General features: G+C 36.1%; 56 protein-coding genes (1 of these 56 running past the window's edge). 46 read left to right on the top strand and 10 right to left on the bottom strand.

The features are described 5' to 3' along the window. The first annotated feature begins 396 nt into the window (after positions 1–396). Both PBF_RS27075 and PBF_RS19650 read left to right on the top strand, forming a co-directional pair. Positions 397–528 (top strand): hypothetical protein, encoded by a 132-nt coding sequence (locus PBF_RS27075; RefSeq protein ID WP_268745129.1) that lies wholly within the window; start codon positions 397–399, stop codon positions 526–528. Positions 529–1101: 573 nt separating this feature from the next. Then, complete coding sequence (locus tag PBF_RS19650; RefSeq protein WP_035332157.1) at positions 1102–2229, top strand: beta-propeller fold lactonase family protein; 1128 nt, start codon at positions 1102–1104, stop codon at positions 2227–2229. A 152-nt stretch (positions 2230–2381) separates the two neighbouring features. On the opposite strand, the gene PBF_RS19655 is transcribed toward PBF_RS19650, so the two are convergent. The 3 genes from PBF_RS19655 to PBF_RS19665 all read right to left on the bottom strand — a co-directional run bounded on the left by PBF_RS19655 (position 2382) and on the right by PBF_RS19665 (position 4834). Next, complete coding sequence (locus PBF_RS19655; RefSeq protein ID WP_035332158.1) at positions 2382–2870, bottom strand: SRPBCC family protein; 489 nt, start codon at positions 2868–2870, stop codon at positions 2382–2384. Positions 2871–3163: 293 nt separating this feature from the next. Then, the gene (locus PBF_RS19660) at positions 3164–4549 is read right to left on the bottom strand and encodes an MATE family efflux transporter (RefSeq protein ID WP_051488954.1); all 1386 of its coding nucleotides are present in this window, start codon (positions 4547–4549) and stop codon (positions 3164–3166) included. A gap of 12 nt (positions 4550–4561) precedes the next feature. Beyond that, positions 4562–4834, bottom strand: coding sequence for a metal-sensing transcriptional repressor (locus tag PBF_RS19665; protein ID WP_035332159.1), 273 nt, complete (start codon positions 4832–4834; stop codon positions 4562–4564). A 338-nt stretch (positions 4835–5172) separates the two neighbouring features. On the opposite strand from PBF_RS19665, the gene lgt reads away from it, so the two are divergent. The 11 genes from lgt (at position 5173) to PBF_RS19720 (ending at position 17558) form a co-directional block, all read left to right on the top strand. Beyond that, positions 5173–5982, top strand: coding sequence for a prolipoprotein diacylglyceryl transferase (gene lgt / locus PBF_RS19670; protein WP_035332161.1), 810 nt, complete (start codon positions 5173–5175; stop codon positions 5980–5982). Positions 5983–6325: 343 nt separating this feature from the next. Further along, on the top strand, positions 6326–7783 hold the full coding sequence (locus PBF_RS19675) for a UDP-N-acetylmuramoyl-L-alanyl-D-glutamate--2,6-diaminopimelate ligase (RefSeq protein ID WP_035332162.1): 1458 nt from the start codon (positions 6326–6328) through the stop codon (positions 7781–7783). A gap of 245 nt (positions 7784–8028) precedes the next feature. Beyond that, on the top strand, positions 8029–8625 hold the full coding sequence (locus PBF_RS19680; RefSeq protein WP_051488955.1) for a ferric reductase-like transmembrane domain-containing protein: 597 nt from the start codon (positions 8029–8031) through the stop codon (positions 8623–8625). A gap of 100 nt (positions 8626–8725) precedes the next feature. Next, positions 8726–9520 (top strand): C39 family peptidase, encoded by a 795-nt coding sequence (locus tag PBF_RS19685; RefSeq protein ID WP_033196533.1) that lies wholly within the window; start codon positions 8726–8728, stop codon positions 9518–9520. 45 nt (positions 9521–9565) lie between these two features. After that, positions 9566–11521 carry an LTA synthase family protein gene (locus PBF_RS19690; protein ID WP_035332163.1) on the top strand — a complete coding sequence of 652 codons (1956 nt, stop codon included), beginning with the start codon at positions 9566–9568 and terminating at the stop codon, positions 11519–11521. A 132-nt stretch (positions 11522–11653) separates the two neighbouring features. Then, entirely contained in the window at positions 11654–12628 is a 975-nt protein-coding gene (locus PBF_RS19695) for a metal ABC transporter substrate-binding protein (RefSeq protein WP_035332164.1), read from the top strand. 658 nt (positions 12629–13286) lie between these two features. Continuing rightward, positions 13287–13772 (top strand): YdhK family protein, encoded by a 486-nt coding sequence (locus PBF_RS19700; RefSeq protein WP_035332226.1) that lies wholly within the window; start codon positions 13287–13289, stop codon positions 13770–13772. A 299-nt stretch (positions 13773–14071) separates the two neighbouring features. Beyond that, positions 14072–14692 carry a class I SAM-dependent methyltransferase gene (locus PBF_RS19705; RefSeq protein ID WP_019380869.1) on the top strand — a complete coding sequence of 207 codons (621 nt, stop codon included), beginning with the start codon at positions 14072–14074 and terminating at the stop codon, positions 14690–14692. A gap of 115 nt (positions 14693–14807) precedes the next feature. After that, complete coding sequence (locus tag PBF_RS19710; protein ID WP_019380870.1) at positions 14808–15137, top strand: four-helix bundle copper-binding protein; 330 nt, start codon at positions 14808–14810, stop codon at positions 15135–15137. A gap of 192 nt (positions 15138–15329) precedes the next feature. After that, complete coding sequence (gene spoIIP / locus PBF_RS19715; RefSeq protein WP_019380871.1) at positions 15330–16490, top strand: stage II sporulation protein P; 1161 nt, start codon at positions 15330–15332, stop codon at positions 16488–16490. Between the two features lie 333 nt (positions 16491–16823). Next, entirely contained in the window at positions 16824–17558 is a 735-nt protein-coding gene (locus PBF_RS19720; protein WP_019380872.1) for a sulfite exporter TauE/SafE family protein, read from the top strand. A gap of 247 nt (positions 17559–17805) precedes the next feature. On the opposite strand, the gene PBF_RS19725 is transcribed toward PBF_RS19720, so the two are convergent. Continuing rightward, a complete protein-coding gene (locus PBF_RS19725) occupies positions 17806–18723 on the bottom strand; it encodes a plastocyanin/azurin family copper-binding protein (RefSeq protein ID WP_035332167.1) in 918 nt (305 codons plus the stop codon). A gap of 197 nt (positions 18724–18920) precedes the next feature. Between PBF_RS19725 and PBF_RS19730 the strand changes: the two genes are divergently transcribed. The 10 genes from PBF_RS19730 to PBF_RS19775 all read left to right on the top strand — a co-directional run bounded on the left by PBF_RS19730 (position 18921) and on the right by PBF_RS19775 (position 29289). After that, positions 18921–19670: a PIG-L deacetylase family protein gene (locus tag PBF_RS19730; RefSeq protein WP_035332169.1), complete on the top strand. Its 750-nt coding sequence runs from the start codon at positions 18921–18923 to the stop codon at positions 19668–19670. A gap of 35 nt (positions 19671–19705) precedes the next feature. Beyond that, the gene (locus PBF_RS19735; protein ID WP_035332170.1) at positions 19706–21502 is read left to right on the top strand and encodes an ABC transporter substrate-binding protein; all 1797 of its coding nucleotides are present in this window, start codon (positions 19706–19708) and stop codon (positions 21500–21502) included. Between the two features lie 82 nt (positions 21503–21584). Further along, entirely contained in the window at positions 21585–22562 is a 978-nt protein-coding gene (locus PBF_RS19740; RefSeq protein WP_019380876.1) for an ABC transporter permease, read from the top strand. After that, entirely contained in the window at positions 22555–23412 is an 858-nt protein-coding gene (locus tag PBF_RS19745) for an ABC transporter permease (RefSeq protein ID WP_019380877.1), read from the top strand. Before PBF_RS19740 ends, PBF_RS19745 begins: the two co-directional genes overlap by 8 nt. 3 nt (positions 23413–23415) lie before the next feature. Further along, a complete protein-coding gene (locus tag PBF_RS19750) occupies positions 23416–24387 on the top strand; it encodes an ABC transporter ATP-binding protein (RefSeq protein WP_019380878.1) in 972 nt (323 codons plus the stop codon). After that, positions 24380–25384, top strand: coding sequence for an ABC transporter ATP-binding protein (locus PBF_RS19755; RefSeq protein ID WP_019380879.1), 1005 nt, complete (start codon positions 24380–24382; stop codon positions 25382–25384). Before PBF_RS19750 ends, PBF_RS19755 begins: the two co-directional genes overlap by 8 nt. A 14-nt stretch (positions 25385–25398) precedes the next feature. Continuing rightward, complete coding sequence (locus PBF_RS19760; protein ID WP_019380880.1) at positions 25399–26028, top strand: nitrite and sulphite reductase 4Fe-4S domain protein; 630 nt, start codon at positions 25399–25401, stop codon at positions 26026–26028. Positions 26029–26158: 130 nt separating this feature from the next. Continuing rightward, complete coding sequence (locus tag PBF_RS19765) at positions 26159–26503, top strand: metal-sensitive transcriptional regulator (protein WP_372675482.1); 345 nt, start codon at positions 26159–26161, stop codon at positions 26501–26503. Positions 26504–26518: 15 nt separating this feature from the next. Beyond that, positions 26519–26725 carry a copper chaperone CopZ gene (copZ, locus tag PBF_RS19770; protein WP_026041633.1) on the top strand — a complete coding sequence of 69 codons (207 nt, stop codon included), beginning with the start codon at positions 26519–26521 and terminating at the stop codon, positions 26723–26725. 134 nt (positions 26726–26859) lie between these two features. Beyond that, complete coding sequence (locus PBF_RS19775) at positions 26860–29289, top strand: heavy metal translocating P-type ATPase (protein ID WP_035332173.1); 2430 nt, start codon at positions 26860–26862, stop codon at positions 29287–29289. 106 nt (positions 29290–29395) lie between these two features. On the opposite strand, the gene PBF_RS19780 is transcribed toward PBF_RS19775, so the two are convergent. After that, positions 29396–29782, bottom strand: coding sequence for a hypothetical protein (locus tag PBF_RS19780; protein WP_019380884.1), 387 nt, complete (start codon positions 29780–29782; stop codon positions 29396–29398). Positions 29783–30473: 691 nt separating this feature from the next. On the opposite strand from PBF_RS19780, the gene PBF_RS19785 reads away from it, so the two are divergent. After that, entirely contained in the window at positions 30474–30716 is a 243-nt protein-coding gene (locus PBF_RS19785; protein ID WP_081757326.1) for a hypothetical protein, read from the top strand. Positions 30717–31099: 383 nt separating this feature from the next. Here the strand turns inward: PBF_RS19785 and PBF_RS27080 are convergent, their stop codons facing one another. Together PBF_RS27080 and PBF_RS19790 are read right to left on the bottom strand one after the other, a co-directional pair. Next, positions 31100–31231 (bottom strand): hypothetical protein, encoded by a 132-nt coding sequence (locus tag PBF_RS27080; RefSeq protein WP_268745130.1) that lies wholly within the window; start codon positions 31229–31231, stop codon positions 31100–31102. Between the two features lie 15 nt (positions 31232–31246). After that, positions 31247–31483: a hypothetical protein gene (locus PBF_RS19790; protein ID WP_035332175.1), complete on the bottom strand. Its 237-nt coding sequence runs from the start codon at positions 31481–31483 to the stop codon at positions 31247–31249. Between the two features lie 134 nt (positions 31484–31617). On the opposite strand from PBF_RS19790, the gene PBF_RS19795 reads away from it, so the two are divergent. The 3 genes from PBF_RS19795 to PBF_RS19805 all read left to right on the top strand — a co-directional run bounded on the left by PBF_RS19795 (position 31618) and on the right by PBF_RS19805 (position 34551). Beyond that, positions 31618–32331, top strand: coding sequence for a response regulator (locus PBF_RS19795; protein WP_035332177.1), 714 nt, complete (start codon positions 31618–31620; stop codon positions 32329–32331). Then, entirely contained in the window at positions 32309–33670 is a 1362-nt protein-coding gene (locus PBF_RS19800; protein ID WP_035332178.1) for a sensor histidine kinase, read from the top strand. The genes PBF_RS19795 and PBF_RS19800 overlap by 23 nt, the downstream gene beginning before the upstream one ends. 233 nt (positions 33671–33903) lie before the next feature. After that, a complete protein-coding gene (locus PBF_RS19805; RefSeq protein ID WP_019380892.1) occupies positions 33904–34551 on the top strand; it encodes a YdhK family protein in 648 nt (215 codons plus the stop codon). Between the two features lie 91 nt (positions 34552–34642). On the opposite strand, the gene PBF_RS19810 is transcribed toward PBF_RS19805, so the two are convergent. Both PBF_RS19810 and PBF_RS19815 read right to left on the bottom strand, forming a co-directional pair. Further along, positions 34643–35320, bottom strand: coding sequence for a response regulator transcription factor (locus PBF_RS19810; protein WP_035332180.1), 678 nt, complete (start codon positions 35318–35320; stop codon positions 34643–34645). After that, positions 35298–36692, bottom strand: coding sequence for a sensor histidine kinase (locus PBF_RS19815; protein ID WP_019380918.1), 1395 nt, complete (start codon positions 36690–36692; stop codon positions 35298–35300). The genes PBF_RS19810 and PBF_RS19815 overlap by 23 nt, the downstream gene beginning before the upstream one ends. A 412-nt stretch (positions 36693–37104) precedes the next feature. Between PBF_RS19815 and PBF_RS19820 the strand changes: the two genes are divergently transcribed. The 7 genes from PBF_RS19820 (at position 37105) to hutH (ending at position 45052) form a co-directional block, all read left to right on the top strand. Further along, positions 37105–38760 (top strand): peptide ABC transporter substrate-binding protein, encoded by a 1656-nt coding sequence (locus PBF_RS19820; RefSeq protein ID WP_035332182.1) that lies wholly within the window; start codon positions 37105–37107, stop codon positions 38758–38760. A 96-nt stretch (positions 38761–38856) separates the two neighbouring features. After that, positions 38857–39786, top strand: coding sequence for an ABC transporter permease (locus PBF_RS19825; protein ID WP_035332183.1), 930 nt, complete (start codon positions 38857–38859; stop codon positions 39784–39786). Positions 39787–39789: 3 nt separating this feature from the next. Next, the gene (locus tag PBF_RS19830; protein ID WP_035332185.1) at positions 39790–40707 is read left to right on the top strand and encodes an ABC transporter permease; all 918 of its coding nucleotides are present in this window, start codon (positions 39790–39792) and stop codon (positions 40705–40707) included. Between the two features lie 44 nt (positions 40708–40751). After that, positions 40752–41774, top strand: a complete 1023-nt coding sequence (locus PBF_RS19835) for an ABC transporter ATP-binding protein (RefSeq protein ID WP_035332187.1) — start codon at positions 40752–40754, stop codon at positions 41772–41774. 117 nt (positions 41775–41891) lie between these two features. Next, positions 41892–42842: an ABC transporter ATP-binding protein gene (locus PBF_RS19840; protein ID WP_035332189.1), complete on the top strand. Its 951-nt coding sequence runs from the start codon at positions 41892–41894 to the stop codon at positions 42840–42842. Positions 42843–42944: 102 nt separating this feature from the next. Continuing rightward, positions 42945–43397 carry a hut operon transcriptional regulator HutP gene (gene hutP / locus PBF_RS19845; protein WP_035332196.1) on the top strand — a complete coding sequence of 151 codons (453 nt, stop codon included), beginning with the start codon at positions 42945–42947 and terminating at the stop codon, positions 43395–43397. A 179-nt stretch (positions 43398–43576) separates the two neighbouring features. Continuing rightward, positions 43577–45052 (top strand): histidine ammonia-lyase, encoded by a 1476-nt coding sequence (gene hutH, locus PBF_RS19850; protein WP_430515288.1) that lies wholly within the window; start codon positions 43577–43579, stop codon positions 45050–45052. Between the two features lie 307 nt (positions 45053–45359). Here the strand turns inward: hutH and PBF_RS19855 are convergent, their stop codons facing one another. Continuing rightward, the gene (locus tag PBF_RS19855) at positions 45360–46232 is read right to left on the bottom strand and encodes a LysR family transcriptional regulator (RefSeq protein ID WP_035332199.1); all 873 of its coding nucleotides are present in this window, start codon (positions 46230–46232) and stop codon (positions 45360–45362) included. Between the two features lie 131 nt (positions 46233–46363). Here PBF_RS19855 and PBF_RS19860 point away from each other — a divergent pair, with 131 nt between their 5' ends. The 12 genes from PBF_RS19860 to PBF_RS19910 form a co-directional block, all read left to right on the top strand. Then, the gene (locus PBF_RS19860) at positions 46364–47521 is read left to right on the top strand and encodes a threonine synthase (RefSeq protein WP_035332201.1); all 1158 of its coding nucleotides are present in this window, start codon (positions 46364–46366) and stop codon (positions 47519–47521) included. A 56-nt stretch (positions 47522–47577) separates the two neighbouring features. After that, positions 47578–48861 carry a dicarboxylate/amino acid:cation symporter gene (locus tag PBF_RS19865; RefSeq protein ID WP_019380928.1) on the top strand — a complete coding sequence of 428 codons (1284 nt, stop codon included), beginning with the start codon at positions 47578–47580 and terminating at the stop codon, positions 48859–48861. A gap of 477 nt (positions 48862–49338) precedes the next feature. Then, positions 49339–50745, top strand: coding sequence for a fused MFS/spermidine synthase (locus tag PBF_RS19870; protein WP_035332203.1), 1407 nt, complete (start codon positions 49339–49341; stop codon positions 50743–50745). 197 nt (positions 50746–50942) lie between these two features. Continuing rightward, positions 50943–51656 (top strand): response regulator transcription factor, encoded by a 714-nt coding sequence (locus PBF_RS19875; protein WP_035332229.1) that lies wholly within the window; start codon positions 50943–50945, stop codon positions 51654–51656. After that, entirely contained in the window at positions 51653–52717 is a 1065-nt protein-coding gene (locus tag PBF_RS19880) for a HAMP domain-containing sensor histidine kinase (RefSeq protein ID WP_035332205.1), read from the top strand. The genes PBF_RS19875 and PBF_RS19880 overlap by 4 nt, the downstream gene beginning before the upstream one ends. A gap of 213 nt (positions 52718–52930) precedes the next feature. Continuing rightward, a complete protein-coding gene (locus PBF_RS19885) occupies positions 52931–53152 on the top strand; it encodes a hypothetical protein (RefSeq protein WP_035332208.1) in 222 nt (73 codons plus the stop codon). Then, positions 53149–53661, top strand: coding sequence for a hypothetical protein (locus PBF_RS19890; protein WP_051488956.1), 513 nt, complete (start codon positions 53149–53151; stop codon positions 53659–53661). The genes PBF_RS19885 and PBF_RS19890 overlap by 4 nt, the downstream gene beginning before the upstream one ends. A 192-nt stretch (positions 53662–53853) precedes the next feature. After that, positions 53854–54261 carry a type VII toxin-antitoxin system MntA family adenylyltransferase antitoxin gene (mntA, locus tag PBF_RS19895; protein WP_035332210.1) on the top strand — a complete coding sequence of 136 codons (408 nt, stop codon included), beginning with the start codon at positions 53854–53856 and terminating at the stop codon, positions 54259–54261. Then, on the top strand, positions 54251–54655 hold the full coding sequence (gene hepT, locus PBF_RS19900) for a type VII toxin-antitoxin system HepT family RNase toxin (RefSeq protein ID WP_035332212.1): 405 nt from the start codon (positions 54251–54253) through the stop codon (positions 54653–54655). Before mntA ends, hepT begins: the two co-directional genes overlap by 11 nt. A gap of 380 nt (positions 54656–55035) precedes the next feature. Further along, positions 55036–55275, top strand: a complete 240-nt coding sequence (locus PBF_RS27085; protein WP_081757328.1) for a glutaredoxin family protein — start codon at positions 55036–55038, stop codon at positions 55273–55275. 601 nt (positions 55276–55876) lie between these two features. Continuing rightward, on the top strand, positions 55877–56212 hold the full coding sequence (locus PBF_RS19905) for a (2Fe-2S) ferredoxin domain-containing protein (RefSeq protein ID WP_019380938.1): 336 nt from the start codon (positions 55877–55879) through the stop codon (positions 56210–56212). A gap of 358 nt (positions 56213–56570) precedes the next feature. After that, on the top strand, positions 56571–57671 hold the 5' portion of the coding sequence (locus PBF_RS19910) for a hypothetical protein (protein WP_051488957.1). It continues 852 nt past the right edge of the window; only the first 1101 of its 1953 coding nucleotides appear in the window; its start codon is at positions 56571–56573; the stop codon falls past the right edge of the window.

The raw sequence follows: 57671 nt of genomic DNA on the forward strand, positions 1-57671 counted from the left end.
AAGAAATAAGATAGAAAAAAGTAATATAGCAAGCAGTTTAAGTTTCATGACTGAATACCTCCTGTTATTATTCAAACAAATCATAATATAAATAAGTGCAGAAACCATGGATAATAAATTCTTTGTATGAAATTTTTATTTAATGCAATCGACAGTTGGCAATTAGTTAACAAATAATTCATATTTCTTTGCAGGCTCTTTCTGAGGATCATAGAAATTTCTGCAAAAAATAGTGTTAACATAAATCCTAAATAGGGGAGGTGGCGAGAATGGATAAATGGAGTAGACGAACATTTATTTCAAAAAAGGTAAAAGGAACAGCTGGTATATGTGCCATTTCAGTTCTTCCTCTTAGGTTGACAGTGTATCGACAGGGAAAAGGTGGATATGAGTGCGATGGCCAGCTTAGGGGAAATGGGGGAATTTCCAAAGAAAGTTCCTTATAAAACAACAGTTCTATATGCATGGGTTGAACAAAAAATGGAAGGCCTTGTACACATCAATGAAACAAAAATGATGATTCTTTAATCATAATGTCGACTTTATGTACACAGGATGTATTGCAGGAAATGCAGAAGAAGCCATTATGAAAGAAGGAATTACACTTTGCTGCCCCTGTCACGGAGGAAAGTATGATGAATTTGGTATTAATGTCAGGACCACTGGATGTTTTCAAAACGTAGATCCAAGACAGTAATGTGTAAATAGCCATTCCTAGCCCAATCAAAAGGGAAAAATCAAAAGGATGAACGGAGTGATGTCATATGTCGTGCTGTTCAAATAAGAAGGGGAAAATTAGAAAAAATAGAATACCAACTGGATTATTTTTAATAATCTGGTCTTTGATTGTAGGATTGATAGGCATAATTAGTTTATTTTTCAGATAAAAAAACTTGTAGTACTTAATAAACAGGCAACAATTGGGCCTGTTCATATTTTTGCGTTGTAAATTCTTATCGTACTTTCCAAATATGAAGATTTTATGGAGTTCAAAAGATTGTTAGATTTTTTAAAAATAAACGTGGCATAGTGAAATAAATCACTTTTGTACTCTTTTTTAGTTATTATGCTTTCCTTAAATTCGAAAAGGAGGAACATATCATGAATAATGTAAAAAAGAGTGTATTTATTTTTCTTTTGCTTTTAGGAGTGATACTGGCAGGATGCAGTTCAGCAAGTAATGCTGGGGAAGATAAAAAGAGTGAAAAAGAACCTGTATCTAAAGTAGAAAACAAGGAACGGGAAGATGATGAGAAAAAAGAAGAGGCCGATAAGAAGTCAACTGTCCAATATTATTTCACCGCAAACGAGGGAGGAAGTATCTCTAAAATTGATTCAGCTGATAATTCAATTAAATCGACAATAGAAGTAGATGGTTCGGTTCATAATGTGCAGGTTTCACCAGGTGGAAAAATGATTGGGGCAACAGTGGTGCCTAGTATGGCAGGGCACGGTGGAGAGGATGATGGTCACGGAGAAGAAAAGAAAATGGGTGCAAAAGCAGTTTTTTACAGCATAGAAAACGATGAATTAATACAGGAAGTCGAAGTTGGCAACCACCCTGCCCATATTGTTTTTTCAGAGGATGGGAAGTACGCTGCAGTAACAAACAATGAAGACAATAATGTGACCGTCATTGATATGCCGAGTTTTAATGTAATTAATACAGTGGAGACAGGGAAAGGGCCACATGGATTCAGAATTTCATCAGATAGCAAGAGAGCTTATATTGCCAACATGGGTGAAGACACAGTAAGTGTCGTTAACCTTGAATCCATGAAGGAAGAAAAGCGAATCAAAGTGGGAACTGCTCCCGTAACTACAGGTGTTACTTCTGATGGAAAAACTCTTGTCGCTACATTAAATGGAGAAAATGCTCTCGCTGTGGTTGATTTGGCTACTGATAAGGTTGATAAAATTCCAGTGGGGACTGGCCCTGCACAAGTATATATCGATGAGAATGATCAGTTTGCTTATGTTGCAAACCAGGGAACAGAAGAAGCTCCTTCCAGCAGTGTTACAGTTATAGATCTGGCTGCAAAGAAAACAATTACTGAAATCAAAACCGGAAAAGGTTCGCATGGAGTGGTAACAAGTCCGGACAACAAGAGGGTGTATGTGACGAATATGTTTGAAGATACGGTCAGCATCATCGATAAAGAACAGAATAAAGTCATTAAAACAATTGAAGTAGATGGAGTGCCGAATGGAATAAGCATTACAAATTAATTCATTTGTCATCACTATATAAATACAAAAACCCGAGACAATTGTCTATAAATTTTATTAGAATAGCTGAATTTGTGATAGACCCCAGATTCAAAAATAGAAACTGGGGTTTGTCTCTTACTAAAAATATTTATATTTTAGTAGATTGTAGTTTACGGTTGGCAGCATAAATTACCTTTGCCCTTTTCAAGAGCAGATTTTAAACTATCAAGTACACCTGACCATGCCATTTGGTGCCAGTTAAAAGCTTCAACCCAGTCCTCATTATCTTTAAATCCAGTATGCTTTATAATCACTTTTGTAGAACTTTCATTAATTGATTTGAAACTTACATTAACAGTTGTTAGGTCATTTTCATTGTTCATTAGTGTTTCGAATTGGTCTGGCGCTTTCCATGTAAAATGCAGTTCACTTTCGTTGATAAGTTTAGTGATTTTGCAGCCCTTCGTATTCATACCCGTCCTATTTCCAGGTATGAAATAAAGCTCGTAATTGCCACCTTCCTTAGCATCTACTACCGCTTCAGGTGCAAACCATTCAGAAACTCTTTCAGAGATTGTCCAAGCGTACCATACTAGATTTAATGGTGCATTAATTGTTACCTCCTTAATAATAGCGATATCATTTGTTTCAGTTTTCAAAAGAACCACCCTCCGTTGTAAAAATATTACAACTAAATAGTAACATTATTAAGAAAATTTAAAAATGATTAATTGTTAGATCTCTTAAAACCTACCCTGTTTCCTACACTTCCTTCTTTCTTTAATTCACTACCCTAGTAATGCTTTTCAGAAATACTGAGAGGGTGAATACAAAATTCACAGGAATTAACGTCTCCTCTTTACTTATAATTGGCCCTTTTAGAAATATTGCAGTTCTATATTAGATAAGCCGAAAAGTTAATTTGAGAATTCAGGAAGTTGATCCGTAACAATCAGGAGCTTTTTATCCCTTTGGATGACTCATCAATTTTCATGTATTTTAACCAGTTGCTGTTCTGATAGTTGATTCCTAGCCAAATCGCTCTATATACATTATCTAAGCCAATCGCAATCCAAACTCCTGCTATACCTAAGCCAAAATGTACACCCAATATATAAACACCAGCTGTTCGGATAATCCAGATGCCAATTGCAGTCGAGTACATCGGAAACTTTGTATTTTCTGCTGCTTGATATACGCCAGTTAAAATTAATACCACTGCTAAAGCAGGTTGTATAAAAGCATCAATTTGAAGGGCCAGTTTTATTTGTTGAACAACTTTATAATCATCGGTAAAGAAGTATGCTGCCCATTCTCCTAATATAAACAAGATGCCACCAAAGATTGTCATAAACACAGTGCCTGAAAGAATTGAGAGGTTTGCATATCTTTTCGCACCATGAATGTCATTTGCACCAAGCCTTTGACTAACCAAAGTGGTGGCTGCGGCGGCAAATCCATAGCCGATCATATACGAAAAAATTTCGATGTTTCCAGCAATTTGATGAGCTGCGAAAGTATTAGTGCCTAAGGCTACGATTATTCCAAAATATAGCACCTGCCCAATTCTCATGACTAATCTCTCTCCAGCTGCTGGCGAACCCAAGGTAATAAGGTTCCATAGTATCTGTTTATTTATTTTCCAGTTTAAAGGGTTGGCTGATATAGTATTGTATTTTAATAGATAAAAAGAGAGTCCGATGACACCTAATATCCTCGAAATAATGGTCGCATAAGCTGCACCTTCCAATCCAAGAGCTGGAATAATGAAAAAGCCAAATATAAGGATGTAGTCAAGAACGATATGAATGAGGTTCATATATATGCTAATTTTCATGGGTGTCTTTGTATCACCATTGCCCCGTAAAATGCTCCCCATTACAAACATTAATGAAATGAAAATGGAAGGTGTTGCTACAATTTGAAAGTAGATAGCAGCTGGCTTTAATACACTGTTCTCGACTTCCATTAAACGGAGTAGAGGTTCAGTCAGGAAAAAGGAAATCAATCCAAATATTACTCCTAAAATAATAGCAAGAATAATGGACTGATGACCGATTTCTTTCGCTTTTTCCTTATCTCCAGCACCTTGAAATTTGGCAATTAAAACATTTGCCGCAACACCAATTGACATAAAGACGGCAAAATATACAGCCAGGATTGCATTCGTAATACCGACAGCAGAAACTTCAATCAATCCTAGTTTAGAAACAAATAAAGTATCAACGAAGCCGAGAATGGTTTGAAAAAAATTCTCGATAACTGCTGGCATGGCTAAGAAGAGGATGGTTTTAAGAATTTGGCTATTCGATTCATCCGACCTTAGGGTTTGAACCATTCTAACCTCTCCTTACCGAATATATTTATCAATGGCTTCATTTAATTTTTCGATAACAGTATCATCTCCCTCTTTAACCGCCTCAACCACACAGCCTTCCAAATGATCTTTTAAAATTACTTTTCCGCAGCTGTTAAGGGCTGAACGGATAGCTGCAATCTGGATCATTAAGTCTCCACAGTCCCGCCCACTGGCAGCCATTTCCTTAACAGAACGTACGTGTCCCTCAATTTTCGCTAATCGATTCACAACATTCTTTCTCTGCTTGTGATGATCATATTTCATCTTATCACCTCAAAACAAGTATAACCCCCCAGGGGGGATAAAAAAAGTATATAAATTCTAAATTTTCAAATACTTTAATGTTCTAAGGTGTTTTTCATCAGGATTACTATAAATCTGTACAGAAGATAATAAAGATTGATTTTTAATTAAACTAAGGGGACAGGACCTATATAGAATGGGATTATGTTTTTATGAGGTTTTAAAATTAAATAAATTTATTAAAATTTGAAGCTTTGTTTGTTACAGATTTTTATTAAATAATTTATCATTTGTGCATATTTTCTCGATATTTGCTAGTTAAACTGCTAATTACAATAAAAAGAAGAGGTGATAACCCAATGGAAAAAATTGAGGCAATTGATCGCATAGCCTTTGAACTTGGACCGATTACTGTCTATTGGTATGGACTAATAATTGGAACAGGTTTGTTTTTAGGATGGCTTCTTGCGACAAGAGAATCAAGAAAACTTGGACTTGATAAAGATATTTTTGCGGATTTATTACTTTGGGCGATTCCAATATCCATTCTGAGTGCGAGATTATATTATGTTGTATTCAAGTGGGAATATTATATTGATAATCCCAGCAAGACTTTTGCCATATGGGAAGGCGGCATTGCTATCCATGGAGCATTAATAGGTGCAGTATTAACAGCAATCGTTTTTGCCAAAAAAAGAGGTGTTTCGTTTTGGAAACTTGCTGATATTGCTGCACCGAGCCTAATTCTTGGCCAGGCAATTGGTAGATGGGGTAATTTTATGAACCAGGAAGCGCATGGAGGGGAGGTTACCCGTTCTTTCCTTGAAGGACTTTTCTTACCGGACTTTATTATCAATCAAATGTATATTGAAGGTACCTATTATCATCCTACATTTTTATATGAGTCTCTATGGAATATTGCAGGCTTTGTCATTTTGATTGTTATTAGGAAACTTCCTTTAAGACGTGGAGAAGTCTTTCTTTCATACATTATTTGGTATTCTATTGGCAGATTTTTTATAGAAGGGCTTAGAACGGATAGCCTCATGCTAACAGAATCTTTAAGAATAGCCCAAGTTATGTCCCTCAGCCTAATTATAGGTGCAGCAGTTATGATTGTTTTTAGACGAAAGTTTGGGAAAACAAGTAATAGCTATGCGGGGGGTTAATTAATCAGCAAAGCACTAACAAGAAGCCATTGTTGGTGAAGATTTGATTCTGTTATTGCTTACAACACTACCAATTATGCAGTTTTTGTGGAGTTTATGTATAAGGTGGATGGGTAGAATTGAGGTATGTAAAAAAATTACCTTTTAGATTTAACAGTACTCCTTATTACTAGCCTTATCAGAGTTAAAATCCGAGGATACACATAATGGAACTCGAGGTTATAACACAAAAAATATAAAAAAGAAGAAAATTGATAAATGATATTGCTTAAGAGTTATCCTGTAAATATTTGCTGTCTGAAATCAGACAGCTTCTTTATTTTCGAATTAGCGGAGGCATCAAATGAAGCTAAAAAATCTTATTTCATCTATTGCTGGGACAAATGAAAATGTAGCTGATATTGAAGTAGTTCAAATTCAATTCAAATCAAGAAATGTAAAAAAAGGAGATATCTTTGTTGCGATCAAAGGATTAAGGCATGATGGTCACAATTTTATAAATGAAGCCATCTCCAAAGGAGCGGTCGCTGTTATAGGTGAAGAAAACAATTATTCTCTACCTGTTCCTTACATCAAAGTAGAAGATACAAGGAAAGCTCTTGGGAGACTTGCAAAAACACTATATAGAGATCCTTCATTGATTCATAACATGATTGGGATTACAGGAACAAATGGAAAAACCACAACAGCTTATATGGTAAAACACATTTTCGAAACTGCAAAGGAGTCCTGTTCACTCTTTAGCACTGTCTCAAATTTTGTAAACGGAATCGAGCTTATGTCTACTGCAACAACACCCGATATACTAGAATTAAATAATATGCTGAGGATGAGCACGGATAAGAATGTGGTGATGGAAGTTTCATCACATGGTCTCCATCAGAAGAGGGTAGAGGGTTTGGAATTTAATTATGGGGTTTTCACCAACCTTACTCATGATCATTTAGACTATCATCAAGATATGGATGATTATTTTAATACAAAAGCAGAACTATTCAAGCTTCTGAAAAAAAATGGCGAAGCAATCATTAACTCATCCTGTCCCTGGGGAATGAAATTAATGAATCAACTTAAAAATAATAGACAAACTGTCTTTTCTTATGGAAATTCGGAAAACGACGACCTTCAGTTATTATGTACGGAAGCTGGAATTTCAAAGATAAAAGTAAAGGAATCGAATGAAATATTTGAGATCAAAATGCCTATGCCAGGCAAACATAACTTACAAAACGCACTTGGTGCGATACTATGTACATTGCGGGCAGGGGTAAAAATCCAGAATATCATATATGCCGTAGAAAATTTCCCTGGTGTTCCTGGACGTTTTGAAGAAATTCGACATCGAGGTGCTAATTTTATCTTAGATTACGCGCATACTCCTGATGGTCTAGAAAACCTTTTACAGACTGTTAAAAGCATGAAACAAAATAGGATTATTCACATTTTTGGGTTTAGAGGGAACAAAGATAAGACTAAGCGACTAGATATGCTCGACATTTCTGCTAAATATTGCGATGAGATTATTTTAACGTTTGATGATTTAAATGGAGTTTCGAAAGATTTAATGGTAACCGATTTGGAAAAAGCAGTAAAATATCTTGAAAGTAGGAATGTCCACTTGATTATAGATAGGACAAGGGCTATTGAATATGCGTGGAAAAACTCAGAAAAAGGGGATCACATAGTGATAACCGGCAAAGGGCCTGAACCATATGAGCAAGAGTTTGAAATTCCCACCGATAACGATGCGGGAACAATTAAATATTTATTTTCAAAGTATTACAATACATCTAAGGCTTAAATAAAGATTACCAAGATAAAATAGCAAGAACACCATTTTATTTCAGAGAAAATCAAATTTTACTGAATGTACGAAAGCCCATGTTTATACAATGGACTTTCGTACTTTTTTATTGTTAACTGCATATTTTCTTGATATTAATGTGTAATAATATTTTTTATCTTTTATCACAGCGACCTATTTCAATTAAAAGGAAATGACCTTGTTAGCAGTGTAAAGAAAAATGAAAAGAGGGATAGTTATCCATGGGGTTACTAATGAGGCATTTAATTATTGGATCGGTAACTATACTTTTAGTATATATTTTCTTAACAAGTAGATCGGAATGGAGTGATATGCACTCTTGGAACCGGGCATTTGCTGATGTATCGCTCATTTTTCTTTTCATAACCATTATGATTGGGCCTTTGAGCCGGCTAAGTAACCTCTTTGTACGCTTTTTATCTTGGAGAAGAGAGCTTGGGATTTGGTGCTCCATTTTGGCTCTACTGCATGTATATGTACTTTTCCAAGGGTGGTTTTACTGGGAACCAATTAGATTAATAATTGGCGTTAATCAAGAAACAGGCCAGCTTACATTTGATCCCGGCTTTACTCTTGCAAACCTGTTAGGTTCTATAGGTCTTTTATATTTGTTTTTACTAGCTTTGATCTCAAATAAAAAAGCAATAGAATTACTGGGCAAAAGGGGATGGGACTACCTGCAGCAAAAAAGCGGAACTCTATATATTTTAGTTGTATTACACACGGCATTCTTTCTCTTCTTTTTTAGATTAGGCAGTTACAATTGGGTGCAAAAGCCTTTTCTAGGACTGTTGACAGTTGTTTTCGTGATTCAGTAGATTGCATTTTTTAAAACGGTATTTAAAAGTAAAAAAAGAAGACAGTAGGCTGCCGTTTTGAATGCGGAATTTTGAGAAAAATACAACTGAGGAAATAAAGATGAAATTATTTTTAATTTTAAACAGTTTGGCTGCAGCAACTCTTATGTTAATTCTCATATTAGGGAAAGAAGAGCTCACAAAACTATTGAATTTGCTAGTTTCAGAGGCTCCTAAAGAAGTTTACAGCGATCTTGGCGAGGTGCATGATTATACAAATAAAATTGTAAAGATAAAAGATCAAGTTCTTCTTGATGCGCCTGTAATTAAGCAGTTTCCCGAACTTCCAAGAGGATGCGAGGTGACAAGCCTTGCAATGCTGCTGCAATACAGTGGCATTGACACTGATAAAATGACTCTTGCAAAAGAAATTAAAAAGAATGCTGTTCCTCTAAAGAAAGAAGGAGGCCATATTTTTTGGGGACATCCAAATGATGGCTTTATTGGGGATATGTATTCATATGATAATCCCGGATTAGGAGTATACCATAAACCAATAAAGGAATTAGCTGAAAAGTATATGCCTGGACAAATTATTGATTTAACAGGAAGAGAGTTTTCCGAGCTTATGATTTTTCTTTCATTGGACACTCCAGTCTGGATTATAACAAATACAACTTATAGGGAATTGCCCAAAACAGCATTTGAAAAATGGAAAACACCTGCTGGAGAAATAGATATTACCTATAAAGAACACTCGGTCCTGATAACTGGATATGATGAAAAAAATATATTTTTTAACGACCCTATAACGGGGATGAAAAATAAGTCTATGAACAAAGAAGACTTTCTTAAAGCCTGGAAGCAAATGGGGAGTCAGGCAGTGACCTTCATTCCTAAAAGAGTTTTAAAATGAATATATTAAACTACGAAAAAATTTTTTAATGTTAGGAGTGTTAATATGAATGGTGTTAATCTTGTAAAATCACTATTAAACAAGAGGCTAGGCCTATTTTATTTTGCAGTTTTACTCTTCTGGATAAAAACATATCTAATTTATAAAACCGAATTTAATCTTGGAGTAAATAATGGGATGCAACAGTTTCTACTAGTGCTCAACCCCGTTAGTTCAGCATTATTATTCCTGGGAATTGCTCTATTATTTAAAGGAAGAAAACAGCATTGGATGCTCCTGGCCATCAATTTTGTGCTAACTTTCTTCTTATATGCTAATGTTGCTTATTATCGATTCTTTAACGACTTTATTACAATTCCGGTTCTTTTTCAGACACAAAATTTTGGAAAAGTTGGAGGGAGTGCAGTTGCTCTTTTAGAGCCAACAGATATATTCTATTTCTCTGATACCATTTTGTTGTTTGCCCTTATTCTTTCAAAGAGACTGAAAATGCCTGACAGATTACCGAGAAGATCTTTAGGTAAGTTATATTTAGTGGGGCTATTGATACTTGGAATAAATGTTGGGCTTGCTGAAGCGGATAGGCCACAATTGCTGACTAGAAGTTTTGATAGGAATTACCTTGTAAAGTATCTTGGAGCATTTAACTTTGCCATATATGATATTGTCCAAAACGCTAGGTCTTCTGCCCAAAGAGTTATGGCTGACAGCAGTGATATTACAACAGTTGAAAATTACACATTATCAAAGAATACAGAGAAAAATCCGGATTATTTTGGTGCAGCCAAAGGGATGAATGTCATTTACATTTCGATGGAATCTTTTCAGAACTTTCTTATCGGATATAAGCTTCATGGAGAAGAGGTTACGCCATTCTTAAATTCATTGGCAAAAGATCCGAATACAATCTATTTTCCGAATTTCTTTCATCAAACAGCACAGGGCAAAACGTCTGACGCCGAGTTCCTAATGGAAAATTCTTTGTATCCCCTTCCTCAAGGTTCTGTATTTACGACTAAAGCACAAAATACGTTTCAGGGATTACCGGCTATCTTAAAAGACAAGGGCTACTATTCTGCTGTTTTCCATGGAAACTACAAGTCGTTTTGGAACCGGGAAGAAATGTACAAGTCTTTAGGATACGATATGTTTTATGATGCCACTTATTATAATATGCGAGAGGAAAATGTTATTAACTACGGTCTAGAAGATAAACCGTTTTTTAAAGAAACAATTCCTTATTTACAATCCATTCCTCAGCCGTTTTACACCAAATTAATTACGCTTTCTAATCATTTTCCATATCTGATTGACGAAGAAGATCAGTCGATAGCCCCTGCACAAACTGGTGATGAAACAGTTGATGGTTATTTCCAGACGGCCCGATATTTAGATGAAGCACTAAAGCAGTTTTTTGAAGATCTAAAGATTTCTGGTCTTGATAAAAACACAATGGTTGTAATGTACGGAGATCATTATGGAATTTCTGAAAACCGCAAAAAAGCAATGTCGAATGTTTTAAACAGGGACATAAATAACTTTGAACAAGCTCAACTTCAGAGAGTGCCTCTATTTATATACGCTCCAGGCCTGAAGGGTTTTGTTAATGAAACATATGGGGGAGAAGTTGATGTGCGGCCAACAGTATTAAATTTACTCGGTGTTGACACAACACATCAGGTTGCCTTTGGAACAGACTTATTATCTAAAAATAGAGATGAAATAGTCGCATTTAGAAATGGCGATTACATTACGGATAAAGTGACATCCGTTAAAGGTAAAATTTATGAGAACGATACAGGGCAAATTGTAGAGGATGCGACACCATATCAAAAATACTCAGAGATTGTTAAAAACGAATTAGAGTTATCTGATAAGGTGGTATATGGAGATTTGCTTCGTTTCCACAAACTTAGCGGTATTAAAACTCCAGATAAAACAAAATTGGATTATACAAAAGCCGAGCATTACAATGAAGATTGGACTCAGGAGCAGAAATAGAATTCAGGGGGGGATGCCCCCTTTTTTATTCATATTTTCTGCATATTTTAGAAGGTATATTGTCTTTTCAGTTACTTTTTTATAGAATACAAATCGTAACGGTTACTATTTAACATCATAGGAGGAAGCACTTTGTATAAATCAATTTGGCTAATACTGTTTGCCATCGGCATTTTAGTCCTTGGGGGATGCAGTAAAGCAACTCAAGAGGACAAAAACATTCAAACAGATGATGAGAAGATAAAAATTTACACAACAATTTTTCCGCTCAAGGATTTTGTTGAAAAAATTGGAGGGGAGTTAGTACAAGTGGAAAATATTGTTCCTGCAGGATCGGATGCTCATTCCTTTGAACCTACAACTAAAACCATGGTCAAAATAGCAGAGGGGGATGCATTTATCTATTTAGGAACCGGAATAGAAGGGTTTGCCGATGCGGTCATTAATGCCGTGAAAAATGAAGATACAGCCATTGTAAAAGCATCAGAAGGAATTCCTTTAATTGGTGCTTCAGAATCCTCTGAAGATGCACAACATGAAGAAGAAAATAATGAGGAGCATGCTGGTGAAGAAGGAGATGATGTTGATCCTCATGTTTGGCTTGACCCAGGCAGGTCCGTGCAGCTTGCGGGAAATATAAAGAATGCATTAATCAAAATTGATCCTAGCCAGCAAGATTACTTTGAAAAGAACTTCCAGGCTCTCAAAAATAACTTAGAAACAGTAGATTCTAACTTTGAAAGCATGGTCAACGAATCACAAAATAAAACCTTCATCGTCGCCCATTCTGCATACGGTTATTGGGAAGATGCATATGGCTTAAAGCAAATAGGAATTAGCGGCCTTTCTCCTAGTGCTGAACCTTCTCAAAAAAAGCTCGAAGAAATCATTAAGACCGCTGAAAATGCTGAATTAAATTATATCCTATTCGAGCAAAATGTCGAGAATCGGGTTGCTGAGGTGATAAAAAGAGAACTCGGTGCAGAAACTCTGACTCTTCATAATTTAGAATCATTAACAGAAGAAGATATTCAAAATAATGAAGACTATATAAGCTTAATGAATAAAAATATTGAAACCTTAAAACAAGCATTAAATAATAAGTAAAGGATATCAAACCAGCTTTGAATAAAGCCCTTTCTAATTAGTTCCATTTTTGTAATGGATAAAAACATGTATTAATTTGCAGCCTAAATCGCATAGTGATTTAGGCTGCTTTCTCTTTGTTAAGTCAATAATTGTGGAGTCTTAGTAACCAAATAGTAAATAATAATGTAACATTGCAGCTTCTCTTAATTTGGTTTGGGAAACCAAATGTTTTAATAATCCTTTAGGAGGTATATACCCATGTCAAATAATTTAAAGGAGGAAGACAATGACCAACAAAATTTTAAAAATATCAGGATTAGGTTTGGCATCGCTCGGAATCGTTTTTTCAGCTGGGGGAGTTTCTGCAGATGCCCACAATATGGGAGTCAAAATGCAAAACAGTGCACAAGTTAAAGCTGAATCGAACTTTGAGAAAAATCTAGCTAAAATAGACAAAAAAGTGAATGCTATTATCGTTAAGATAAAGGGAATTAGAGCATCCCTTGAAGAACCCCCTTTATCTGCTGAAGAGGTAGAGAGATACAAGGAATATAAAGAAGAAATTGACGATCTACTTAATCGTTTAAACGCTACGGAAAAGCATTTAGAGGCCATAACTAAAAATACAGACAAACCAAATGTTTCCTCGGAAGAGATCGAAGGACTGCTTAATGAAGTGCGCCTTAATGCTTTAGAAATCAAAGAAACAATTGAATTTCATTTTGCTGAGACAATGTCAAGTTCAGGTGACGTTCCTGATAAACTTGAAGAAGCTGAGAATCCAGCTTTTGAAATCGGCAGTCAGGCCATAATTGAAGCAGATCATATGCCAGGCATGAAAGGTGCGCTAGCAACCATTGCAGGAGCATATGAGACTACTGCTTACTCTGTTACGTATTATCCTACGACTGGAGAAGAGCCGGTAAAAGATCATAAATGGGTCATCCATGAGGAAATTGAAAACGCTGGGGAAGAGTCTCTTAAACCTGGTACAGAAGTTACCCTTATTGCAGATCATATGGAAGGTATGGACGGAGCAAAAGCGGTCATTGAATCAGCGGCCGAAACTAATGTCTATATGCTTGACTTTACTACCACAACCGGCGAAAAAGTAGATAATCACAAATGGATCATTGAAAGTGAACTAGCACCAATTGAGTAGAAGTTATTAGATATTTAAAGCATATTAGCAAAGCCAATGTATACAAGCCTTTTCTCTTGTATATATTCGGCTTTTTTAATAGAGATAATAGTGAATTCTTTAAAAAGGATATCTATCGGTTTACAAATAATTCTTTGAGGATCACAAAGTACAGGCAGACTCCTAATCTTTGTAAGGAGATCAACCGTTTTTATAACCCGAAAACCCCCTAATCATTTCCTGCTACAATGGAGACTTCAAATCCATTAAAAATCCATACTTTTTTGAGAAACTAATCTCAAAAAGATAGGTGTGAAGAAATGGATATTTCAAGAAATGAAGTGATCATACAAAGATATGACAGAATTTCTCTTCTCTATGACTGGATGGATAAGATGATTAAGGATGAATGGAGAAATAGTCTATTGGCCAATGTCAGAGGAGACATTCTGGAGGTAGGGATCGGAACAGGAATAAACCTTAAATATTATCCAAAAGATATTAATTCCTTAACTGGCGTAGATTTTAGTGAAGGAATGCTCAACTTAGCAAGGAAGAAGAAAAAAAAATTACAAGTAGATTTTAAAGTGAATTTGATGAATGCTGATATCCAGGTCCTTCCATTCCCTGACAATACTTTCGACTCTATCGTTTCAACCTGTGTGTTTTGCTCTGTTCCTGATCCGGTAAAAGGGTTAAAGGAACTTAAAAGAGTATGTAAGCCTGAAGGAGAGATTTTTATGATTGAGCATATGAGAAGCAGCAACCCTCTTGCAGGAGTGTTAATGGACGCGCTTAATCCATTAACAGTTAGGCTTTGGGGAGCCAATATTAACCGGGATACACTACATAATATAGATCAATCAGGACTAGTTATAGTAGATAATATTCCATTAATGGGTACGGTTGTCCGAAAACTTACTTTAGGGCCAAATAATTAAATACAAGTACTTTGTTGAATGAGGCTATGCAAAATTATGCATTTTTTATGCAGTTTATTTTCTTAAAGTAGGGGGAATCTATTTAATGAATTAGAATATTGGAAAGGATGATCCTATGTATAGCCAAACCTATGAACAATGCATTCAGGCATGTCTTGAATGTATAGAGGCCTGCAATATTTGTTATGATGCATGCCTTCGCGAGGATGATTTGAAAATGATGGTAGACTGTATCCGGATGGATCGTGATTGTGCAGATATTTGTGCTTTTGCTACAAAATCGATGCAATCCAATAGCCCCTTTATAAAACAGATATGTCAATTATGTGCCGAAATTTGTGAAGCATGTGGAAACGAATGCAAGAAACATCAACATGAACATTGTCAAAAATGTGCAGATGCTTGCTTTAAATGCGCAGATGCTTGCCGTCAAATGGTACAATAAGCAATAAACAGGCACCTGAGGTGCCTGTTTTTGTTTGTATGAATTGAAATCAAAATGAAAAGCCCGCTCATCACAGTGAAAAAATACAAACTCTATTAGATCTAAAAGTTCTTCCTAGATTCTATTCTATTATCCTTCTTCTGTTCATATATTCTGAGTAGAAAACAGAATAAATAGAACGGAGGGGTACAAATGAAAGAAAGGAAGAATACATCTATTTTGTTTATACGAGTTCACTGGATTTATTTATCCCTATTTTTCTTGATTTTTAGTATTTCATTTTTTATAAACTTTCTTGATTTAAAAGAAAGATTAAATTCTTCCATAATAACAGCTACTAGTGAAAAAGTGCATACTAATTTCTTTCTAAGGCTAATGTCTACTGAAATAGGTCCGCTAAAATCAAGTATTAAGGAAGAAGAAGAGCCCTCCATTTCCCAAGTTGTATTTCACACCTTTACAAATATTTGGCCAGAAGACATTCGGACTTTTCTTGGCAGAGAAATACCTGGATTCTCTACTTTTAACACCGAAATTGCCATTGCAGGTCTCGGAACAGACCTTACCACGTTGCCTATTGAATCAGCTCCACCGTTGGAGATGCTGTTGAAAGAGAAAGAGCAGGCAGAAAAAGACCAAGATCAACCAAAAGGTACAGAAGAAAAGGGAGCTTCACCAATCCCTAAAACCGGAAAAGATGTTGCGTATATTTATCATTCACACAGCTGGGAGGCCTTTTTGCCTTTACTTCCCGGAAAAAAAACGGCTAATGAAGCTGTAAGTTTAAATGAAAGTAAAAATATTATAGCCGTGGGTAAAAAGCTGAAAGAAGAATTAATGAAACGAGGGATAGGAGCAAATCATAGTACATCTAATGTTACAGAAGAATTGAAAAAGAAAAATTGGAATTATAATTATTCTTATGCTCTATCAAGAGAAACAGTAAAAGAGGTAATGGCCCAAAACTCTTCCATTAATTATCTTATTGATATTCACAGAGACTCCCAGCCAAAGAAACTAACAACTACTATGATAAACGGTAAGCCATTTGCAAGATTATTTTTTATAGTCGGGAAGGAAAATATAAACTACGAAAGGAACCTTGCATTAGCTAAAGAATTAAACAAAAAACTAGAAGAAAAGTATCCAGGGATTAGCAGAGGTGTATTTATTAAAACAAAAGACGATGGGAACGGAGTTTATAACCAAGACCTTTCCAGCCAGTCCATGCTGCTTGAGTTTGGGGGAGTAGAAAATAACAACACTGAACTTGATCATTCTATTGAAGCGTTTGCGGAGATTTTCAGTGAATATTATTGGGACGCTGAGGAAGTAAGCGGAAATGAAGGATGATTTATATCCTTAACTGCTGATAGGCTGCATTTTTTCATCTACACATTTCTTTTAGAAAGATTGAAGCTGATTTTTGAACATTCAAAGATCGGCTTTTTTAATTATATTACGATATTTTTTTCAACACATAACCCCCCACTCTATTAGTAAAAATAAAATTCGTTTAAAGACACAGGAGGTTACTTTTCCTTTTTCTATAAATACCTTAAATATTGTGTTTCTTCATAAAATCTTCATAATTAAATGTTATGAATAATGAGTGAACAAAATAGGATTTTCATTTTTTTCAGCAAATGGATTTGGCATTGTCATACAAGAATAGGGGTATTAAAAATGTATGAATTTTTCAGCATAATAAGCAACTTTTTTAGCCAGCCTTTAATTAATATTGGTTTGAGCACTAAAGACATTCCCATAATATCAGCTTTTATATTGGGACTTGTAGGGGCATTGGCACCCTGTCAATTCACCGGGAATTTGGGGGCCATTACATTATATGGAAGCAGGTCTATACAAAAAAATATCGCTTGGAAAGAAGTTTTGTATTTTACGTTGGGTAAAATAGCTGTATTTTCTGGTTTTGGTTTATTAGTTTGGATATTCGGCAGTGAAATTAAGACTTCTTTGACCGTTTATTTTCCTTGGATAAGGAGAATTATTGGACCAATGTTTATTTTGATCGGTTTATTCTTACTGGGGTTCATTAAATTCAGGAAATCAATATCACTAGGGGATTTTTTTAAGAGCTTTCAAAAGGAAGGGAGATTTGGAGCCTTCTTTATGGGAGTTAGTTTTAGCCTTGGTTTTTGTCCTACAATGTTTGTGTTATTCTTTGTCACTCTGATGCCAATGGCACTCTCAGTAAATTATGGGATGATATTGCCTCCAATCTTTGCAATAGGGACTTCTCTTCCTCTAATTATTTCTGTATTTCTGATTTGGTATCTAGAGCTAGGAGGGAAGTTTTTGAAAAAGGGGAGAAGAATAGGGGCTATTGTTCAAAAAATTACAGGTATCATAATGCTTATAATTGGGGTACTTGATACCATTACGTACTGGAGTCTTTAATAGAATTGTCGAGGAAATTTAATGCTTTAATAGTAAATTTTTGTGCATTTTGAGAATGTTGCAAATGAATATACATGTGTGGTTTTATTGGTTGTGTACATAAAAAAGCACAAAAATTATCGAGATGCAGATAAAGAGCAATTCCAAAATATGAATGATATCATAATGTAAAAGTAAATTGAACATTCTAATTTGAAAATGGTAAAAGAAAAGCCATCCCTCTGCAATACAGAAGGGATGGCCTTTCTCAATTTACTGTAATTGTACCTATCATACCATTTTCTTTATGACCAGGAATAGAACAATAGAATTCAAATACCCCAGACTTAAGAGGTGTAAATGTCAGAGTGGCTTCACTTTTTCCAGATGCATGGAGATGAAAATCAGCCTGCGCAGTGCCATGGTTACCATGTTGATTGTTTTCAGTCTTAATAGCTATTTCCTTTATTTCAATGTCATGATCCGTATTATCAAGATTTTTTAATATAAGAGAAGCTTCCTTATCTTTTTTAAGCGTTATTTCTGAAGGGTCATAGGAAAACTTTGAAGGATGAACAGTTAAAACGATTTCATTAGCATTCAAGTTTTTAGTATTTCCATGCTCACTATGATCCTGCCCAGCCTGTGAAGAGCTAAAGTTAGAGAAGGCTTTGCTTTTATCTAGCTGATTTCCAAAGTAAAGAAAGGAAAAAAGAAGGACAAAAGTTAAAACAGGCTTTAAAAACCATTTTTTTTCATCAATAGAGCTCTTTGCTGATAGGATATTATATAGTAATAGTGAACTTGTTGTCAGAGTGAGTAAAATATTTAACATGGTGAAAGCTTGATTCTGGGAAACCATTTCACCAAGCATGGCTCCCATCATTCCCCCCATTAAACCTGACATAAACCCTTCTAATGAAGGAAGGATACCAAATGCTATTCCGCTAGCTAATCCTGCAATAACCCCAATTCCAGCAGAAACCAATGTAGAAGTATACAAATCTCCTTGATAATATGTTCCAAACAAGACTCCGGCTGTTAAACCTATATTCATTCCCATTGCCATTGTGATAACCATTGCTTGCATTTTTGATAATTTGTGTCTGAATTTTATGGATAGAATAATGGCTGCGATAGCCGAAGAAGCTATTGTTGTTAGAACAAATAACTGGTATATTCCCAAAATTATCAACTCCTCTTTATTTGCTACATGATATGTAAACAGTAAACAAGCCATGCCAAAAAATATCCGAATACTAAAAATAAATAATTTTCTAAAAATTCTCTATTTACAAAATGATAATTCAGTATTATTATAGTTTTTAATACCCAATATACGATAGCGGGGTACTGTACTGAACATTAAAAGGAGGTAAGGTAATGTCAAAAGGTAAAAAAATTTTATTTCTTGGTGTTTATGGTATGGAAGTAGTTGAATGCGGTGGAGCATTAGCTAAAAATGTTTTAAATGGGGGAGAGTCATATGCTAGCATTATGCTTTGCAGGGAAACAAGCCAGCCCCAAGTTAGAAATGCTGCAGAGATATTGGGGGTCAAGATTTCTTTCTTGAATTTTGAATATGGGACTGTGGATTTAAGTAAGGAGTCCAAAATTAAGTTGATTAAGTTGATACGTGAAGTTAAGCCAGATATTATTATCACCCAAGATCCAGAGCATTCCTTCCATGATTTAGATCCTGACCGTAGACCAGCTATGACCCTTTTGCTTGAATCTATTGCACTTGCAAGCAGAGATTTCGCATTAGAAGAAACTCCCGGTTTATCCCCACACCCCATTCCGACCATCTACTACATGACACCTCATCACCCAAATACTGTCGTTGATATTTCTCAAGTTTGGGAGAAAAAAGAAAAGGCAATGGACATGCTTGAAAGTCAAATGGAATTTAGCGGTATGCATTTTGATGAAATTCTTGATTCCAAAACAGTAGAAATTTTATCACCTGGTTATTCCCAATTAAAAAACCATCAAGAAAAAGGAAGAGCAATGCATAGAGTGTTAGACAAAGCTGTTCATGTTTATCATGGTCTGGCAACTCATGGGCATTTTGCCCTTGCTGAAGCATACAGAAGAGAAGGAAACTTCCACTTACAAGAACTAATCAAATAGATAATCTAGATCACTACTAAATAGGGGGAGTGAAAATGAAAAGATCATTTTTTAGTGTTGGAATAATAATATTGTTACTTCTATCAAGTTTCAACCTTGTTCTAGCCGAAGAGAAAGTGCAATCGTTAAAAGTCGGCATTTCAAAAGATGAGAATGGATTAAACCCTTATACGTATGTTACAGGGTATCCAGGGTTAGATTTGGTCAATTTATTGTACGATACACTGTTTAATTTAGATGAAAATAATAAGCCGGAACCTTGGTTGGTAAAGGATTTTAAAGTTAGCAAAGATGGTCTAACCTATGAGCTGACTCTGCATGATAACGTAAAGTGGCACGATGGTAAACCTCTTACTGCAGATGATGTTAAATTCACAATGGAATATTTCATCAAATATCCGAAATCCAGATTTACGAATACATTAAAAACAATAAAGTCCATAGAGGTAAGCGGTGAAACTGGTATAACATTAAATTTATCGCAGGCTGACCCCAACTTCATGATTCAGCCTCTTGCAGATTTGCCAATTCTACCACAACATATCTGGTCTGAAGTAAGTACTCCTGATGATGAAACTAATGCACTTGGAAGTGGGCCTTATATACTGGAAGAACACAAATCTGGCCAGTACTACAAAATGAAATCAAACGAAGATTATTTCAAAGGTGCTCCGCCAATAAATGAATTAATATTCCCGATCATTGAAGATACAACTGCAATGTATAATGCCCTTCAGGCAGGCGAGCTGGATGTAATTTCGTCAAGTATATCTCCTGAACTTGTAGAACAATTTAGTTCCAACCCTGCTTTGAAAGTTGTAAGGGGGCCAGGATACAGTACAAGCCTGTTTCAAATTAATGCAGAGAAATACCCTATGACGGAAACCGCATTTCGTCAAGCTATTGATTTTGCCATTGATAAAGAAAATTTGGTAAAAACAGTGCTACTTGGCTACGCAGAAGTAGGGAGCCCTGGATTTATTCATCCGTCCTCTTCCTATTTTAATTCTGAATTAAAGCCAGTTTTTGATAAGGAAAAAGCCAAACAAATTCTAGAGGAAGCTGGTTTTATTGATAAAGACGGTGATGGATTTAGAGAAGACCAAGAAGGGAAAAAAATTGACTTAACGACTTTGGTTTATTCAGGTAACCCAATTAGAATCAGAACAGCTGAATTAATATCTGAAGCATTAAATGAAGTAGGAATCAAAAATGCTGTAAAAGCAATGGATTCAACTACAGTAGACTCATTAATGTGGCCTGATTTTGATGTCAGCAAAGGCAGAGATTACGACCTTGGTGTCTGGAGCTGGTCCAACACCATGCAGCTATTTCCAGATCGAATGAATGATCTATTTCATTCCGATCCAGCTATTGGGTCTGTCAATATTGGGGGGTACAAGAACCCTGAGTTTGACCAATTGGGGGAAAAACTTAAACAGACATACGATGAAAATGAACGTCTAAGTTTAATTAAGGAAATACAAGCTTTTGTAGCGGAGGATGCTCCTATTATACCTCTTTATTACCAAGAGATTGTTGGTGCGTTTAATCCTGAAAAATATGATCAGTATGTCTTCCAGGTGGGCAAGGGCATTATCAACAAACTATCCTTTGTTTCGACTGAAAAATCAGATTTGCCTGATAATGAGAAAGCTAGTAGCGATACACCTGTTTCAACAGATAGCAAAACAGCAAATATGAGTACAGATAATGATGGGAATAACACTTCATTAATCGTATTTGGATTAATACTTCTTGTGGCTGTCATTGGATTTATTCTATTAAGAAGAAAGAAAAAAAATAAAGGCAATGATGATTTTGATTTTTAATTGAAATAACTTCCCGTAAAAGCAATTTCTTTTACGGGAACTCTTTTTAAAAATATTATTTACATATTTGGAGGTGAAAGTGATGGGTAAATTTATTACAGGAAAACTTTTACAATATTTCATTGTCATTTTCCTAATGTTGACGCTAAATTTTCTATTACCCCGTCTTATGCCTGGAAATCCATTGGTTTTTTTAGCAGGCGAAGATGTAGGCTTTATGTCCAGTGCTGAAAAAGACGCTATTTTAGACAAGTATGGCCTTAATGATTCAATCCTCGAACAATACGGAACTTATATAAAGAATATTTTCACTGGTGACTTTGGATATTCCTATCAGCAAAAACGGCCTATCTCAGAACTTTTGATGGAGAGGCTCCCATGGACAATGCTACTTACAGGTCTAGGATTGGTACTCTCAACCGTTATCGGAGTCATGTTTGGAGCAATTTCCGCATGGCGCAGGGGCACCAACACAGATGCTAACCTTCTAACAGTCTTTATGTTTTTAAGTGCCATGCCATCTTTTTGGGTTGGCATGATACTTGTATCTATTTTTTCCGCTCAATTAGGATGGCTGCCCGTTTTTGGAGCAGAAAGCGCTTGGTCAAATTATACGGGAATGGACCGGTTTATTGATATCGGTAAGCATCTGATTCTCCCATTAGCCACCCTTATCCTAATTTCTGTTACAAGCACTTTTATGATCATGCGGTATTCAATGCTGAACGTCCTCGGAGAAGACTATATTATGATGGCCAAAGCAAAAGGAGTAAAAGAAAAGGTAATCAAGTATAAACATGCCATGAGAAATGCATTACTTCCTGTGGCTACTGTATTTATGCTTAGCTTAGGATTTACCCTGGGCGGTGCGACTGTTATCGAAACCGTCTTTGCATATCCGGGTGTAGGCCGTCTTATGTTTGAATCGGTATTAAGCAGAGATTACCCGCTTATCCAAGCTACATTCCTGATTATTACTTTCAGTGTAGTCATTGCTAACTTTCTAGCAGATTTAATTTATCCTTTACTTGATCCAAAGGTGGGAAGCCGCAATGGTTAATTCAAGATGGAAGAAATATTGGCAAGTGCTCACATCTAATAATATTGGCTTGTTTGGCTTAATCCTTTTAGTGATTTTTTTGCTAATTGCGATTTTAGCCCCAATCCTTGCTCCATTTGACCCGACAGATCGAGTTGGAGCTCCTTTTACGAAGCCTAATGGCCAATTTTTGCTAGGAACGAATGATGTCGGACAAGATATCTTAAGCGAACTTCTATATGGCACGAGGATTTCATTATTAATTGGTGTCATTGCAGCTTTTATTTCCATTCTTCTTGGCTGCCTAGTCGGTATCGTTTCAGGCTACTATGGCGGCAAAGTAGATGCATTTTTAATGAGATTGGTAGACTTAGTACTTGTTATTCCTTTTCTTCCTTTAATGATATTACTGGCTGCTTTTATTGGTCCTAGTTTTTGGAACATTGTACTGGTTATTAGCCTAATTTCCTGGGCTAGCCCAGCAAGGGTAATAAGATCTCAGGTTCTAACTTTAAAAACAAAAGGGTATGTAGAGGCTGCAAAGTCAATCGGAACAAACATTAAAGTCATCTTAGCCCGACATATTCTGCCGGGGGTTATTCCAATAGCACTCTCCCAATTTGTTTTAGCCGCAAGCCATTCAATTTTAATCGAAGCATCTTTAAGCTTCTTGGGGCTAGGAGATCCATTTACAAAGAGCTGGGGGACCATTTTATATTATGCTCAGGCCAGAGGAGCTTTTTTAACTGATGCGTGGATTTGGTGGGTTCTGCCTCCAGGATTATTAATCACAACATTGGTTATAGGGTTCGCCTTTACAGGATACTCACTTGAAGAGATCCTGAATCCCCGATTAAGAAAGGAGCGTTAATTTATGAACACCGTGTTGTCAGTTGAAAACCTTTCTACTTACTTTAAAACGGATAAAGGGATAGCCAAGGCTGTAGAGAATGTTTCTTTTTCACTCAATAAAGGGGAAATGCTAGGTTTAATAGGTGAGTCCGGATGTGGAAAAACAACAGTTGCTCAATCCATTTTAAGGTTAATAGAGTATCCCGGAAAAGTGGTGTCAGGTCGTGTCCTTTTAAATGGAAAAGATCTCATAAAGGCCTCTGAAAAAGTACTTTCATCCTTGAGATGGAAAGAGATTTCTGTTATTCCCCAAAGTGCAATGAACGCGTTAAATCCTATATTTACTATAGGAGATCAAATAATGGAATCCATTTTACTGCACGAAAATGTAAGCAAACGGGAAGCACTTCAGCGCACTAAGACCCTTCTCGAGTTGGTCGGTATTGATGGGGAGAGGTGGAAGAGCTATCCGCATGAATTCAGCGGAGGAATGAAACAGAGAGTCGCCATTGCTATGGCATTGGCCTGTAATCCAAAATTGGTTATATCTGATGAATCCACAACAGGATTGGATGTTTTAACTCAAGCTCAGGTAATTGCCTTAATCAAAAGCCTTCAAAAGAAAATGGACTTATCCGTCATCCTGATCTCTCATGATTTGCCGATGGTAACAGCTATATGCGATAAAATAGCCATTATGTATGCAGGCAATATCGTAGAATGGGCATCCACGGAAGACCTATTGAAAAACGCCAGACATCCATACTCGCAAGCACTTTTAAACGCTTCGCCTGATTTAGGCAATCCGGAAAAGGAAGTCGTATCTATACCGGGAAGCGTACCAAATTTGGTGAATTTCCCTGATTCCTGCCGTTTTCATACCAGGTGCCCCCATGCTTTTGACAAATGCCGGCAAGAAACTCCAGAATTTAGAGAAATCAAGAACGGACATTACACAGCCTGCTTTTTAGAGGAGGAAGGAAACCATGGATAAAAGCACCCTTTTAAAAGTGAGCAATTTGAAAAAAACCTTTATAAAAAAATCGGGAACTTTTTTAAAAAGAAAAAAAACCGAGGTATATGCAGTTAACAATATCAATTTTGAAGTAAACAAAGGTGAGATATTGGGAATCATTGGTGAAAGCGGTTGCGGCAAAACGTCAACTGCCAGAATGGTTATGCGCCTTATGAAAGAAACCAAAGGAGAAATAACTTTTGAAGGAGTTAATCTTTGTAATCTAAAAGAATCAGAGACAAATAAAATTAGAAAAAAAATGCAGATGATTTTTCAAGACCCTTACGATACGTTAAACCCCGGTATGAAAATTCTTGACATATTAATGGAACCGATTAATGCTCATGAAAAGGGTTTGACTTACGAAGAAAAGTATCAAAAGGTGATTGAGGCCATAGAAGCTATTGAGCTACGACCAGCCCAGGACTTTATCCATCGTTTCCCACATCAATTAAGCGGCGGGCAAAGACAGAGAATTGCCATTGCAAGAGCAATTATTTTAAAACCTTCTTTTATTGCTGCAGATGAACCAACATCCATGCTTGATGTTTCTGTTAGAGCCGGAATACTGAACTTGCTGCTGGATTTAAGAAAGAAAATGGGCCTTACGATGATGTTTATTACCCATGATTTATCTACTGCGAGTTATATGTGTGACCGAATTGCTGTCATGTACCAAGGAAAAATCGTAGAAATAGGACCTACGAAAAAAATTATTCAGCATCCTTCCCATCCGTACACAAAAGCACTTGTGGCTGTAGTAAAAGATTTAAACCATTTTATTAAAAATAGAGAAAAACTGATTCTGGATGGGGAAGTGGATTCCACAAAAGAAGAAAAAGGCTGCCCTTTTGTTGCAAGATGTCCTCATAAAGAAGCAGTTTGTCATACGCAAGTGCCAGAGTTAGAGGATGTAGACAGAGGACATTCAGTTTCTTGCCATTGTCATATTGAATTATTAGAAAAGACTTCATAAAAAAGGGGAAACATATGGATACGCAAAGAAAGAAAGTAAAGATAGCTGTAAACGGAGGTATACATTTTGGGGCAAAACTAACTGCCAAGCAACTACTTGTAATTGCAAAATATATGGATGATCAGGATGAGCTTGAACTGACTACATTTCAGCAGCTCTACATCGATATATTTGATGACAAGAAAGATGAAATTATATCAGAGTTTGAACAGGTAGGGCTTCGATGTTATCCAGTGGGGAAATTTGTTAAAAGCTTACGGACATGCAATTTTTGTAAAGGGGAAGAAGAAGAAGGAATGCCTGTAGCAAAAGAATTGAATGAGCGTATAGCAGGAATTCCTGTCCCTTTCACATTAAAGCCAGCTTATACTGGCTGTCCTGTCGGCTGCGGTGAACCACTAATCAATGACATAGGTATAATGAAGGTGAAAAATCATTATGATTTATATATTGGAGGAAAATCGAAAGGGAAAGATGCAGAAACCGGGTCCCTATTAATGACTAATCTTGAACCTGAAGATTTATATTCATCTGTAGAAAAGATCATTGAATTTTACCAGCAACAGGCCAAGAAAAGAGAGACGTTCCATAAATTTGTAAACAGGCTCGGGCATGAGGCAATATTAGAGGAAATGAATAAATGAAAAAATAATCTACCCTTTAAATTTTTCTTTATAAAAAAATTACCAATTATAACAAAATATTTCATACCTTTCTCTTTACATAGGGTACGGGGGTATGATATATTAAATTTGCAAGGGGGGAAGCTAAGTGATTTCCAAATTAGAAAAAAATGAATTGCCAACCGAAGAAGTAAGCTGCTGCGCAAGCGAGAGTACGAGAAAAAGTCACCATTCTGATAAAGTTAAGAATAATCTTGTCGTTCGATTAAACCGAATTGAAGGTCAAATCCGCGGTATAAAAGGTTTAATTGAAAGGGACACTTATTGTGACGATGTCATTACACAAATTTCAGCTACACAATCTGCGTTAAACAGCGTTGCAAAGATTCTTTTGGAAGGGCATTTAAAAGGATGCGTAGTGGACCGTCTTCAAGAAGGAGATTTAGAAGTTTTAGATGAAGTACTCATTACTGTTCAGAAATTAATGAAAAAATAAAGGAGAGAATGAATGATGGAAAAAGTTACATTGAATGTAGAAGGTATGTCCTGTGGTCATTGTATTAAAGCGATCGAAGGTAGCGTCGGCGAGTTGGCGGGCGTTTCCAATGTTAAAGTTCACCTAGAAAGTGGAAAAGTTGATGTCGAATATAATTCCACGCAAGTTTCTTTAGACAAAATCAAGGAAACTATTGATGATCAAGGATATGATGTAGTTTAAATAAAATGATGGGGTGTGCTAAACGCAGCACCCTCTCTTTTTAAGTTTAATATACCCATGACAGGTATATTAAGCACTGACCTTCAATAATGAATTATTTATCCTCAAACAATTTTAAAAGGAGGAACATAAATATGGCTGAGCAATCAATTGCCAAAACACAAAATGATGCTGCCGGGGAAAATGTTACATTGAGCATAACCGGCATGACATGTGCAGCATGTGCTACCCGTATTGAAAAAAACATTGCTAAGGTTCCAGGTGTGCAAAAAGCTAGTGTTAACCTCGCTACAGAAAAAGCTTCTGTTACGTATGATTCAAAAACAGCTAATGTTAACGATGTCATTGAAAAAATAAAAAAGACTGGTTACGGTGTTCAAGAGGAAAAAGTCCAGCTTGACATCATAGGAATGACATGCGCAGCATGTGCAACCCGTGTAGAAAAAGGATTAAAAAAAGTAGAAGGAATAACAAGTGCTACTGTCAATTTAGCTACTGAAAAAGCAATAATCGAGTTCATTCCTGGAAACACGAATATTGAGCAAATCATCGCCGCTATAAAAAAGGTCGGCTATGATGCAAAGGTAGTTGGCGAGAGAGATGAAGATTATGAGCGCAATGCCAGGGAAAAAGAATATAAAAAGCAAATAAGGAAGTTTACTGTAGGGGCAATTTTATCCGTATTCTTTTTAGTTCAAATGATATCGGATTTTGCTATGGAGTATGGCAATGGAATGTTCTTTCATATGAGTCCTTGGGTACAATTCCTACTTGCTACACCAGTGCAATTCTATGTAGGCGGCCATTATTACCGTGATGCATACAATGCAGTTCGAGGCGGAAGTGCCAACATGGCTGTTTTGGTTGTACTGGGAACTTCAGCAGCCTACTTTTACAGTCTGATTGTTACAATTTTGGGAACTGGTCAATTTTTATATTACGAAGCTGCTGCTATCGTCATGACTTTGATTGTTTTAGGGAAATTGCTTGAAACAAGAGCTAAAGGACAAACATCGGAAGCTATTAAAACGCTGATGGGACTTCAAGCGAAAACCGCCAGAGTCATTAGGGATGGAGAAGAACTTGATATACCCCTGGAAGAGGTTCAAACAGGTGACCTGATTTTTGTTCGTGCTGGAGAAAAGGTTCCTGTTGATGGGGAAATAATTGAAGGAAACACTACCGTTGATGAATCCATGCTAACTGGGGAAAGCATGCCTGTTACAAAAGGGATTGGTGACACAGTCATTGGAGCAACGGTAAACAAACATGGTTCATTTACATTTAAAGCTACCAAAGTTGGCAAGGACACGGCACTAGCACAAATTATTAAACTTGTCGAAGAAGCTCAGGGCTCAAAAGCCCCTATTCAAAAACTCGCAGATAAAATTTCTGGAATTTTTGTACCAATTGTAATCTTAATTGCTTTAGCAACCTTTGCCATCACTTATTTCATCGCAGGATTTACACCTGCACTTGTTAGTACGATCGCTGTCCTGGTTATTGCATGCCCTTGTGCGTTAGGATTGGCAACTCCGACAGCTGTAATGGTTGGGACAGGAAAAGGCGCTGAAAATGGACTTCTTATTAAAGGTGCCGAACACCTCCAAACATCTCAGAGTGTAACTACGGTTGTTTTGGATAAAACAGGCACGATTACAAAAGGTGAACCAGATGTCACCGATATTATAGCTTTTGGAAAATATAAAGAAGATGAATTACTGCAGATAGCTGCATCAGCTGAAAAAGGATCGGAGCATCCTCTTGGGGAAGCAATTGTAAATGGTGCTAAAGAAAGTGGCATTCAGCTTCAGGAAACACAAAACTTTACTGCCATCCCTGGTCACGGAATTCAAGTAAGCATCAAAGATCAGAAGGTGCTGATTGGAAATAAGAAGTTAATGATCAAAAATAATATAGAGATAGGCACTGCTTTAAGCCGCATGGAACAGCTTGAAGGGGAAGGAAAAACCGCTATGCTAATAGCAGTTGATGACAGCCTAGCAGGCATAATCGCTGTCGCGGATACAGTTAAAGAAACATCTGCCAAAGCGATTAAACATCTTAAAAATATGGGAATTGAAGTCATTATGATCACTGGTGATAATAAATTAACGGCCGAAGCCATTGCCAAGCAGGTTGGTGTCGATAGGGTCCTCGCTGAGGTACTTCCTGAAGACAAATCTGCAGAAGTTGAAAAATTGAAGCAGGAAGGAAAAATAGTTGCAATGGTTGGGGATGGGATTAATGATGCCCCAGCACTAGCTGCTGCCCATGTTGGAATTGCCATTGGAACAGGTACAGACGTTGCAATGGAGGCAGCGGATATAACATTAATGCGCGGTGACCTGATGGGAATTGTTGATACAATCAGTCTTTCCAAAACAACAATGAGAAAAATCAAACAAAATCTTTTCTGGGCATTTGCATACAACGTTGTATTGATTCCAGTTGCAGCAATCGGCCTTTTAAATCCGATTCTTGCTGGTGGAGCAATGGCTTTCAGCTCTGTCTCAGTAGTTGGTAACACATTATTTTTACGAAAATGGAAACCTGTACGTTGATATTGTCTGAACTAACACCTAACAAAATAAAATTGGAATTAAAGAATAGGATGACTCACATTAGAGTCATCCTATTCTTTTTTATATTGAGGGCTCTGTAATTCATTTAAATAAAAAACCGAAGAAATGACCAACTCAATAAAAATAATGTGCCACCAGAGGCTATTAATATAGTAGTTAACTGTATTTTTTCTTTAGCTTGAAGACGTTTATATTCTTTATAAGTAACTTCACCTTTAGCAAATTGAAGCCCTGCTTCATCTGGTGAAACCGAATAATCTCTTCCATAAGCATCTTGTAGCATGACATTTGTGATCAAAGGTAAAGCTTCACCAGGTAGTAATTTAAAGTTACTTTCAATGGATGTATTTTCTTGAATCTTCACTTGATCACCAGTGGTAGCAACACCCACAAGGCTGTAAATGGAATACATCTTCATCTCTTCACATATTTTAAGGGCTTGTCGTTCAATGACATCATGAGTAAAGCACAATTTCTTTCACCTCATTTTATTAAAGACTGTGAGAGGAGAGTTTTTCTTAATTTTTCGGTTTGTGTTGTATATCAGTATTGACCTCCACATTTTTCTTTTTTTTAACATTTATATGCATGGTCAATTTCTACTGTGTATGCATAAATTATGCATACTTATATGGTAAAAGTGAGATGTATCTAAAACACTTTTTATAATTTTAAACTCTTTTATTATAAATGGTCAACAATCCAAGAAAATGAAATCAACTCTTGCTTCAGAGTTAGATATCCTGAAAACCCTCGTGCCATTATCTTTAATAAACCTTCATAACTCATAAGATTGGAGATAACTAAATGGTTTTTTTATCTTGGATTTTTCAAATTTTGATCATTTTCGTCATAATTATTATAGAACATATTGAAAAAGTACAGCTAAAGAAAGTTTTACCTTTAATTGCGATAGTGTTTGCTGCAGTGATTTTGTTGGTCATGATAAAGTAAGGATAAGTTTCAAAGAAACCAAGTTAAAACACATTATATCCCATAAGTGATCTATATTTCATGGGAAGTTATTAATGTCTCAATTCTTAATCTGGAAATTAGTCATAGTGAAATCTCAATAATCAAGTTAGTATTTTATATATATGTATTTTAGAACAAATCTTACACAAATCATACTTAGTGATTGTTAGATAAACAGAAGAAGTTAATTGAAAAATATCCGTTTATATAAAGAAAGGAAAGATGCCAAAGTGGTTATTCAATCAAATATGTCACCAGCAGCAATAGTTGAAGTTTGGTCCAATACAGCAGAAATTTTTATAAGGCATAAAATTCCGTTTACAAAGCAGGTCTTAGCAACATTGATTGATGAAGAACAACTAATTCCGCTTCTCCACGAACTAAATGCAGCTGTAGGAAGCTCTGTTTCTACTTGCATAGATGGCGGCTGACAAATGCCATCTACAAAGGAGTAGGTGACTCCTTGGCTTAATGAAATAGTCTTACACTTGTGTCTTTTAACTTCTATGTTATTCTCTTATAACGAAGTAACATTTTTAACAAATATTAATTTGAGTTTATTCTAAAAAGACATCCTTTTGGTGCAAAGATTTCTTAGTAAAAGAAAAAGGCGGTATTTTACTAGTTGAATTGGAGCCATTTCGAAATACCTTTCAAAAGTTAAAAGGAAGAAAATTTGATAATAAAAAATGAAACCAAGATTACCAACAGCTTTTTTCAAGAAAGGGAGCAAATCAAAAACGCTTGGGATTATTATTTCCAAGCGTTTTTATGTGCTAATAATGTTGTTAAATTAGCTGTTGTTTATCCATGTTTAATGATTGACTTTTGATTTTTTTATTGCCATTTTCACAGTGAAAAATACTACGATTCCAATCATGGTAAGATTAAGCAGCGAACCTATAATACCATAAGCCATCATGCCAATTCCATATCCGCCCATCATTCGGGATCAACTCCCTTAAAAGTTATTCATCATACTTTCAGCACCACTTTGCTGCATCATACCATCCTTACCATGGCATGATTCAAACATATCTTTTTGCTCCTTTGTTGAGAGGTCGGGATGCATTTCTTCAATCATGGGCTTCATTTGCCTGAAGTTTAAACCTCCGTTTCCATTCTCCTCTGCAAATGCATATGTTCCTGCTCCTAAAATAAACCCTGCACCTAAGATACCAATCACAAATTTTCTCATGTATATTCATCTCCTTTCTTGTTTTTAGAATACCTTATGGAAATGTAAATCTTATGGAGAACTTATGTGGAACATATGAAGATTGCAATTCTAATAATCGAGGATGATAAAATGTATACAAGGAGTGGTTACTGGTGACTAAAATTCTTCTTGTAGATGATGAAGATATGATTCTTGAGGTATTAAAAGCCTATTTTGAAAAAGAGGGCTGGGATATTCTGTTGGCTTCTAATGGGATAGATGCCTTAAAAAAGGCAAAAGCCGACGACATTGATATTATTATTCTAGACCTAATGCTTCCTGATATTTCTGGAGAAGAAATATGTCGTTTAATAAGGAAAGAAAGTGATGTACCAATAATCATGCTGACTGCAAAATCAGACGAAGAGGATTTGTTAAATGGAATTAATCTTGGAGCGGATGATTATGTAAAAAAACCCTTTAGTCCAAGAGAAGTAGTAGTGAGAGCTCAAGCAATTTTAAGGAGAGTGAATAAAAGGATATCAGCTCACAAGCTTATATTTAATGAAAAAGAAATGATTATTGACTCAATAAAAAAAGAAGTAAAATTGAAAGGCAAGATTATTACCCTCACACCAATTGAATATAGACTCCTATTTACACTGGCCAGTTACCCAGGTAGGGTTTATAGTCGGATGGAGTTACTTGAAAAGTGTCAGGAGGACGGAACTTATTATGAAGGATATGAACGGAGCATAGACACTCATATTAAAAACCTTCGAAAAAAGATTGAAAGAGATTCACGGCAGCCTGATTATATACTGACCGTCTTTGGAATGGGTTATAAGTTTGGAGGAAGGCCCCATGCGGAAAACCATGCGCACTAGAATATTTTTTTATTTCTTAATAGTATCCTTATCAGGCATTTTATTAACTAGCCTTTCGATATTATGGGGTTTTGAAGGTCGCTTTAATGATTATTTATTAGAAGGAAGAGAGAAAAATATAAATCTGATTAAAGAAGAAATACTCAATGAGTATAAACAGACTGGCTCACTACAGAGTGACCAAGTTGTAAATATTCTGCATGATCAAGCTATGACGGAAAATCTATATTATGAAATATATAATTCAAATGGAAAAATCCTCATTGAGACTAGCTCAATGAGAAAGATGATGGAGAATATGGGTCACAGACAAGATTCAGAGGCGAACTATAATTCAGATACTTATAATCTTTCTGTAGATAATAGTATTATTGGCAGCCTACAAGTGTATTATCAAGAGGAACTAGTCGCTGAGGATTTTTCATTTTTTCAAGCTATTAAAAGATATGTTTATGCTGCAGCTTTTTTTACAGTTATACTATCAGTTTTCTTTAGTATTTTATTTTCAAAATGGCTTTCTGCTGGATTCAATAAACTTTCGGTTGCTGTACAGGAGCTCCAAAAACATAAATGGAACACCCGCTTGAACGTTGAGGAATTGACTGAGGAAATGAAAGCTCTTGGATGGTCTTTTAATAATTTAGCAAGTTCACTTTCTAATGAAGAAAATCTTAGAAAGCAGTTTACCGCAGACCTCGCACATGAACTTCGCACACCTCTTGCATCATTGAGAAGTCAAATAGAGGCTTTTCAAGATGGAATTTGGGATCCTACTCCGGAAAGGCTGCAACAAAGCCATAATGAGTTAATGCGCTTAGTACGTCTTGTAAATGAACTAGAAAAACTTCTTGCTGCTGAGAATCCACAGATTAAGTTAAATGTGAGTAATATAGAAGCAAATAAGATGGCATGTTTCTTAAAAAATCAATTTGATTCAATATTTAATGAGAAAGGAGTAAAACTCCAAATCCTTAATTCTGGAAAAGAATTATGGTTTCGTGCTGATCAAGACCGAGTTATTCAAATATTAACTAACATTCTTAATAATGCTCTTCAATATACTTCACCAAATAAAAGGGTGGTTATCTCAGTTCTTGAAAAGAATGACAATATAGGTTTCGTTGTAGCCGATGAAGGAGTTGGGATAGACGAAAAGGATCTTCCCCATCTTTTTGAACGATTTTACAGAGGAGATAAATCTAGAACCCGAAAAACCGGAGGGATTGGTATTGGCCTCTCCATAGTAAAAGCATTAGTAAATGCACATGGTGGAGACATACAGGTTACAAGTGAATTAAATAATGGCACTATCATAACGATTTTGTTCCCCAGAAATTAATAGGCACCAAAACCTTTTCAATTTTGAATTCACAACTTTTGGTCGGGGATTTCGCTAGCTGCTATTTACTTTTCTAAGTCCTCAATCGGATCAAAAAAACTCAAGAGGAATAAATATTTATCGAATGGGGAAAAGATTAAAAGCCAATGTTTTTATCTTACATAAGCTTACACCATATTTTCTGCACATTTTACAGTTATAATATCGGAAATTGCTAAAGGAGGATTTTGTATATGTTGAAAAAAGATTTTAGAAAATCAATTTTATTTGCATTGCTTGCTTCTCTTTTATTACTTTTGGGAGCCTGTACAAATGCAAATGATGAAAACGCAGAAAACAATGAAGGCACAGAGAATACAGAAGAGAGCAAAGACAATGAAGATATGGAAGGCATGGATCATGATAATATGGATGAAGATACAGAAGGCATGGATCATGATAATATGGATATGTCCAGCTCGGGCGAAGTTCCTGAAGGTTTAGAAGAAGCAGCTTCACCAACTTATGAAGTTGGAAGTAAAGCCATTATTGAGTCAGATCACATGTCAGGAATGAAAGGCGCTGAAGCAACAATAGTTGGAGCATATGATACTACGGTTTATACAATATCTTATACCCCGACGACTGGCGGAGAGAGAGTGGAAGATCATAAATGGGTGATCCATGAAGAGTTAGAAGGAGTCGAAGAAGAACCGCTTGAACCTGGAACAGAAGTTACTGTAAATGCGGAACATATGGAAGGTATGGACGGAGCAACAGCTGTAATTGACTCCGCTGAACAAACTACTGTATATATGGTTGATTTCACTACAACAACCGGCGGTGAAGAAGTGAAAAATCACAAATGGGTAACAGAAAGCGAGCTATCTCCAGCTGAATAAATTTATAAAACTTTAACATAATAAATAACAATAAAAAGTCGATTCCAAACCATGGAATCGACTTTTTAAATCCTTAATCACAAATAGAGTTTTATTCCTTGCCAGTCCATTTATATCCAACACCCCAAACCGTTAGTAAAAACTCATCCGCGGGAAATCCTGCCCTTCTCAACTTTTCCCTAATATTTCTAACATGCGAATCAATCGTGCGGTCTTCAATTGATACGCCATATCCCCAAACCGATTCAATTAAGTGAACTCTGGAGAAAACCTTGTTTCTGTTACTTATAAATAACTGGACCATCGCAAACTCCTTAGGTGTGAGCAAGATCTCTTTATCTTCAAAATAAAGTTCATAAGAAGCTGGTTTAAGTAATAGGCCTTTAAATGAGAGGAATTCTTCTTCTGTTGTAGTTCTTCTAAGTACAGCTTCTATCCTTGCTACAAGTACTTCTTCATCAAATGGTTTCAAAATATAATCATCTGCGCCTATTTTTAACCCTTTAACGATATCAGGCTTCTCACTTCTGGCCGTGAGCATGATAATAGGGATATCCCTAATTTTCTTGAATTCTTTGCATGCTGTCCAACCATCCATTTCAGGCATCATCACATCTAACAATATTAAATCGACATGATTTTTTTCTATATACGTTATTGCATCTACCGCAGATGACTTTTTAACACATTTATAACCTAATGGGGTTAAATAAAGCGCAAGTAGATCTAACATTCTGGATTCATCATCAACTAATAGTATCGTTTTCAATGCTATCTGCTCCTTTAAAGACTAATTCAAATTCAGTTCCGATGCCTTCCTTGCTTTTTACTGAGATTGTCCCACCATGAGCAAGGACAAGCTCCTTTACTATGGCAAGCCCCAAACCTGTTCCTCCTAAAGATCTGGTTCTGGACTTATCTACTCGATAAAAGCGGTTTAAAATATAAGGCAGGTCTTCTTCAGGTATTCCTTTTCCATTATCTCGAACCTTAATACTGACATCCTTCTTTTTGCTGCTGACAGCAAGGATTGTTTTGCCTCCAGATGGAGAGTATTTAATAGCGTTATCCAGCAAGTTAAAGATGATTTGCTCAAGTCTGATAGGATCAGCCATAATATATACTCCTTCTGGACAAACTACTTCAAAATCCATTTCTTTTTCGTGGAATGCAGGAGAAAACTTTTGCTCAATTTTCGTAATAAAGTCAGTTAAGTCTATTGCTTTTTTTTGTATTATAAATGAATTTTTGTCCATTTTCGCTAGGTCGAAAAGGTCCTTAATTAAATCAGAAAGGCGATTCGCCTCCTCATGAATTATATTTAAATATTTGTCACGGTCCTCATTGGATAAATTGCGTTTATGAACAATATCTGCATAGCCCTTAATATAGGTGAGGGGGGTCCTTAATTCATGAGAAATGCTCGCTAAGAAATCGTTTCGCTCTAGTTTTAAATAATTCAAGTCGCTGGCAAGCTGAGAAATAGAATCTGCTAAATCCCCGAGTTCGTCATTCCTGTTCTTTGGGAGTGAAATTGTAAAATCTCCCTTGCTAATTTTGGAAGTAGCTTCCTTCATTTTTATTAAAGGTTTTGCAAGTCCTTTAGAAAGAAAAATGATAACAATCAAGGTTAAAAAAACCGCTATTAATCCTGTTAATATAAAATGTTTATTAATTCTTTCAATTAAAGAATGTATTGATTCTGTTTCTTGAAACATAAAAACCTTGCCAGATGTTTTGCCATCTAAATCTATTGGACTAACTGTTGAGATAAACTTTCCCTCTTTCCAGTTATTATCAACAACCTCTCCACCTCGAGGGATATCTGAGTCTGACCTGTTAATATGGTCTTGAACCTCATAGCTCTTTACTGATGAACCAAGAATCTTACCATTCATATCAGTGATAACGACATCGGTATTTGCCTCCGATTCCATTAAAGTTACATGAGAGATTGTATCTGTATCAAAGTGTTTTTCCAGTATATCCCTGTGAGCGTTGCCTCTTGTCTGCAAAGATAGAAACTCTTCTTCTATCCTTGAATCCACAAGGGCTGAATGTAAAAAGAAAAACATAAAAATCTCAAGGCTAAAGATAATTAGAAAGAATACTATTCCAAGCTTAATCGAAATTTTTGTCAATTAATTCACCCGTTTCTCAAGAAACTGCTAATTTAAATTATATTTCTTAAATTTGAAGAATTTATGCAGAATGAGACATATTTTAATACTGAGAACTTTTATATTTTTAGTGTTTAATTAAAGTCTATTCAAAATCTCGAGAATCGAACTATTGACAACTTAATCGAATTTACTTAATATTATGATTAGTAATTTTATTTTGAATATTTAAAATTATATTTATCAATTCATATATAGTCTACAGTTATTAGTTGAATTAAGGGGGCTATATCGAATTTCTTTATGCATTATGCATAGGTTATTCGATATGCCTCCTTTTTTATTATTAAATTAGATATTGGAGGTGATATTGTTAGAAGTTTCATAATAACAAGAGTTTCCGCTGTTTAAAAAGAAGATAGGGGGATATGTGATGATTAAATTAAGAAGTCGAATTGTATTTCTAACCTTCTTTTTTGTAATTACCTTACTTATAAGTGCATGCAGTAATAATAGTCAGGTGAATAACCAGACAGATAATGAAAACAAGGATGCGAAAACAGATTCCACCAAAGAACAGGTGATTACAGTAAATGCCTTATCTGAACCACCCAGTCTCGAACCTGCTTTAATTGATAACCAGGTTGCTGGGGATATATCAAACCAATTATTTGAGGGCCTCGTTCGTTTGGATAAAGAAGGAAAAATTGTTCCAGGTGTGGCTGAAAGATGGGAAACTTCAGATGATGGGACAATTTACACGTTCTACTTAAATAAAGATGCGAAATGGTCAAATGGTGATCCAGTGACTGCTCAAGATTTTGTCTATTCCTGGGAAAAGGTATTAAGGCCTGAAGTAGCCTCTCCGCTAGGAAGTAATTTATTTTTTATCAAAAATGGAGCAGCATATAATGAAGGCTCGTTAAAGGATCCTGCTGAGCTTGGTGTTAAAGCTGTAGATGAATATACCCTTGAAGTTACTCTAGAAAAACCAACTTCCTTCTTCTTGGGACTAACAGCCTTTTTCACCTTATTACCAATCAATGAAGAAGTTGATAAAGCAAATTCGAAATGGGCATCAGAAGCTGACACCTTTGTTTCAAACGGCCCCTTTACAATTGAGAGTTGGAAGCACGGACAAGAAATAGTAATGGTACCTAATGAAAACTATTGGGGGAAAGATGTTGTTAAACTGGATAAGCTAAAGTGGGTAATGGTGAATGAACAAAATACTGAATATGCAATGTACCAATCAAATGAGCTTGACTTTTCTACAAACCTACCAAATTCGATAAGAAATAAATTAATTTCTTCTGGAGAGGCATATACTGCACCAAGTGCAAGTTTAGCTTACTTACGTTTTAATCATAAAAATGACGTTTTCGCGAACGAAAAAATACGCCAAGCATTAGGTCTAGCGTTGGATAGAAATCTTTTAGTTGAAAAAGTAACACAAGGAGGAGAAATTCCAGCCTTAGGTTTAATTCCAATTGGATTGAGCAGCGGTGCAGGAGAATTTAGGGATTTAGCGGGAGAATCCTTGTTTAAGGATAATGATGTGGAAACAGCAAAACAAAAGCTACAGGAAGGGCTAGATGAATTAGGCCTCTCCTCGTTACCGAAAATCAATCTACTATTCTATACCGATGATACGTACAATAAGCTTTCACAAGCAATGCAAGAAATGTGGAAGAAAAACTTAGGGATAGAAGTTGAACTCCAAACAATGGAGCGTAAAGTATTTGTTCAAAATATTCAAGCAGGGGATTATCAACTAGCAATTTACAGTACAGGTGCGGACTATGATGATGCAAGTAATTTAATGGGACAATTCATGACAGGAGATGTTTATAACTATAGTAATATCTCTATTCCCGAGTACGATCAATTAATGAAAAAAGCAGAAGCAGAATTGAATTTGGAAGAGCGTGCTCAGTATTTGGTGGATGCAGAAATAGTTCTGATAGACCAAATGGCCATTTCACCTCTTTATTATAGGACGAAGGTATATCTGCAAAAGGATAATATTGATGGAATCTTTCAATATACTATCCAAGCCATTGATTTCCGGGAGGCGTATGTGAAGTAAAGAAAAAAACATTCAATCGCTGAAAGAGTGTACTAAAAGTACACTTTTTCAGTTGTTATCAGACAGGTCCTGCTACAGGAAAATAGGAGGGGAATTATGCGACAATTTCTGGTTAGGAGGATTATTAGTGTTTTTGTGACACTATTCGTTATTATTTCACTAACCTTTTTATTAATGTATGCCATACCAGGAGATCCTTTTACAAGTGAAAATCGCATACCTGAACAGGTAGTCGAAAACTTAAAGGAGCATTATGGGCTTAATGATCCAATGTTAATTCAATATATAAAATACCTAAAAGGAGCCCTATTATTCGACTTCGGTCCTTCAATCAAATGGGATAATCAAACAGTAAATGAACTAATTGCAAGTGGTTTTCCAGTTTCGGCCATGATTGGTCTACAAGCCATTCTTATTGCAACTTTTTTTGGCATTCTATTAGGAATATTTGCTGCTATTCGCCACAATAGTGCTATTGACTATTTTTCTATGATTATCGCAATTCTTGGCCTTTCTGTTCCCAGTTTCATATTCGCTACAGTTTTAATCAACTTTTTTGCAATTAAGCTACAATGGTTCCCGGTTGCAACATGGGGGACCTGGAAGCATTCCGTATTGCCAAGTGTTGCTCTCGCCGTTACACCAATGGCATATATTGCCCGCCTAACTCGATCGAGCATTCTTGAAGTTTTATCTATGGATTATATCCAAACTGCAATGGCAAAGGGCGTAACCGGTGTCAGATTCGTATTTAGGCATGTACTTAGAAATGCTCTGATTCCAGTTGTAACTATACTGGGACCTATAACAGCCACTGTATTGACAGGAAGCTTTGTTATTGAACAGATTTTCGGTGTGCCTGGATTAGGCAAGTATTTTGTGGAAGGAATTACAGATAGAGATTATCCATTAATCTTAGGGACAACGGTTTTTTATAGCGCTATCTTAGTGTTCTTTATTATATTGGTTGATATCGCCTACGTTCTGATTGACCCAAGAATAAAACTAATGAAAGGGAGGAGATAGCAGATGCAGCCAGTGAGGGATGAACTCTTTGTGTTTAAGAAAAAAAACAAAGAGGAGGATTTACTAAGTAAACCGAGTGTCTCTTTTTGGAAAGACGCATTGGGGAGACTAAAACATAACAAATTGGCTATGACAGGACTTGGAATCATAATCTGTTTAATCACGATGTCCATTATAGGTCCCTTGCTTGTACCTTATTCATATTCAGACCAAAGTCTGCTAAATGCTAATCTCCCTCCATCAACAAATAATTGGTTTGGAACAGATGATTTAGGAAGGGATATATTTTCAAGGACTTGGGTAGGCGCCCGAATTTCCCTCTTTATTGGGATAACAGCGGTTATATTAGACTTAATAATAGGTGTTATATGGGGAGCAATTGCAGCTTACAAAGGTGGAAGAACAGATGAAATCATGATGAGAATCGTAGATATTCTTTATGGACTGCCTCATTTGCTTGTAACAATTTTATTAATGGTCGTATTAAAGCCAGGTTTACTTACAATTATTATAGCGATGGCTGCCACTGGATGGATAGGAATGGCACGTTTAGTTAGAGGGGAAATTCTAAGATTGAAAGAGTCTGAATTTGTATTAGCATCACAGGTATTGGGAGGAAGTTTTTTCAGAGTACTTTTTAAACATCTTATTCCGAATGCTATGGGTCCGATCATTGTAAGCATGACATTATCTGTTCCTGGTGCCATATTTGCAGAGGCAACATTAAGTTTTTTAGGACTTGGTGTGCCGGTTCCGCTTGCAAGTTGGGGAACTATGACGTCAGAGGGCCTTGTCACTTTATTAACAGGTGAAACATGGAGACTATTTTTCCCTGCATTGTTTATTTCCTTAACTATGTTTTCATTTAATGTACTTGGAGATGGTTTAAGAGATGCCCTAGATCCTAAGCTAAAAAAATAAAGATACCTCATAGTTTAATTCATATATTAGGGGAGGAGATAAATGTGAACAGACTGCTTGAAGTGAAAGACCTTCACGTTAATTTTAATTCTAAAAACCAGCATATCCAAGCTGTCCGCGGGATTTCCTTTCATGTCAATAAAGGGGAAGTTCTTGCTATTGTGGGTGAATCAGGTTGCGGGAAATCAGTTACTGCAAAAAGCATTATGAAATTGCTGCCTGAGAAATCTTGCACCATTCCAAAGGGATCCATATTGTTTAACGGTGAAGAAATCACAACAATGAAGAAAAAACAGTTATCGAAGATTCGAGGGGCAAAAATAGGAATGGTTTTTCAAGATCCAATGACCTCATTAAATCCGACAATGAAGGTTGGCGACCAAATCGCAGAGGGCCTCATTATTCATAAAGGCTACAGTAAAAAGTTGGCACGCGAAAAAGCAATTGAAATTATAAAGCAAGTGGGGATACCCAACCCTGTACATTGCTGTACCAAATATCCTCATCAACTCAGCGGAGGAATGAGGCAGCGAATTGTCATAGCTATGGCGCTGATCTGTGAACCTGATCTTTTAATTGCGGATGAACCCACGACAGCTTTAGATGTCACCATTCAATCTCAAATTCTAGATCTATTAAAAGAACTCCAGCAAAAAATGAGCATGGCGATTATTCTTATAACACATGATTTAGGAGTAGTGGCAAGGTTTTCGGATCGAGTCAATATTATGTATGCTGGAAAAATAGTCGAAAGTGGTACCAAAAGTGAAATCTTTTACAGTCCTAAGCACCCCTATACTCTTGGATTATTAGAATCTATACCCAAACTTGATCACAGCCGAGACCAAAAGTTAACGGCCATTGACGGAACTCCGCCGGATCTTGCAGAACCTCCAAAAGGCTGCGCTTATACTCCGCGATGTCCTTTTGCAATGGATGTTTGCGATGAATATAATCCGGAAAAAACGGTGCTATCACGTACTCATCATTTAAATTGCTGGTTAATGGACCCAAGAGCTCCGAAAGTCGCAACTAACAAAGCAGTATCCCAAGCGGCTAATGAATAAGAATCCTTCCATTCATCCATTATTTTATCTTGTATTTATCAAAAAAAGTGAAAACCAACTAACCCTGCCGATGCCGGGATTTTATTAAAAAGGAATTAAAAATGAAGGGAGAACTTGATGGAAAAAATCCTGGAAGTAAAAAAACTAACAAAACATTTTCAAGTGGGAAAAGGATTAGAATTAAAAGCGGTTGATGATATTTCGTTTGATATCTACGAAGGAGAAACACTTGGATTAGTAGGTGAGTCCGGCTGTGGTAAATCAACAATTGGAAGGACTATTATTCGATTATACCAAGCAACATCAGGTAAGGTATTTTATAAAGGAAAAGATGTGCATACGTTATCTAAAAACGATAAAAAAGATTTTCATAAAAATATGCAAATGATATTTCAGGACCCATACGCTTCATTAAATCCGAGGATGACGGTTGCAGATATCATTGCAGAAGGACTAGATATCCATCGCTTAAAAAAAGGGGAAGAAAGAAAAGAGGCAGTATATCAGTTACTAGAAACCGTAGGCTTAAAGCGAAAGCATGCTAATCGTTATGCACATGAGTTTAGCGGTGGCCAGAGGCAAAGAATAGGCATAGCACGGGCATTGGCAGTTGAACCACAGTTTATTATAGCGGATGAGCCCATATCAGCGTTAGATGTATCCGTCCAGGCACAAATTGTAAATCTTTTGATAGAGCTTCAGCAGAAGAAAAAGCTGACCTATTTATTTATTTCTCATGATTTATCCATGGTAAAGTTAATCAGTGATCGTATCGGTGTAATGTATTTAGGAAATTTGATGGAATTAGCAACTAGTAAAAGACTCAATGAAAACCCGCTTCATCCATATACTACTTCTCTTCTAAAAGCGATCCCGATCGCTGACCCAGCTATTGAGGAAGCTAAAGAAAAGATAACTATTTCAGGAGACTTACCGAGTCCAACCAATCCTCCCAGCGGTTGTGTTTATCAAACAAGGTGTTCTCTAGCAACAGAGATGTGCTTTCAGCAAAAACCTATTCTAAAACAAGTAGACAAACAGCATTTCGTAGCTTGCCATTTGGCTTGAAAAATTGTTTGAAAATTCGATATTGACAAAATATTAATCTGTTAATAAGATTAATATAATCCTTTAGTCATATAATCTAACAGAATTGTGAGTGTCTGCCCTATGGACGTAAGACCTGATTCAAGAATTGGAAGGAACGCAATGCTTTTAGCTCTTTTAGGTAATGAGAAGCTAGAACCTGTATTTATTAAAGATTTAAGGTTACAAGGTTATATATATTGTCAAGGTAAAACCGGCTCGATGGAAACTCAGAAGGTGGTTGCTGCAATAGAAACAGCTGCCAGGCAAAATCAAGTCATTGAAAAAGACTTATACCGTGAAACGCATGCTTTATATCATGCAATCATGGAGGCGCTTCATGGAGTTACAAGAGGGCAAGTACTACTAGGAACTGTATTACGAACCGTAGGATTAAGTTTCGCTGTAATAAGAGGCAAGCCATATAGTTCCGAGGAAGAAGGAGAATGGGTGGCGGTGGCCCTTTACGGAACAATTGGTGCTCCAGTAAAAGGTTCTGAGCATGAAGCAATTGGTTTAGGTATCAATCATATTTAAATTAGTCCATAGTGATTAAGTTATCAGGGGACTATATCATCAGATTTCAACTGTAGGAATCTGATGATATGGTCTCCTTTTGTTTTTATTATAACTTAAATCTACTACTATCTCACGGACAGTTAATTTACCAGAAGGGTGGAATAGTTTTGATCGAATTGACAGGAAATTCATTAACCATGGAAAAAGCATTTAAAATTATATTCGAAAATGAACCCATTTTTGTCCCTGATTACATTTGGGGTCAAGTAAATGCAAGTAGAAAAGCTGTAGATGATATTGTAGCCAACCAACAGGTAATATACGGGATTACAACCGGGTTCGGTAAATTTAGCGATGTTTATATACAACAAGAGAATGTAGAAGAGCTACAATTGAATTTAATTAGGAGCCATGCATGTGGGGTTGGTGAGCCTTTTTCTGAAGCTGTGACCAGAGCTATGGTATTATTCCGCATAAACGCTCTGCTGAAAGGTTTTTCGGGCATTCGAAGGGCGGTGATTGAATTATTAATAAACTTATTAAATTATCAAATTCACCCTGTTGTACCTCAACAAGGATCACTAGGTGCGAGTGGGGATCTTGCTCCTCTTTCCCACATGGCACTTGTTTTAGTGGGAGAAGGGGAAGTAATTTATCAGGATAAAAGAATGGAAACACTAGAAGTATTTAATAAAACTGGGCTACAGCCTATTTTTTTAAAAGCTAAGGAAGGGTTAGCGCTTATTAATGGTACCCAAGCAATGACTGCAATGGGAGCAGTTTCTTACATTGAAGCAGAAAATCTCGCATTGCAGGCAGACTATATCGCCTCGCTTACTTTAGAAGGACTTCAAGGTATTATAGATGCATTTGATGAGGACATACAAATAGCAAGAGGGTACAAAGAACAAATAGAGGTAGCCGCAAGAATCCGGCAGGTTTTACATGGTAGCCGGCTTGTAACAAAGCAAGGTGATCTGAGGGTTCAAGATGCTTATTCATTGCGTTGTATCCCTCAGGTCCATGGAGCAACATGGCAAGTATTGTCCTATGTTAAAGATAAATTAGAAATTGAAATGAATGCAGCGACAGATAATCCGCTCATTTTCGATAACGGTAAAAAAATTTTCTCCGGTGGAAACTTTCATGGGCAATCAATTGCCTTTGCAATGGACTTTTTGGCAATCGGAATGTCGGAACTCGCAAACATCTCAGAAAGACGAATTGAACGTTTGGTGAATCCTCAATTAAATGATTTACCGCCTTTTCTTAGCCCTGAACCCGGGCTGCAATCCGGTGCAATGATCATGCAGTATTGTGCTGCTTCTTTAGTTTCTGAAAATAAGAAATTAGCTCATCCGGCTAGTGTAGATTCTATCCCTTCATCTGCTAATCAAGAAGATCATGTTAGTATGGGTACAATAGCTTCTCGGTACGCATATAAAATTATTAATAATACAAGAAAAGTACTATCAATTGAATACATTTGCGCTATGCAGGCAGTTGAATATAGAGGTATTTCAAAAATGGCACCGTTTACTTACCAGTTATATGAATTCGGCCGAAATATGGTTCCATCGATTAAAAAAGACCGAGTCTTTTCAAAAGATATAGAGCATATGGCATCCAGGCTAATAGCTTCGGATTTCAAACAAAATATTTTTTGCAGGTAGAGAAAGCTGTATCAATAAAAAGGGGTTAGCTTTTGCCCATCCAACAAAAGTTTAACTAGCTTAAAGTATATTCCTCAAGTGAGGCCAGAATCAGATCTCACTGGCTAAAAGGAAAAACAGTTATCTAAAAATAGAGCATCTATATATAAGATTAATATAATTAAATCCCCCCTGTAAGAATGAAGTGCTTATCTTACAGGGGGTTGCTATATTAAGCAAAGATTTTTTATTCCGAAATTATAAAGGACTTAACCATTGAGACTTCATCCAATTTAATGGGGGAATGAGCTCCAAAATAAAATTGAAATCACAAAAAAGCTTCCTTTAATACGTTTGTAAGTAATTCAGAGCTTTCCATTGATTTTGTCATTTTTCTTTTCAGTAGATATATTGATCTTTTCGGCACAGCTATGTCTGTATGAAAGGGAACAATAACTACTTCATCTTGCTGGATCAAACGTTTAGCAACCGCATTGGGAAGAAAACCAAGTCCATTTCGTGTTTTCAAAAACTTTAATAAGAGTGAAACATGGTCAACTTGTAGATGGCAATCTTGATTAGAGGAAACTTCTCTAAACCATCCTGTAAATGTTCCACCCCAATTCAGATGTATATAATTGTAATTCTTCAGGTCCTTTCTTAAAACGAAATGATCAGGAATAGTAAAATTCGAGTCGGCAACCAGAACAAAGGAATCCTCAATAATTAGCTCCATAATGATATTTGCATGATTAATTGGATAGAAAACGATCGAGACATCGATTAATCCATCAATCATTTTTCTAATTAGGATATCGGAATGTTCCGTTACTAAGGTTAATGAGACTTCAGGGTGTGTTTGTTGAAAATTATCAATGGATTCAAATAGCACGTAATCCCATAATGCGTGCGTTGTGCCTATTATTAAATGATCTCTAAAGCCATTTTCTAATTGGATAGCCTTAAGTCCTTCATTGTTTAATTCTAATATCCTCTCCGCATAAGGGAGAAAAACATTTCCGGATTCTGTTAATTTTATGTTTCTCTTATCCCTTTCAAACAAGTCTTTTCCTAATTGCTTTTCAAGCATTTGGATTCTAGATGTAACAGTGGACTGTACAACATTTAGTATCTCTGCTGTACGGGTAAAGCTTTTAGTATTGGCAACAAATATAAAGGCTTTAAGCTGTTCAATATCCATCAGACTCCCCCTAAGATTAATTCAAAAACCAAATTACAGTAATTAAAAATATTCGTTTTACAAATAAATAGCTACCTATTAAGATTATCATATATTCAAATAATTCTAAATATTTTAAAAATCTAGGAGGGATGGGTATTGTGCAGACTTGGAATAATTCTGTGAAAGTCTTTGAATGCATCAAATGTAATCAGCAATTTTCTCCCAATGATTACTTTACAGGCTGCCCTGTGTGTTTGAAAAAACAGCAACCTTCAAGTCTCAAGTTTTTGTATGAACAAGACATGCCATGGAAAATAGACAAGTCAGCTAAAGGTATGTTTCGGTACGCAGATCGGTTACCCTACAAAACTTTTCCTACTCTTGGTGAAGGAGAAACTCCCATTATTAGTATGAACGGCCTTGAAAAGGAACTTGGCATACCCGAAATTTGGTTAAAAAATGAGGGGCAAAATCCTACTGGATCCCATAAGGACAGGATGAGTCCACTTATCGTTGCAAGAGCTGCCTCGTTGAATCGTTCGACGGTTATTGCTGCTTCTAGTGGGAATGCTGGTGCATCATTGGCAGCTTATGCAGCAGCTGCAGGATTACGTTGCAAAATCGTGACAACCCCTAAAATTAACGGACCGTGGGAAAAAGCAATTCGTCTTTCTGGAGCAGAAATTATTAAAGTCCAGAATTCATTAGAAAGATGGGAGACAGTCCGGAAGTTGGTGGAAGAAGAAGGTGACTATCCAGCTACGAACTACAACATTCCCCCAGTGGGTAGCAATATGTTTGGAGTTCAAGGGTACACAACGGTGGCATATGAAATCGTTGAGCAATTGAGAGAATGCCAACCTACTGCTGTTATTATACCTTGTGCAAGAGGGGATCTACTTTGGGGAATTTGGGAAGGATTTGTTGAATCGCTGCGGCTAGGATGGATTGAATCCATACCCCGTTTATATGCGGTAGAACCTTTTCCCCGCTTGGCTCATGTTCTTCAAGGACGCGATTACAGAGAGAAATTTAGAGGCGATTCAAGACTATTACCTTCTATCGGAGGAGAAACGGTTACGTACCAATCTTTAGATGCAATTAAATCTTCGAGAGGAGACGCTATAGTAGTTACCAATACTGAAGTTGAAAAGGCTCAATGGGATTTAGCTAAAAGAGGGATTTTTGCTGAAGGGTCAGCAGCTATAACATGGCCGGCTGTCTCAAAACTGGTCAAAACAGGCAAGATTGATGAAAATGACCGTGTTCTTTTGATGATTACATCACATGGATTTAAAGGAGTGTAATTGTATCAGGTTATTAATACTATTTTAGCAAGCTTATTCTAAAGGGGGAACAAGGGGTGAAATTAGCAACCAAAACGCTTATTGCTATTATGTTAGGAGTCCTGGCTGGATTATGTTTAAGCATCTTTTCTCCAAATATATACGGAATATTAAACACCTATATTTTTAGTCCAATCGGTGAATTATTCATTAAAGCAATAAAAATGATTGTCATTCCGCTTGTATTTTCTGCAGTTGTTTTAAGTATTACCTCAATTGGAAGTCCAAAGAAATTAGGACAATTGGGAGGGAAAACAGTTGCTTTATTTGTAGTGACCACCATGATAGCCTGTACCATCGGAATTACAACTGCAATCATAATTGGACCCGGTAAAAACATTGTAATCCCTGAAACTTCATCTATATTACAAGATGAAGACCATAATGACCATGGTGCTTCGTCAACTGACACTTTAGAAATACCAACATTGAAGGACACAATTTTAAACATTATTCCAAGTAATCCCTTTGAAGCTTTTGCTTCGGGAGATATGTTGCAAGTCCTAACATTTTCTATATTTTTCGGATTTGGATTGGTACTTCTCGGCGATAAGGCAAAGACTATAAATCAGTTTATTCATCAGCTTAATGAGCTAATGATGAAGCTTGTTCAAATTATTATGAAGGTGATCCCTTTCGCGGCTTTCTCACTTGTTGCTACATCAATGGGCACTGCAGGCTTGGAGCTTGTTGGATCAATGGTAAAGTATCTTATTGTTATTGCTGTGGGATTAATTGTTCATGTGTTAGTTACTTATAGCTGCATGATATCTCTCTTTACAAAGTTTAAGCCTATTCATTTTTTTCATAAAATGACACCGGCCATTGGGACTGCTTTTGCAACAAGCAGCAGTGCTGCCACACTCCCTGTTACAAAAAGCTGCTGTGAAAATGACCTCAAAATATCTCATGATGTAAGTTCTTTTGTTCTCCCTCTTGGAATGACTATAAATATGAATGGTGCTTCTTTAAGTCATGGAGTAGCTGCCGTTTTCGTCGCACAGCTTAATGGGATAGATTTAGGTCTAGCTCAATATTTAACAATTATTTTTATATCTTTATTGGCTTCAATAGGTGCACCTGCAATACCAGGAGGCGGAATAGTATCGCTATCAATGGTTTTCCTCGCAGTAGGCTTACCGATTGATGGGGTAGGAATTGCAATTATTTTAGGTCTATTTAGATTGGTTGATATGGCATTAACCTCCGTAAATGTACTCGGAGATGCTGTTTGTGCAAGTATAGTGGATAAGAATAAAGGAAAATCCAGTGACGTTATCAATCAGAATTTTGTGTCTTAATTCAGCAAGTTCCATAGGCTAACCTCTTTTATACCGACACAAGGAAAAGGAACGGTGACTTTTACAGGGATATGAATATGATCCTCTGTCCTGCAAAGTTAACCTATTTTGGTGTGCATCGATAAGTAAAAAATTAACTACATTTATTTCAATTAATCCTTTTGGACCTTAATGGCCCAAAAGGATTTTTTGTAAGCAAAAAAAACCTAGCCAGCGTTTGTTAATTTATCGAATAGGACCCTAACGAAACAGTTATAACTTCATGCTTTTACTTATATTGTAATCGAACTATCTAGATATTAAAAAGGATTTTCTTCATCTCCATACTTTCTCAAAACAAATGTGCAATAATATTTTTTTCTGTAATATAAAAAGGAGGATTTACATGTTTAAATAAAATTCATTAATGCTTCTAATCTAGTTTTGTAAAACGAAATAACACTATTTGAACATTATAACGATAGAACGGAGATGTGTATGAAGTCAAAAATCTACTTTACGCTATTTGTTGTCAGCTTTGTAATAATGGGACTAGAAATGACCGCTACAAGACTGATAGCACCTTCATTTGGTAACACAGTTTACACATGGGGAATAATTATATCGATTTTCCTGATTGGATCAAGTGTAGGATACATAGTAGGAGGATATCTAGCTGATAAAGCAAACATTCGCGAAATCATGTTGTTTATATATCTTTTTGGTATTCTTTCGATAGCCATTATTCCATTGATTAAAACTACGCTTTTTCCATTACTTGAATCACTTTCAAGTACCCCCGGTACTACGCTCGGTGTGCTTTTGCTTTATTTAATTCCTAATTTTCTTCTAAGTGTAATCGGGACTGTCCTTATGAAGGATGGTATAGGAGAATTGGCAAGTGGAAAAGTCATTGGTAGCTTACATTCAGCATCAGCGATCGGAAGCGTTCTTGGAACAATTGTGACAACTTTCTGGCTAATACCCTGGACTAATATCAACTCCATTATTGGCCTTCTAGCTGGCCTGGTATATTTAACAAACATTATTTATTGTGATACTAAAACCAAGATGCAAGGATTTTTATTAATTATCCCTGCACTGTTTATTGCTCTTCCTTTTCTTTTAGTTGGAGAGAAATCCCAAGACATTCTTTTGAAGAAGACAAGTCTTTACCATGATATTTATGTATTGGAAAAGGATTTCTATCAAGGGAGAGAAGGAAGATTCCGTTCACTCACCTTTGGCAATAAAACTACTATTCAGGGAATGATGGATATGAATCAACCTGACAAACTTCTCCTTGATTATTCAAAAAGCGTGTGGGAGATTTCTAAAACATTTTCTCCAGAGAGTAAAGAAGTCTACATGATTGGCCACGGTATTGGAACATTAACACGTAAGTTTGAAGATACCAATAAAAATGTTCTCGTTGCGGAAATCGACAAAGAGGTAGTAGACGTCAGCCGCCAATATTTTCAATACAATGGTAATAGTGTAGAGATAGGTGACGGGAGAAAAATTCTAAAAGAGCAGAAAAAAAGATTTGATCTCATCTTTTTGGACGCTTATAACAATACAACTCAAATTCCCTTTCATTTAATTTCAAAAGAGTTCTTTGAGCTAACAAGTGAGAAGTTAAATAATAATGGTATTTTAATTATTAACGCAATCGGCAAACAGAAAGGAGATTTGCTGATTGAATCAATGAATAGCACTTTAAAATCAGTTTATCCCTATGTTTACATCTATGGGAGAGAAGATGGAAAAGGAATTCAAAACTTTACAATTATTGGAAGTAAATACCCGATTGAGGATAAAAAAATAAAGGGCCATAACTTGATCAAAGTTGGAAAAGGGAAAGTAATTCTAGATAGCGACACGAAGTTAACTAACCTAAATTAATTTTATAATTCCTAGCTAGTAATTGTCATATTAATATACCCAAGAATAATAAAGAATGTAACAGATATAATCATCCAACAATAACAGAAAGCCCTTAGGTTTTTTTATTTTTTCAGTGATGACTATTAATAAAAGAGCGACATAAGTGAAATTTTTTTGTTACCATGAGAGAAAAAATAAAAAAAGCTGGTGGAAAAATGGGGAAAACAATTTTAGTTGTAGATGACGATCATGATATTGTACGGCTAATTACAGAAAGCTTAAAATTTGAACAGTTTTATACGATACAAGCTTATTCTGGAAAAAAGGCTTTGTACTATTTGAAAGAAAACAAGATTGATTTTGTTGTTTTGGATATCATGATGCCGGAAATGGATGGTTTGGAAGTTTGCCGGAAAATTAGAAGTGAATACAATATCCCCATTCTGTTGCTAAGTGCACGCAGCAGGGATATGGACAAGATTATCGGACTGGAAATTGGAGCAGACGACTATATGACGAAACCTTTCAGCATTCAGGAGCTTACCTCACGGATAAAAGCTCATTTCAGAAAGGTTGACCGTTTGCATCAGGAATGGAATGGCATTATAAAGGAGAAGGAAGTGAAGTTTCTAAATTCAAACTCGCCTCTTGTGTTAAATGACAAGACTTATGAAGCTTTTTTAAATCATCAAAAGTTAGAGTTATCGACTAAGGAATTTCAAATTTTATCCTTTCTGAAGAATCATCCCAATAATGTCCTCACCCGTGAACAAATTTATGATAGCGTCTGGGGAGACGAATACGGAGATTTAAACACCGTCACCGTTCATATAAAAAATATCCGAAAAAAGATTGGCGTACAGCACGATTTCATCAAAACCGTCTGGGGTGTTGGTTACAAATATATTGAAGGGAATACATCAACATGAAGCTAAAAACCAAGCTTCCATTACTATTTCTCTTCATATTTCTTCTAACGCTTCTGCTGATTGCTGCCTTTTTTGTCTTTTATATAAAATCGTTATCAGCAGATGAAGGACACGTATGGCTAGAAAATATATTTAGTCCGGTTCATTTTCAAATGCTCTTACTTCTAAGTATTTTAATGGGCTTGTTGTTTGTTGTTTTAACAGTATTTTTTCACTTCAATATTACTAAACCCATCCAAGCACTCAATTTAAGACTAAAAAAAGTAAATATTGGAAACTCCCGAACCCCCTTGCATTCAAGAAGGAAGGATGAAATCGGAGACCTGTATAATCATTTTAATGAGATGGAAGAAAGACTATATCAAGCCCATAGGGAACAGGTTGATATGATAGCAGCTATTGCTCATGATTTGAAGACTCCATTAACTACAATAACAGGTTTTGTTGAGCTTCTCTCTATACAGAAAGATCTGACAAGAATGGAGACACAGGATTATTATGAGCTTATTATGAAAAAAACAAAACACATGGTGGAGCTGATTGATTCTTTCTCAATGTATACTAAGAATGAGGCAATGTTTGAAACCATAGCTATGATACCGATAGCAGCTCATAAGTTGTTTGACACTATATCATCTGAATATGAGACCGAGTTATCTAGCTTCGATTTCAGGCTTACATGGAAACATACTTTTAACCCGAACCAGCTCATTAGTATCAATGAACACATGATACGGCGTGTATTTGGAAATCTTTTCAGTAATGCTGTAAGATACAGCAATAGTAATGAACTTCATGTCTATTTGACCGGTTATGTACAGGAAGGTTATGCATACTTTCTAATAGAGGATAATGGCGTTGGAGTGCCTAATCAGGACCTGTCTTTACTGTTTCGTAAATTTTACACGGTGGATAAATCTAGACAAATGAGTAATGGCGGTTCTGGACTAGGTCTAGCAAGCTGTAAATTAATAATTGAACATCATGGCGGTCAGATTCATGCGTTTCATTCAAATCATGGGGGATTGGGAATCCGTTTTTCACTCCCACTATCAGTATAGGAATGTGTTCTGAAAGACTTTCAGTTGAAAAACTGAAGGTTTTTTTGTTTAAATTCCACTTCATAATTCTTTATATTTTTTCATAACTTTTTTATTTTCTTTTTATAGGAGTTTTAGTTTTCTTTTTTACAATAAGTCTGCCAGGATCCTATAGAGCTTTAAAGGATTTTACAATAAGTATTTGACCAATTAACTAAATAGGAGGAAACCCCAATGAATAACTTATCAAACTCCAATCACGACAATGGCGGGAAGCAAGCTAAGGAGCGGCAGCCAGTTATGCCACGCTGGGTAAAGGTATCATTAATCATTCTTATAGCTCTGCTCCTGCTTTTTGTCATCATAAACATCACAGGCATAGGAGGCAAGCACGGACCTATGCGGCATTTTGGCCAGACACTGCCCACAGAACAAATGGAGGCACAACAACCATGACAATGAAGCCTGGACTCCGGAAGTTCGCCCTCACCGCGCATGTCACTTGCTCTGTTGGCTGGATTGGAACTGTTATTGCGTACATAGCTTTAGCCATCGCTGGTCAAATCAGCCCGGATATCCAAACGGTACGTGCCGTTTGGATCGCGATGGAATTGATCGGATGGTACGTCATCGTCCCGTTGGCGCTCATCTCGCTACTCACTGGAATTATCATGTCACTCGGCACCCCATGGGGTCTTTTCCGTCATTATTGGGTTATATTCAAACTTTTACTAACGGTATTTTCTACGTTCGTCTTGCTCCTTCATATGCCGTTAGTGAGCTCCTTGGCACGATTGGCAGAAGAAACGGATCCTACAGGTCTGAGCAGGCTACCGAATGAAATATTTCATCCCGCTGGCGGCTTGCTATTGTTGCTGCTTATCGTGACATTGTCGGTGTACAAGCCGCGGGGTATTACCCCATATGGTTGGAAAAAGCAACAGAAGCAGCATAACCATTTGTAGAAGCAGAAGCCCCCTCTATAGCATTCGGTGCAGCAGCCAACATATTTTAAAAAAAGAATAACCTAAACTGAAGAATGGTTTTGATGTTTAATTGACAAATTCCTGTTGAATATTGTGATTACCCTTAGACAAACTGTTTTTATCCTAGATATTTGTTATATAATTAAAAAAAAGCATGGAGGTTTTTAGACGTTGAATACTAATGCGGAACAAATAATAACTGATCTTTTAATTAAAAAAGTTTCACCTTTTTTAATTGTTTTATTTGGTTCAACCGTCAATGGAAACATCCATAGAGAGAGCGATATTGATATTGCTTTTTTAAGCGATGAAAAAAACTTAGATAAATATGAATTGTTTATGATCGCTCAAGAACTGGCCGCAAAACTAAACCGAGAAATAGATTTGATTGATTTAAGTAAAGCCAGTACGGTTTTTCAAGCTCAAATTGTCCAGACAGGTAAAACCATCTATTGTACGGATGAACGAAAAAAGGAGGAATTTGAGTTAAAAGCATTAAAGATGTACGTAAAGCTAAATGAAGAACGTTCTGAGATAATAAAAAAGATAGATGAAAGCGGGACCATATATGAAAAGTGATGTGATTCTAAACAAAGTAAGTATTATCGAACGTTGTATTAAAAGAATACATGAGGAATACGATAATAACTCGAAAAACCTAGAGAATTACACTAAACAAGATTCAATAATATTAAATCTTCAGCGGGCTTGTGAAGCGAGCATTGATCTAGCCATGCATATTATTGCTAATAAGAAGCTAGGGCTTCCGCAAAATAGCCGGGATGCATTTTCGATATTAGAGAAAGAAGGGATTCTACAAGCAAATCTATCTCAAAAAATGAAAGCTATGGTTGGTTTCCGAAATATTGCAGTTCATGACTACCAAGAAATTAATTTAGAGATATTAAAAAAAATACTTGATGATCATTTAGTTGATTTTTTTGAGTATACCAAAACAATTTTAATGTTTTAGCTTATTCTACAAAATACTAAATTAGGTTTTACTACAATACTGAGTAAATTAGTATATTAAATCCTCTCATGACAAAGTCAAGGGGATTATTTTTTTGTTGTTTATAACATAAAGGTACAATCATGGTTAAAATGAACTCACTAAAAGAATAAGATGTTTGCTCTAGCATGAATTAAGGAAAGAGAACAAGAAAGGTTTTTTATGTGAGGATATTTTAAGTTTTTTCTACATTTTAATGGGTGAATGGGTGAAGCGGTGTATCATCTGGTTTATTTAAAATGAATCTTGAAGGGGTAAAATATCTAATGAAAAATAGATTATTTAAAGGAGTGATAAACATGCAAAGAGTTCAAATAGAATTATATTCAAGACCAACTTGACTGGATTGTAAAGAAGCGAAGGAGTTTCTTTCGCAGAACGGTATTAAATACATTGAATATGATTTAACCCGGAACCCTGATAAAGAGGAAGAAATGAAAAAAAGAACGGGCTCTCGCATTGTGCCTGCTTTTGTTATAAGAGATACAAGACTCCTAAGTATTATGAAACGTCCTAAAATTTTTATTGGTTTTGAAGTGAATAAGGACAAAATTATTCAGTTACTTAAAGTGCAAAGATAAATTTTAAAACAGATAAGAGTGTGGAAGGAGTTCCGCTGACAACATGCAGCTGAGACTAATCCAAGATTTTGGGCATACTTGTAAAGTGATGAAATAGTGAATTTGAGAAACCAGACTCAAAAGTTAATTCCAAAAAAATACAATTAATGGACTTTCTTTTTTATGAAAGTCCTCTTTTTAATTATCAAGTAAGGCCTTTTTGAGGGTTTTGTAAAAATATATTCCGAATAGTAAAACCTCGATTACACCACCCAAGTATTATTAAGTAAACCAGCATAATTTTTAATTTAATGAACCTATATGCCAAACACCTATTTTTAATCTTAATAAAAAAAATCCTTCACATACTATAGAGGGGTATAGTATTATGTGATTAAAGGGAATGTTGATAAATTCAAAAAGTCTTGAAGAATTTATTTAAATCGAGAAATGCTAAGAAGTTGCACTGACTAAGACTCAATCAGCTTTAAATAGTGACGCTTGTGATTTTCTATAGAGCATGTAATAAAGACTTATGTATTAGAAAAAAATCTAGAAGGTGATTGAACGCTTTCCATTGTTATAGAGGTTAAATAAAAAGGGAGAACCAGGGGGAATTCATATGAACTTAGATGGAGTTAGCAAACATCTATTAATTTGCAACGGGAAAACATGCATGAAAAATGGAGCTGAAGAAGTAACAGAGACCGTTAGGGGAGAATTGAAAAACTTAGCGCTGCAAAAGGAGATTCATACAACAAAAACATTATGTAACGGCCAATGCAAACATGGTCCTATCGTTGTTCTATATCCAGATGGAGCCTGGTACAAAGAAATGAATAAAATTAAAAGTGAAGAACTTATTCGTCAATTAAAAGAAGAGAGAACTGGTAATTTAAGTTCTAAACTTTACTACCATGATGGAAAAACATTTAAGAAGGATGAAAGTGAAATATAACATTAGACTAATTCATCGAAAAAGCGTTGCTGTAAAACAGGACGCTTTTCTACCTTTCAGTGACAATTACACTTAAGTAAAATCTATGGCGGTATTTTGTTTGTTCAAAACTAGTAACCGATTAATTGTTTAGTTGTTTATAAGGGAAAAGAGAGATTTTTAGTAACCCCCTGGATAAATGCAAAATTGCTGGTGCTCACGTTAATGAGGATTCTTTGTTAACAGAAGGGGAGCGTATAAATTCAAATCTCAGCCTTAAACTATAACTATTCGTATAATATTATTTAACCATACTAAAAGGTTTCTATTAAAACGCTTCAAACCCCTGATGTTATTGGGTTCGAGGCGTTTTTTATTTTTGGTAGAGGAGAAAGAAAGTGCGATTAACGCTACTCAAGTTGCAATTACTTTCAATAAAGCTGTAGATGCTAAATCATTATTCGCTGATGGCGTTTCTGGTTCTTTTAAGTCTGGAGTAGTTTCTATCCGTTCTATTGATTCAGTAACTGATGGAACACTTACTGGGGAACTTAGCCAAGATGGAAAAGTCTTAACAGTAACTTCAACTCAACTATTCGAAAAGCGCTATGATGTAGTTGTTGACAAAGTAAAAACTACTACTGATAAAGACGTTGAAAAGTTCAGCAAAATTATCTCTATTGATAAAGATGTAACTGCTCCAACAATTCTTGGAACAGAGCGTGTTACTGCTACTCAAGTAAAAGTGAAATTCTCTGAGCCTATGGCAAGTGCAGGTTCTACAACATTTAAACTTGCTGCTGATGGTCAAGTAGTTACAGGTATCACTGGTCAAGGTACGTTAGTTGACGGTGGTAAAGCAGTAATTCTTGACTTAAGTAGTTCAAGTGTTCCTGTAAACAAGGATATTGTTGCTACAGTAATTGGTGCAGCTGATAAAGCTGGAAACTTATTAGCTACTAACCCTGCAACTGTAACTTTCCAAAAGGGTGATAAAGATGGTGTAGCTCCAACTGTATCTTCTGTAACTCAAACTGGAGCAAAAACATTTGAAATTAAATTCTCAGAAGTACTTGTTGGTGAGCCAACTGTTTCTATCGATAACGTTCCTGTTAACGCAGCAAATGTAGAAATTGATACTACTGATAAGACTAAAGTTAAAGTTACAGCTCCAAGCGTACTTGATGGTGATAAAATTATTACTGTTACTGGTGCGGTTGATGGAAGCGGCGAAGTTCAAACAACTACTAACCGTGTAGTTAAGTTTGTTAAAGATGCAGTAGCTCCAGCACTAGTATCTTCAGCTGTTGTTGTTGATACTACTGACAAAGCAGAGTACCTAGAGTTCACTTTTGATAAAGATGTAAATCTATCTTCTGCAACTGTGGATGCAACTGGTTCTTATGTTAAGAACTATGTTACAAGTACAATTGGTGCAGGTGATATCGCAGCAACTACTGTTGATTACAAAGATGCTGCT

The organism is Cytobacillus firmus DS1 (assembly GCF_000565285.1).
In the GTDB taxonomy this organism is placed as follows: Bacteria; Bacillota; Bacilli; order Bacillales; family Cytobacillaceae; genus Cytobacillus; species Cytobacillus firmus_A.

Bases quoted from the DNA above. Each gene is read 5' to 3' on its own strand.
- PBF_RS19905 (WP_019380938.1), top strand. From the start codon at position 55,877: ATGAACTTAGATGGAGTTAGCAAACATCTATTAATTTGCAACGGGAAA.
- PBF_RS19775 (WP_035332173.1), top strand. From the start codon at position 26,860: ATGGCTGAGCAATCAATTGCCAAAACACAAAATGATGCTGCCGGGGAA.
- PBF_RS19675 (WP_035332162.1), top strand. From the start codon at position 6,326: ATGAAGCTAAAAAATCTTATTTCATCTATTGCTGGGACAAATGAAAAT.
- PBF_RS19750 (WP_019380878.1), top strand. From the start codon at position 23,416: ATGAACACCGTGTTGTCAGTTGAAAACCTTTCTACTTACTTTAAAACG.
- PBF_RS19710 (WP_019380870.1), top strand. From the start codon at position 14,808: ATGTATAGCCAAACCTATGAACAATGCATTCAGGCATGTCTTGAATGT.
- PBF_RS19875 (WP_035332229.1), top strand. From the start codon at position 50,943: ATGGGGAAAACAATTTTAGTTGTAGATGACGATCATGATATTGTACGG.
- PBF_RS19720 (WP_019380872.1), top strand. From the start codon at position 16,824: ATGTATGAATTTTTCAGCATAATAAGCAACTTTTTTAGCCAGCCTTTA.
- PBF_RS19805 (WP_019380892.1), top strand. From the start codon at position 33,904: ATGTTGAAAAAAGATTTTAGAAAATCAATTTTATTTGCATTGCTTGCT.
- PBF_RS19855 (WP_035332199.1), bottom strand. From the start codon at position 46,232: ATGGATATTGAACAGCTTAAAGCCTTTATATTTGTTGCCAATACTAAA.
- PBF_RS19800 (WP_035332178.1), top strand. From the start codon at position 32,309: ATGCGGAAAACCATGCGCACTAGAATATTTTTTTATTTCTTAATAGTA.
- spoIIP (WP_019380871.1), top strand. From the start codon at position 15,330: ATGAAAGAAAGGAAGAATACATCTATTTTGTTTATACGAGTTCACTGG.
- PBF_RS19860 (WP_035332201.1), top strand. From the start codon at position 46,364: ATGGGTATTGTGCAGACTTGGAATAATTCTGTGAAAGTCTTTGAATGC.
- PBF_RS27075 (WP_268745129.1), top strand. From the start codon at position 397: ATGGCCAGCTTAGGGGAAATGGGGGAATTTCCAAAGAAAGTTCCTTAT.
- PBF_RS19735 (WP_035332170.1), top strand. From the start codon at position 19,706: ATGAAAAGATCATTTTTTAGTGTTGGAATAATAATATTGTTACTTCTA.
- hutP (WP_035332196.1), top strand. From the start codon at position 42,945: ATGGACGTAAGACCTGATTCAAGAATTGGAAGGAACGCAATGCTTTTA.
- PBF_RS19760 (WP_019380880.1), top strand. From the start codon at position 25,399: ATGGATACGCAAAGAAAGAAAGTAAAGATAGCTGTAAACGGAGGTATA.
- PBF_RS19820 (WP_035332182.1), top strand. From the start codon at position 37,105: ATGATTAAATTAAGAAGTCGAATTGTATTTCTAACCTTCTTTTTTGTA.
- PBF_RS19830 (WP_035332185.1), top strand. From the start codon at position 39,790: ATGCAGCCAGTGAGGGATGAACTCTTTGTGTTTAAGAAAAAAAACAAA.
- PBF_RS19650 (WP_035332157.1), top strand. From the start codon at position 1,102: ATGAATAATGTAAAAAAGAGTGTATTTATTTTTCTTTTGCTTTTAGGA.
- copZ (WP_026041633.1), top strand. From the start codon at position 26,519: ATGGAAAAAGTTACATTGAATGTAGAAGGTATGTCCTGTGGTCATTGT.
- PBF_RS19730 (WP_035332169.1), top strand. From the start codon at position 18,921: ATGTCAAAAGGTAAAAAAATTTTATTTCTTGGTGTTTATGGTATGGAA.
- PBF_RS19665 (WP_035332159.1), bottom strand. From the start codon at position 4,834: ATGAAATATGATCATCACAAGCAGAGAAAGAATGTTGTGAATCGATTA.
- PBF_RS19880 (WP_035332205.1), top strand. From the start codon at position 51,653: ATGAAGCTAAAAACCAAGCTTCCATTACTATTTCTCTTCATATTTCTT.
- PBF_RS19685 (WP_033196533.1), top strand. From the start codon at position 8,726: ATGAAATTATTTTTAATTTTAAACAGTTTGGCTGCAGCAACTCTTATG.
- PBF_RS19705 (WP_019380869.1), top strand. From the start codon at position 14,072: ATGGATATTTCAAGAAATGAAGTGATCATACAAAGATATGACAGAATT.
- PBF_RS19745 (WP_019380877.1), top strand. From the start codon at position 22,555: ATGGTTAATTCAAGATGGAAGAAATATTGGCAAGTGCTCACATCTAAT.
- lgt (WP_035332161.1), top strand. From the start codon at position 5,173: ATGGAAAAAATTGAGGCAATTGATCGCATAGCCTTTGAACTTGGACCG.
- hepT (WP_035332212.1), top strand. From the start codon at position 54,251: ATGAAAAGTGATGTGATTCTAAACAAAGTAAGTATTATCGAACGTTGT.
- hutH (WP_430515288.1), top strand. From the start codon at position 43,577: ATGGAAAAAGCATTTAAAATTATATTCGAAAATGAACCCATTTTTGTC.
- PBF_RS19680 (WP_051488955.1), top strand. From the start codon at position 8,029: ATGGGGTTACTAATGAGGCATTTAATTATTGGATCGGTAACTATACTT.
- PBF_RS27080 (WP_268745130.1), bottom strand. From the start codon at position 31,231: ATGATGGGCGGATATGGAATTGGCATGATGGCTTATGGTATTATAGGT.
- PBF_RS19885 (WP_035332208.1), top strand. From the start codon at position 52,931: ATGAATAACTTATCAAACTCCAATCACGACAATGGCGGGAAGCAAGCT.
- PBF_RS19825 (WP_035332183.1), top strand. From the start codon at position 38,857: ATGCGACAATTTCTGGTTAGGAGGATTATTAGTGTTTTTGTGACACTA.
- PBF_RS19870 (WP_035332203.1), top strand. From the start codon at position 49,339: ATGAAGTCAAAAATCTACTTTACGCTATTTGTTGTCAGCTTTGTAATA.
- PBF_RS19790 (WP_035332175.1), bottom strand. From the start codon at position 31,483: ATGAGAAAATTTGTGATTGGTATCTTAGGTGCAGGGTTTATTTTAGGA.
- PBF_RS19690 (WP_035332163.1), top strand. From the start codon at position 9,566: ATGAATGGTGTTAATCTTGTAAAATCACTATTAAACAAGAGGCTAGGC.
- PBF_RS19660 (WP_051488954.1), bottom strand. From the start codon at position 4,549: ATGGTTCAAACCCTAAGGTCGGATGAATCGAATAGCCAAATTCTTAAA.
- PBF_RS19740 (WP_019380876.1), top strand. From the start codon at position 21,585: ATGGGTAAATTTATTACAGGAAAACTTTTACAATATTTCATTGTCATT.
- PBF_RS19890 (WP_051488956.1), top strand. From the start codon at position 53,149: ATGACAATGAAGCCTGGACTCCGGAAGTTCGCCCTCACCGCGCATGTC.
- PBF_RS19840 (WP_035332189.1), top strand. From the start codon at position 41,892: ATGGAAAAAATCCTGGAAGTAAAAAAACTAACAAAACATTTTCAAGTG.
- PBF_RS19755 (WP_019380879.1), top strand. From the start codon at position 24,380: ATGGATAAAAGCACCCTTTTAAAAGTGAGCAATTTGAAAAAAACCTTT.